The sequence below is a fragment of the Methylophilus sp. UBA6697 genome, from assembly GCF_002454655.1.
Classification (GTDB): Bacteria; Pseudomonadota; Gammaproteobacteria; order Burkholderiales; family Methylophilaceae; genus Methylophilus.
Genome location: NZ_DKJH01000023.1, coordinates 57,216 through 114,886 on the forward strand (window position 1 = coordinate 57,216; position 57,671 = coordinate 114,886).

Here is a 57,671-nt window from a genome sequence, read left to right on the forward strand (position 1 = left end):
CCTCATTGGTCAATGGCCAGAGGCCGCAATGGTCATGGCGCTATATGCCATTGCAGAAGCTATTGAAGCCAAGGCCGTGGATAGAGCCAGGAATGCGATTAAGAGTTTGATGGAATTAACGCCAGAAGATGCCGAAGTTTTGCAACCGGATGGGGCTTGGAAGCGTGAATTAGTCAAAGACATCCCTATCGATTCAAAGGTACGCATTCGACCGGGGGAGCGTATTCCACTGGATGGCATCGTTATCTCTGGTCAAAGTGCAATAGATCAGTCGCCTGTTACCGGTGAAAGCTTACCGGTTGATAAATCTCCCAATGACGAGGTATTTGCAGGGACAATCAACCAGGCCGCAGAACTAGAGATTCGAATCACTGCACTTTCTTCGAATAGCACAATCTCCAGAATCATCAATGCAGTCGAGGAGGCCCAAGGAGCCCGTGCACCTACACAAAGATTTGTAGATGCATTCGCGGCATTCTATACCCCGGCGGTCTTTGTGCTTGCACTCATCGTAGCCCTCTGGATGCCATTCTTGCTGGAATGGACATGGATGAAGTCAATCTACAAAGCCTTGGTCTTACTGGTGATCGCTTGCCCATGTGCATTAGTGATATCCACCCCAGTGACTGTAGTGAGTGGCCTTGCTGCGGCAGCGAGGAGAGGAATACTCATCAAAGGTGGCGTGTATCTTGAAGAGGCACGCAAGATCAAAGCAGTCGCACTGGACAAGACCGGCACGATTACCGAAGGTAAGCCTAAGTTATCTAATTTCGAAGTATTCGAATTGCAGGCTGACTCAGCCGAATTGAAGGGCATTGCAAAAAGCTTGGCAAGCAGGTCTGACCATCCCGTCTCCAAAGCCATTGTAGAGGGCTTATCTGCGCAGGCGAAGGAGGTTAAAAACTTCAAAGCTATTGCAGGACGAGGCGTCCAAGGCCGAATAGCAGATATTACTTATTTCCTGGGTAATCATCGATGGATTGAAGAGCTTGAACTTTGCACTCCAGAAATTGAAGCTCAATTATCGATATTGGAAAACACTGGTCGCACAGTCAGTTTGTTAGCTACTACCGAAAAGGTGCTGGCAGTTTGCGCGGTTGCCGATACGATCAAAGTCTCCTCCAAAACAGCTGTTTCAGAACTAATATCACTTGGTGTCACACCAATTATGTTGACCGGGGATAATGCGGCCACAGCAAGAACGGTCGGTGTCCAAGCGGGTATTTCAGAGGTAAAAGGCAATCTTTTACCAGAAGACAAATTGAAGGAAATTGAATCTCTTCAGAAACAATTCGGTGTGACCGCCATGACCGGTGATGGAATCAATGACGCCCCATCTTTAGCAAGGGCAGACATCGGTTTTGCAATGGGCGCCGCTGGCACGCACACCGCGATGGAAGCAGCGGATATTTTAGTTATGAATGATGATTTACGTAGGCTACCTGAAACTATTCGACTCTCAAAACAAACGCACGCCATTCTTTGGCAGAACATCGTACTCGCCTTAGGCATCAAGTTTGTATTTTTGTTTTTAGCATTATTCGACAACGCATCTATGTGGATGGCTGTGTTTGCGGATATGGGGGCTAGTTTGATAGTGGTGTTTAATGGCTTGCGACTGATTACTTTCAAACCTAAGTCAAAAAGCTGATTTCGGAAATAATTGCTAAAGATATTCACGGCTAATCATTTGTTGAAGCATTTTAGGGAGAGAAAAGATGTTGCTCAAAAAGTTGGATGAAGAATTGAATTTGCAGCAGGCCGCTTTACGGATACGTAGTCAGCGCCAAGAGTTGCTTGCTTCTAACATTGCAAATGCCGATACCCCACAATATAAAGCGAAAGACATAGATTTTAAAGCGGCAATGCAATCTGCGATGCAGCAAATGTCAGGTAAAAATCCAACAGACCAACATGCAGGCCTGTTGCAGCAGACTAATGAATCACATTTAAACGCGGTGAAAACCAATTCGGGAGATACCCTATACCGTTCTTTAGTACAAGGCTCTGTAGATGGTAATACGGTAGACATGGATGGTGAACGAAATGCCTATGTGGACAATGGAATTCGCTATGAAGCCGGGTTAACTTTTGTGACGGATAAACTTAAAGAAGTGATGGCTGCAATTAATGGCTCATAAGTAAGTACTGTAAATTAAGATTTTCGGGATGCTTCAACCTTTCATCTATTTTTAAATAGAAGGTTACGATTTCCCATCTTTTGCGTGTAACTAGGCCTACTCTCTTCTGCCTAGAATAATTAATCACTAGCCTACCAATGACTGGCTAACTGATTCATACCAATATGCCAATACGATATAAATTGTGTGCCACCTTAGAGATTGCTATTTATAGTTGCTCATTTGTGCTGGAATGGCTGCTCAACATGGTGGAATAACTGCTCAGTATTACTGGAATACACAAACACTCATGCCAACTGCCCACTGAGGTGGTTTTTCATGTTATAACAAATGGCATTTCTATCCCAGAAAAGACAGTTACTTTTACTAAAGTGGGGTAACTTTAGGGGTGGCAAATATTTATAATTTACCGATGTTGGCTTGAATATTAGTGTTAAACGCAACATTCGATTCCGGCTCCCGCACCATGTAATAGTACAGAGCAGTCCAATTAAGCCATAAAATCAATGACTTACGGGCTTTTTTGTGTCCAAAGCCGTCGTTTGACATCCAGCAGGGTAATAAACTTATCTCCTTTGGAGTTACCCCTGAAATGGCACTCTCAGATACAGCATTACGCAAGGGTTAATAGTCCTTAGCCAAGTAATTGGCTGGTATTGATGCTGCTAATTCGGACAACAAGCTTAGCTCAGAGGCTTTATATTTCCCGACACGGTCAATTGAAGTTTCAGGGGGAGTCATGTCAGTAAACAGTATTAATGCTTACAGTGCCTATCAAACTCAAAGTGTCACGAATTGGCAGCAGGTTAAACAAGGTGTGAAATCTCTTAATAGTGCGTTAAAGTCCGGAGACTTGCAGGCAGCTAAAGATGCTTTTTCAAGCCTTAGCCAGGCTAAGAATATTGGTAGCAATAGCCCCCTCGGCAAGATTGGTGAAGCATTACAAAAAGATGATATTAAATCTGCCTTGCAAGTTATTAACCCAGCTCAAACAAGTTCAACTAACGAGACAACACCTTTAGCGTGGCAGCAGTTGGCCAAGCTAGTCTCCAGCACCGACGCTACAGAAAACGCCGTGTCAGTGAGCAACAAGGTGTCTAGCCTTCTTAATTATTTGTCCTCCGGCGATGCCGGGACAGCCTCAATTTCAACAAAATACACACCGGGTATTATTAACCAGGTGTTATCAGAAATTAGTAGCTCCAATAGTGCCAGTACTAAAGTGTCATTGGGCGCTTCTGCGTCTACTGAAACCACTGAGCTTTATTCTCAATTAGCCCAGCAAATCAAAAATAATCCGCACTTGGGAGCGCTGCTTGTAGAGCGTTTGAAAGCACAGTCTTCAAACGGAGTATTCAGCTATTTGTAGAAAATCCCTACTCGAAGACTGCGCGAAGCTAACTCCCGGGCATTAATCTAGGTAAGCATTTTTCCTTGGCAGGTCAATGTACCTGACTCGAAATCAGGCATATGTGAATATTCTAAAGCCGTAAGCCTTTGAATATATCAATAAGCGCTGCAAATAATGGGGTAACAGCCAAAACAATAAATCAGCGCTGAGTGCTTACCTTCCTCAAAGATATAGGCGTTGCAAAGACCTAGATGAATATCTAGGCTTTTTCCATATGGTGCTTCGGTTGACTGTTCGGCCGCCGATTGCCAAGCCGAGCTAATTTTTAATGGTTATGAGATCTCGATAGACGTGCCAGCTGGCATGCCCAACCACCGGCATGGTCAAAATCAGACCTAGAAAGTTGGTCGCCAGGCCAAAGCCGACGAGCACCACGATACAAAAAGCCCACAGTGCCATGGTTATCGGATTGCGAGCGCAGGTGCGCAGGCTGGTGATGGCTGCGGTCCAGGCGCTGGCGTTACGGTCTAGCATGAGGGGCATGGCGATGACGCTGATGCTAAAAATAAAAGCGGCAAACACGGCCCCGGCAGAAAAGTAAACGAACAGGAACGTGGGTTGCTTGAAGGTGAATACGTTGATGACTACATCTGCGAAAGTGGGCAGTGCATCGTGAAAGTAATGGGCGAATATGCTCATTGAAAGGCGCACCCAGCTGAGAAAAACAAAAATCAGTAGCCCTGTGAACAGGGTGATATTGAGCAGGTTGGGTAGCCAGGCGGTGAGGGTGGGGCGAAGTGAAGGTCGTTCGCCGGATTCTATGCGCCTGCTTAAGTCATATAGCCCGACGGCCAGGAATGGGCCTAGCAAAAAGAAGCCGGTTGATACCCCAGCCAGTAGCCAGTAGTTGTCAGCAAAAACAGTGTGTATGATCACGCCGATGGCAGCGAAAATGATACCGTAAAAAAGACTGGCGCGGCCGCCGAGGTGGATGTCGGTTACGCCTGCATGCAGCCAGTCTAGAATGATGTTGGTGCCAACTTGGCGGATGGAAATGCCATCGTCAGCACGGACTTTTGTGGCGGGTATATGGTTAATGTTCATGTGTTTAGCCCCTTTAAAAATGATGGCTGCCATCAATCGGTGCTTGCAGATTGCATGACCGATCTTTAAAGCTGAAAAGCGATTGATGATGGCTTGCCACAACTACTTGCATTGCTAATTCATTCACACAAAAAACGGTCCCAATGGCTTGCTGCGCCTCATCTGTCGCTAATCTGGTGTCGGCAAGATTGTGCGATGACATCGGGATACGATTAAGAATCTACCACAAAAAACTTTTGCATGCAGTCGTCATATTTTTTTGATTCAAACATGCTTGATTGGTGGTAGCACGCAAAATATCCCCCAAAAAAGTAGCTGCTTGGGTGATACGCAACAACATCTTTTCGCTACTCATCCTCATCGATTCTTTGTTGCTCCGGCACCATTCAGAATGCCCGCTGGACTAGTCTGGCCCAGTATTTTGTGCGCTTTTTTGACCGCGTCGCTTTAACCCCAACTCACCATAAATTTACATTGATGACAGGGGTAATCCCGATTTTTTGTCTTGTCACTAGGTTGGTCTTGTGCTAATTTACAACATGTAACAAATTTGTAACTAAACGTAATTTAGTTGCTACAGGCTAAATTTGGGTTGGCAAGCATGTTATCTATTTACGAAACACAATGCATCACAAGGCCGAATGCATCCGCTTCTACAGAAAGTGTATGCAAGTTGTTGTTGAGTCTGGTGGTGTTTTCGGGGCTGATTGCTTTAGCTTTTTTGCATGTAGGTGCCTGGATGGTGTTGCCGTTTGCTGGCTTGGAATTAGTGTTGGTGGTTCTGGCGTTTGTGGTGGTATTGCGTCACAGCAGTGATTACGAAAAAATTACTTTCGTTCAGGATCAGGTTGAAATCGAGCAAAGTGTGTTGGGAGAAATAAAACACGTTCGCTTTCAATCCTATTGGACCCGGATAACGCTCAGGGAAGGTGAGAACGGTAAAACGTCACTGTGGATTGGGTCCCATCATCAAGAGGTTGAGTTTGGTCGAGATACCATGGACAACGCGCAACGCGAACAAGTGGCGTCTCATCTCAAGCGGGTACTTCTGAAAACTAAATAACTGGATTTTGGAGCGATTAGATGCAAGGGATGAAGAAACTCGGGGTTGGTGCGTTTGCATTGTTCTTGTCTTTAAGTGCACGTGCTGACTTCACCTGGAATTTTCCAGAGCCGGTCACGCCGATGGCTTTGGATACCTTACACGTACACAACAAATTTATGCTGATTACTGCCGTCATCTTTGTGGCAGTGCTGGCTATCATGATTTATTCCATTGTGACTCACCGTCACAGCAAGGGCTACAAGCCCGTGGCCGATAAGGCGCCTTCAACTGCGGTTGAAATTTTCTGGACGCTGATTCCATTTGCGATTTTGCTGCTGATTGACTTTGTCATCATGGGGATTCCGGCTTACCACAGCGTGGTGATGATGGAAGATACACGTGACCAGTCGACCATGGTGATTAAGATCACCGGTTCACAGTGGCGCTGGCAATATGAATACCTGGATGGCGATGCCAAAGGCATCAAGTTCGTCAGCAACCTGGCCACCAGCAATGACCAAATGCATAACGAAGCCGATAAGGGTGAGCATTACCTGTTAGAGGTTGATAACCCGCTGGTGCTGCCAGTTGGCGAGAAAGTACGCATTCTGATGACGGCTTCTGACGTGTTACACAACTGGTGGGTGCCGCAGTTTGGCTCTTCACGTGTGGCTGTGCCTGGCTTTATTCGTGAAACCTGGGTGCAGGTTGAAAAGGCGGGCGTGTATCGTGGTCAATGTAAAGAGCTGTGCGGTAAAGGCCATGGCTATATGCCGGTGGTGGTGAATGCAGTGTCCAAAGAGGAGTTCGCGCAATGGGCGAACAAAAAACAGGATGAGCAAAAAGCCGCGAATGATGTCAAAGAGATGACCAAAGACGAACTGGTCGCTCAGGGTAAAGTGGTCTACGAGAAAAACTGTGCAGTGTGCCATCAGGTGACGGGTGCAGGTTTGCCTCCGGCTTTCCCGGCACTCACTGGCAGCAAAATCGCCACCGGCCCGATTTTTGGCGCAGATGGCAAATATCAAAAAGACAGTCATCTGGACCGTGTGCTGAATGGTAAAGGCGTGATGCCTGCCTGGAAAGCCACATTGAACGATACGGAAATTGCCGCGGTGATTACCTACGAGCGCAATGCGCTGGGTAATACGGCGGCTGTGGATGCACTGGTGCAGCCAGCGCAAGTTAAAGCTGCACGCGAATAATATTTGAGCGATTTTAGGAGAGCACTATGAGTACTACAACCGTAGCACATCATGATGAGCATCACGACGACCATCCGACCGGGATTATGCGCTGGTTAACGACGACCAACCATAAAGATATCGGCACCATGTATTTAACCTTTTCACTGGTGATGTTTCTGGTCGGCGGTTCGATGATTTTGGGCATTCGTGCCGAACTGTTCAAGCCGGGTTTGCAATTAATGAACCCGGAGTTTTTTAACCAGCTGATTGGCGTGCATGCGCTGATCATGATTTTTGCGGCATTGATGCCTGCCGCGACGGGTTTCGCCAACTGGATGCTGCCTTTGCAAATCGGCGCGCCTGATATGGCTTTGCCGCGCTTGAATAACTGGGGCTTCTGGATTCTGCCACCTTCAGCCATTTTGCTCACGCTGCCATTTACACTGGCGTTGTTTGGCGTAGGGGATGGTGCATTGGCAACTGGCTGGACCTTTTATCCGCCGCTGTCTGTGCAAGGCGGGATTGGCGTCGACTTTGCTATTTTTGCCGTGCACTTGCTGGGTATTTCGTCAGTATTAGGTTCTATTAATATTATTGTGACGATTTACAATATGCGCGCACCTGGCATGACTTTAATGAAAATGCCGATGTTCGCCTGGGGCTGGTTGATTACAGCCTTCTTGCTGATTGCGACGATTCCAGTGTTGGCTGGTGCAGTAACCATGTTGCTGACCGACCGTCACTTTGGTACCCATTTCTTTGACGCTGCTGGTGGCGGTGACCCAATCATGTTCCAGCATTTGTTCTGGTTCTTTGGTCACCCAGAGGTCTATATTCTGTTGTTGCCGGTGTGGGGTTTCATTCCTCAGATTCTGCAAACCTTCAGCCGCAAACCAATGTATGGCTATAAAGCGCAAGTCTATTCATTGTGGTCTATTGGTGCTTTGGCTGTCGTTGTATGGGCGCACCACTTCTTTACTGCAGGTATGCCAGTGCCAGCTTTGCTGTACTTTATGTATAGCACCATGGCGATTTCTCTGCCGCTGGCCGTGTTGTTCTACTGCTGGATCCGCACCATGTGGAAAGGCTCCATGAGCTTTGAAACCCCCATGTTGTTTACTGTCGGCTGGATTATCCTGTTTGGTATCGGTGGCTTGACTGGCCTGGTACTGGCTGACGTGGCTGCGGATGCGCAATACCACAACAGCTACTTCGTCGTGGCGCACTTCCACTACACCCTGTTCGCTGGTGGCATCATGGGCATTATGGCCGGTGTGTACTACTGGCTGCCAAAAATGACCGGCCATATGTATAACGAGAAGTTAGGTAAAACACACTTCTGGTTAACCGCCATTTCATTCAACGTGACCTTTATTCCGCAATTCTTTGTTGGCCTGGCCGGGATGCCGCGTCGTATTCCTGACTACGCATTGCAGTTTGCCGAGTTCAACATGATTTCTACGGTAGGCGCGTTTGTGTTGGGCCTGTCACAACTGCTGTTTGTGTACATTATTCTCAGCTGTGTCAAAGGCGGCAAGAAAGCCACGGACCAGGTTTGGGAGGGTGCACAAGGGCTGGAGTGGACATTGCCTTCACCACCGCCATACCACAGTTTTACTGAGCAGCCTGTTGTTAAGTAAGGACAGAGCTGAAGTAAATTTGAAGCAAAAGCCAATCAGTCTGTGATTGATTGGCTTGTTTAAAGGTTGATGTATTTTGAGTGATCCCAAGCAGTCAAATAATCGGAAAATTGCGTGGCTGTTAGCCGCAGTGGCCATTATCTGGTACCTCATTTCGATGTTTACGATTTGGAAGTAAGCGGCGCTTGCAACGGTTATGGCATTAGAGCAAGCGCAGGTAGCAGCCAATAAAAAATTGGCGTTGAAATTAGTCTGGATTATTGCCGGTGCATTGTTGTTTGCTTTTGCACTGGTACCGTTGTATGACGTGATTTGTTCGGTCACGGGCTTGAATGGCAAAACAAACAGTACGGCTGAGAGTGCAAGCAAAGCGGTTGTTGATTTGAAGCGTGAAGTCACGGTGCAATTTGTGTCATCGGTGATGCCAGGCCTGGGGTGGAATTTCTACCCCAAGCAAAGCAGTGTGGTTGTGCATCCGGGCCAAGTGACCACGGTGATGTTTGAAGCAAAGAATATTACCAGTGAGGAAGTGGCCGGACAGGCGATTCCAAGCGTGACGCCAGGCAAAGCATCGGCACATTTGAAGAAGATTGAGTGTTTTTGTTTTGTCAGGCAGACACTCAAACCTGGGGAAGTAAAGGCGTTGCCACTGCGGTTTTTTGTCAGTGCCGATTTGCCAAAAGATGTACAAGAAATGACCTTGTCGTATTCGTTTTTTCCGGCAAGTCAGTAAACACAATAATTATGAGCAATAAGTTAAAGGATAGGGAGTTAATGCATGGCTAGTCATTCAGAAAATCACTATTTTGTCCCGCATGGCAGCATATATCCGGCACTGATTTCTGTCGGGTTGCTGTCTATGGCCAGTGGTTTTGTTTTTAATGTTACCGGTTCTGATACGCGCCTGGATGGCTCCATCAAGAATCCGGCGCTGTCTTACCTGGCAACCCCGGGCAAATACATGATGTATCTGGGTCTGGCGATTATCCTGACCATGATGTTCAAGTGGCTGAGCACGGTGGTTACTGAGAGCATCACCGGGCAATATAAAAAATGGGAAGATAAATCTTTCCGCATAGGCATGATCGTCTTTATCTGTTCAGAGGTTGCCTTTTTTGCGGCTTTCTTTGGCGCGTTGTTTTATATGCGGGTGCTGTCGGTGCCTGATCTGGCCTCCTATGCGCCGGATATTACACCGTATAAAGACTTTTTGAGTGCCTGGCCGTCACAAGGGCCTGGCGGTACGGTGCTTGGCGAGGCTTATAAACCCAACCCTGCATTCCATCCGATGTCATGGAGTGGCTTGCCGCTGATTAACACCTTGCTGCTGCTGAGTTCTGGCGCAACCATTACCTGGGCGCATTGGGGCTTGATCAAGAATAACCGCAAACAATTGATTATTGGTCTGTTTTTGACTATTGCGCTCGGTGTGACTTTCCTGTGCTGTCAGGCGGCTGAATACCATCATGCTTATACCGAAATGGGTTTAACGCTTAAATCAGGCGCCTACGGTGCGACATTTTTCATGTTGACAGGGTTTCACGGCTTTCATGTGACGATTGGTACCCTGATGCTGATCGTGATTTGGCTGCGTAGTATTAAAGGTCACTTTACGCCTGAGCATCACTTTGGCTTTGAAGGTGTGGCCTGGTACTGGCACTTTGTGGATGTGGTGTGGTTGGGCCTGTATATCTTTGTTTATATGCTCTGATGAATGAAGAAAGGGCGCACTGAGCGCCCTTTTTAGCAAGCGTAATATTGTTAAAGTGTATGGCCTATGTAGCCGAAATGTGCTGCGAGAATCAAAGCCAGAAACAGGAAAATGGATAAGCCGATACGCATGGTCAGGGCTTTCACGGTGCGATCGGAACCACTCTTGTCTTTGAGCAAAAACAGCAAGGCTGAAAACAGGCTGCCCACAATGACAATCAGTATCAAAATGGTGACAATTTTAATGAACATGATGTGATCTCGCGTTAAGTTGATCACATTATGGGCTGTAAGCTGGAAAATGCAAATACCCTTGGGAAATTATGTCGTTCGTGTGCGCTGGCTGGTGGTGTGTGTCATGGTAGTCGCAATCTGGGGTTGTGTCCGGCTTGGCTTGTGGCAATGGCACAAGGCAGAACAAAAGCAGGAAATTACCCGCGCATTGACGCATCATGGCGATGCGGTTTGGCCGCAAGCGCAAGACTTGGACTCCCCGGCTAAAGTCGAAACTTTGCATTTGCAGACCGTTGAATTCAAAGGGCATTACCTGCCCCAATATGCTTTTTTTCTTGATAATCAGGTGGAGCAAGGCCAAGCCGGATTTCATGTCATTACGCCTTTCTTACTCAATGACCAACAACATGTGATCTGGATAAACCGTGGCTGGATCGCCGGGTTTGCTGATCATCAACAAACGCCAAAAATTTCCACTACGCAGGCTGAGCAAGTGATTAAGGGCTTGTTCTGGCAGCAAACCAAAGTCGGTTTCAGGCTGGATAAACCTGGCCAGGCCTGGCAACCCGTGCAGCCTGTGCTCGACTTTGCTTATTTACGTCAGCATGTGCCTTATATTTTCCCGAATGTGATCCTCAAACTCGCCCCAGCGGTTGGTGAGGGTTATGTGCGGCATTGGGATGTGCCTGCCGGGCAAGTGGAAAAGCACCTGAGTTATGCTTACCAGTGGTTTGGTTTTGCTGTGGCTAGCCTGGTGATTGGATTGACTCAAATGTTGGAGAAACGGGCTTGAATATGACCCATGAAGAAACGAATCCTTTAGTGGTGCTGGATCCTGTGCAGCAGCGCAAAGGACGCATGATTTTTTTGTTGCTGGCGATCTTTTTTACCGTGCCGCTATTGGTGGTGGTGGCGATGATCAAGTTTGACTGGCGTCCTACTGGCAAGAGCTATGGTCAATTAATTCAACCGCCCGTTTCTATGGCCCATACAACCCATTGGGTGAGCGACCAGCAGCAGGCATTGCCTGCATTCTGGCAGGATAAATGGAATATCGCCCTGATCGCACGCGAGTGTGATGCGCCTTGCATGCAGCGTTTGTACGACATGCGGCAGATTTATGTCTCGTTATACAAAGACATGATACGCGTGCAGCGCGTGCTGATTACACAGCAGGCTGACACCCGCGCCATTCGTGCCCGCTATCCTGATTTATTGATTATTAATGGCGCGCCTGAGCAAGTGACTGCGTTGGGCAGCATGCTGAGTGGTGGCGGCCAGAATACACTGGATGCACAACGCGTTTATTTTATCGATCCGCTGGGTAATATCATGATGCAATATGGCCCTGAGATGGAGGCCAAGTGGATACGCAAGGATCTGGTGAAATTGTTAAAGGCTTCCTGGGCAGGCTAAGTACATGTTTAAAGCGTTAAGTGTATTGGCTGCTATTGTGGCTTTTTGTGTGGTGGTGCTGGGGTCGTATGTGCGGCTTTCAGATGCTGGTTTGGGCTGTCCGGATTGGCCAGGCTGTTATGGTGCGTTGACGGTGCCGCAGAGTGAGTCTGCAATCCAGTCGGCACAGCAGGCGTATCCCGACAAGCCCGTTGTGCATGCCAAAGCCTGGAAGGAAATGGCACATCGCTACCTGGCAGGGAGTTTGGGCTTGCTGGTGGTGGCTTTGGCCGTGTTGGCGTATCGTCAACGGCATGCCATTAACACATCCTGGCAGTTATCTGCCGGTTTGGTGGTGCTGATTGTGCTGCAGGCTTTGCTGGGGATGTGGACGGTGACCTTGTTATTGAAGCCGGTGATCGTGACCCTGCATTTGCTTGGCGGCATGACGACGCTGGCTCTGCTGAGCTGGATTGCCTTTCGTCATGGTAGCAAGCAGGACATTGCATTGCCAGGCAGCCAGCAATGGTGGTTGCGTATTGCGCTGCTGATCTGGATCGCGCAAGTGCTGTTGGGGGGGTGGACCAGCAGTAATTATGCTGCCTTGGCCTGCACTGATTTTCCTACCTGTCATGGCTTGTGGTGGCCGGACATGGATATCGGCGAGGCATTTCACCTCACGCGTGCTTTGGGTGAAAGTCGCGATGGCGGACAGTTGCACCTTAATGCGCTGACAGCCATTCAATGGATACATCGTTTGGGTGCATTCGTGGTGCTGGGCTGGATGCTGGTGAGCGTGAGATTGTTGCTGCAACGACCTGTTTCACGTGGCCTGGCCTGGGGGCTGCTGGCGATTGTACTGTGCCAGGTGGCGATTGGGGTTGGTAACCTGTTGTTGCAACTGCCGTTGGTGCTGGCGGTGCTGCATAACGCAGGGGCAGCGTTATTGGGCGTATGGCTGGTAGCTATCAATGCCAGATTGTTGAATACATCATCAAATGTCATATAAAAAATAGGGGAACAGTATGCAAGCAGCATGGATGACACAGTTGGCCTCAGCCAGCATGGGGATGCGTAGTTTTTATGCGCTATGCAAGCCGCGCGTGACGGCATTGATCGTGTTTACTGCCATTATCGGTATGCTGATGGCGACACCAGGCATGGTGCCGCTCTCGGTATTGCTGGCCGCCACGGTGGGGATTGCCTTTGCATCAGGGGCGGCGGCGGCGTTTAACTGCCTCATCGAGCATAAAATTGATGCCATGATGGCGCGTACCCGTGCACGGCCTTTGCCAACCGGTCAACTGTCACAGATGGAAACACTGCTGTTTGCCAGTGTGCTCGGCGGCATAGGCTTGAGCATTTTGTATTACTGGGTCAACCCGTTGACTATGTGGCTCACTTTGGGCACTTTTGTCGGCTATGCGGTGATTTATACCGTGTTCCTCAAGCCTGCGACGCCGATGAATATTGTGATTGGTGGGGCTTCTGGCGCCATGCCACCCATTCTGGGATGGGCTGCGGTGAACAATACCGTGTCGCCAGAATCCCTGGTGATGTTTCTGATTATTTTCGCCTGGACGCCGCCGCATTTCTGGGCGCTGGCCTTATACCGTCGTGAAGAGTATGCCAAAGTCGGTATGCCCATGCTGCCAGTCACACACGGCGAGCAGTTCACCTTGCTGCATATCGTGCTGTATACCGTCATTCTGGTCGTCGTTTCTATGATGCCTTATGGCCTGGGCATGAGTGGCTGGTTGTATCTGGCATCTGCTGCCGTGTTGAATCTTATTTTTATGTATTATGTGGTGAGCTTGTATCGTCATTATTCAGATGCACTGGCTAAAACAACCTTTAAATATTCGATTCTTTATCTCAGCCTGATGTTTGCGGCATTATTGCTGGATCACTATCTGGTCTAGTCTGGTCGTGAATGTAGCCAGGGTGCGCATATGCGCACCCTTTTTTCTGCCCTAATGTTTGGTGTCATTATTCATCAGGCTATGCACACGCTGGTGCGCAGTCTGCTGGTAGACCTGCTCCAGCAGCGAGCTGAACATGGTGGGTCTGCCATGTAAAAAGCCCTGGATAAAGTCGCAGTTAATCACTTTGAGAATGCTCTCCTGGCGGGCATTCTCCACGCCTTCCGCAATCAGTTTGATATTCAGTTCATGTGCCATCTGAATGATGGATCGGCACAGAATGAAATCATAATTATCGACCTCCAGATTCTTAATAAATGACTTATCAATTTTGACGTAGTCGATCTGGTATTTTTTGAGGTAACCGAGCGCAGAGTAGCCGGTGCCAAAGTCGTCTATCGAGAGTTTGATGCCTGCGTGCTTGACGTTCTTTAAAGTGTCTTGCGTTACTTTGGATGGTTCCAGTAACAAGCCTTCAGTAATCTCGAAACAAAAGCGTTCGCATGGGATGTTGGAACGTTGCAGGCGCTTGATAAAGGCCATCAGGTGTTGTGGATGCGCAAATTGTACGGGCGAAATATTGAGGCTGATTTGCGTGCCTTGCAGGCGTAACAGGTCAATGGCTGATAAGTCATGGAGCACCTCATCAAAAATCCATTTGCCAATTTCGATAATCACGCCGGATTCTTCTGCCAGTGGAATAAATACATCAGGCGGGATGGCGCCACGTGTCGGGTGTTGCCAGCGGATTAACGCTTCCGCTTTAATCAGGCATAAGTCGCTCAGGCGATAAATGGGTTGGTAAACCAAATGTAGCTCACCATTGGCGACAGCTGAGCGCAAGTCATGCGTGAGCGAAATACGGTCGCGTATTTCCCGCTGCATGGTTTGCGTAAAGAACTGATATTGATTTTTGCCGGCACGTTTGGCGGCGTAAAGTGCCTGATCGGCGAACATCATTAATTCTTCGCCTGATTTGCTGTGATCAGGAAACACGGCAATGCCGATGCTGGCGGTGACAAAGTATTGGTTATCTTCAATGTAAAACGGTGAGCGTATGGTGTCTACAATCTTGGCGGCAATCTCGTGTAGCACCTGAATATCCCGCAGCTTGGGGATGACCACCACGAACTCGTCCCCGCCCAGCTTGGCGGTGGTGTTGCCACTGCGCGCGCAAGACTGTATGCGCAACGCTGCATTTTGCAGCAAGCGATCCCCCACCGCATGACCGGCAATATCATTCACATCCTTAAAGCCATCCAGATCAATTAGTAATAAGCCCAATTGTTGTTGCGATTGCTGGCAATCAATAATCGCTTCTTCCAGGCATTTTTGCAGCAGGTAGCGGTTAGGCAGTTGCGTCAGGTAATCGTAATTGGCCTGTCGCCAGAGTTGCTGGCGAATGTCGGCTTCCCGGCGCTGCGCACGTTGATAGAAACGCCAAAATTGATACAGCAATAATACGCAGACGACCGCGATGGCTGTGATACTGGTGGTCACCATCATGTGGTTAAACGAGGTGCTGGTATGTGTGGTTGCCTGAGGGGCTGGCACGGCCGCAGCTGTTTGGTGCGTCAGCGCAGCAACGGCGGGGATCAGTTTGCCAGCCAGTCTTTTAATAGTGGTATTCATACCATTCTGTCCCAGTATTGGAGCACAATTGAGGCCTTGTATTTGCACACTAGTTTTAGCGGCTACAACAAGGGCTAACTCAATTAACGGCTGAATATAAAGAAACTTTAGAACGGATTTGAAAAAATAATAAAAAATCGCCTGTTGCAGGACAACAGGCGATGGTTGGGTGTGTTGCTGAAATTATTTGGCTGACAAGCAGGATTTCATAAACGCTTTACGTTCATCACCAGCGAGCGCTTTGGTTTTTGCATCGGCATTACAGGTTTTCATTTTGTTTTGCTGTGCAGTCAGGCCAGCACTGGCACCATCTGCAGATAAACATTCTTTCATAAAGGCTTTGCGCTCATCGCCTGCAAGTGCTTTGGTTTTGGCGTCGGCATTACAGGTTTTCATTTTTTCCTGCTGCGGGCCCGCATTGGCAGAGATACAGACGCAAGACAACAACAAGGCAATCACCAGTTTATTCATGAAAGTCTCCAAACAAAAAAGATAAGTATTTTTCGAATTCAGGCCGCTGGATAGCAGGCCTGTGCCTGGCATTGTGACATAGAGATTAACGGTTGGGGGAATAAAAAAGCCCGGTGAAACACCGGGCTTTGACTAGCAATTAATGAATCGGCACGGTGTGTAAAGTGCCCGCTTTCATGTCAGGAATCACCAGTGATTTTCCATCTGCCGACAGGCTGATATCTGCTGCGGACTGATACCCCTGAATAATGCGTTGTGGCGTTGCTTTGGGTTCAGTCAGTTGCCAGACATTACCACCTGCCCAGTCGCTCACATACAGCAGGCCGTTGGCATCTCTGACCAGGCCATCTGCACCGCCAAAGCCTTGATTCAACAAGGTGACGCTGGTTTTTTTGCTACCGATTTGCACGCTGAATAGTTTGCCAGTGCCAAAATCAGCCACCAGTAAACGATCCGGGCCATCCATCAGTAAACCATTCGGGCGCTTGATGCCTGCTTTGGCTTTAAGCACCTGCGTCAGTTTGCCATCTGGCGCAATCTTAAAGATGCCTGCACCGTTGCCGTGGTCATCGCCACTGTCTGACACATATACATTGCCCAGGCCGTCGATTTCAATGTCATTTAAAAACACTGGCTTTTGCGGGAAAGCACTGGCCGCAGCAATCACGGTTTGGGTGCCGCTAGCTGCGTCAATGCGTACCACACGATCCATGTCGGCCACATACAACTGGCCATTAAACAGATCCAGGCCTTTCGGGTCGTTTAAGCCATCCGCCAGGATAGTACGTGTACCGTCAGCGGCAATGCGTGTGATTTTGCCATCGCCCAATTTGCCAAATTCACCAATTTCAGAGATGTAAGTCACGCCTTCCGGGGTGGCAAATACAGACTCCGGCATGACAAAACCGCTCAAGGTGTTGGCTTCGCTGGCGGGGGATGCTGCTACGCTGTGTGTTTTGCCATCATAGCTGACACGGTAAATCACGCCATTGTAGTCATCCGATACCAGTAAAGAGCCATCCGGTAATTGCAGCACATCATTCGGGCGGCCCCAGACTTCGCCTTCAGCACTCAGCCAGCCGTCGATAAATGGCTTGGTTTCCTTGACCTGGTGCTGCGCGTCAAATGTCACGCGTACCAACTGGTAGCCGACCGGTACTTTACGGTTCCAGGACCCATGTTGCGCAATCACGGCATTGCCCTGATATTCGGCTGGAAACTGTTTGCCGGTATAAAACTTAAAGCCCAGGTTGGCGGTGTGTGCCTGGAATTCGGCGACTGGTTTGGTCACGTCAGCTGGTGGCGTTTTGTTTTTCCAGTTCGGGTCGCGTGCATCGCCACCGGCGTAGTAAGGAAAGCCAAAATGCAAACCGGCTTTAGGCGCTGCGTTCAGTTCGTCATGTGGCACATCGGCGCCCAACAGGTCGACACCGTTGTCGGTGAAAAACAGGGTGTTGGTGCCTGGCTGAAAGTCCATGCCTACCGAGTTACGCACGCCTTTGGCAAAGGTTTCTACCTGGCTGCCATCCGGATTCATGCGAATAATCGAGGCTTCAATGCCGACCGGGTCACAAATGTTGCATGGTGCACCCAGGGTGACATATAACTTGTTGTCCGGGCCTGCCGCCAGGTAGCGCCAGCCGTGGTGTGCCTTGTCTGGCAACTTGTCGTAAATGACTTCGCGCATGGCCTTGAATGGCAGCGTTAAATCGAAATCGGGTGCGGCATAACGCGTGATGCGATGTTGCTCGGCGACATATAAATGACCATCAACCATGGCCACGCCATTGCCTACACTCAGGTCATCCAGAATAGTGACGACCTGGTCGGCTTTATGGTCCTTGTTTTTATCGACCACGGCGTATACTTTGCTGCCGCGTGTGCCGACGTAGACATTGCCGTTGGTGCCCAGCGCCATTTGGCGCGCACCGGGTACTTCTGCGTAGACTTCAACATGAAAGCCTTCCGGCACATGCAGTTTGCTCAAATTTGCGCGTACATCGTTAATATCTGCCCAGGTAGAGGTGGCCAGTGTGGCGAACATGGCGCTGACCAGGCCTGTGATCAGTGGATTCTTTTTCATTTGTATCCCTTTCTCCAAAAGTATTGCAATCAATCCAACTGCAATAGGGCCAGTGTAAGCAGTTGTATCTGCCGTGAAAAGTTAAAAGATATGAAATGATTGCCTAATTCTATGTCGGTAGTGATGGTTATTGCTAATTAGGAGTAATATGAATGCCTATTTATTTTAATCGCACTTATATTATGAATGGTAACGAATGCTGGCATGCGCACGACAAAGACCGCACGATTACGCTGCTTTCGGCACTGACACCGACAGAGGGATTTACCCTCACCGCGCTGGATGGCGTCAAGCTCATGCGCTGGAACCGGGCCATTCCGCGTAGCCCGGTATTTTATGAGCCGAGTATTGTGTTTGTCTGCCAGGGTCGCAAAGTGGGCTATCTAGGCGGTGAGGTCTATCAATATAATCCGCAACAGTTCCTGATCCTGTCGGTGCCATTGCCGTTTGAAAGTGAAACCATCGCCTCCGCCGAGGAGCCATTACTCGCTATTTCCATCCGCATCAATCTGTCTATGGTTTCCGAGCTGTTGTTGAGTGTGGAGCATGCGACGCCGATGAATATTAACGGCAGAAGTGGCATCAGTTCGACAGCGCTGGATAAGCAATTGTCGAATGCCGTGGTGCGATTGCTGGAGTGCCTGCAATCTAAAAATGAAGCCGCCGTACTCGGACAGGCGATTATCCGCGAAATTCATTACCGCATCCTGCAGTCTTCGCAAGCGTCGGCCATTTTGGCTGCACATAGCACACACAACAATATGGGCAAAATCAGCAAGGCGCTTAGGTTGATTCATGCCGAATATGCCAATGAGCTCAATGTCGATACGCTGGCGGCGGTGTCTGCCATGAGCGTGCCGTCTTTTCATGCCGCATTCAGGGATGTGACGGCTACCTCGCCGATTCAATATTTGAAAAAAACACGCTTGCATAAGGCCCGCTTGCTGATGGTGCAGGACGGTATTAATGCAACCTTGGCTGCGACTAAAGTCGGCTACGAGAGTGCCTCACAGTTCAGCCGCGAGTTCAAGCGCATGTTTGGCAAAAGCCCGATGGAGGAGGTGAGTGCCGTACGCAGCGCATTGATCACATCGCCAGGCGAATTTGTGGCCAATCAGATGGTCGACCAATATGTGACTGTTCAACAGTAAAACTGTCATTGTGACAATGAAGCCACGGTTTTTTGTGTCAAATATGCCAACATCGCAGAGGATTAGGCAAGTATTTGATAAGAGCAGGCAAGCACTTTTGGGCTGCCTTGTTTAGACTGTTTAGCGATACAGTGGTGATGCTTTGCCATTGGTTAACACGTAACAATAGATGATGGAGATGCTATGAAAACTGCCGCCTATGGTGTACAAAATGCGACCTCACCGGTCGCGCCCATGAGTATTGATCGCCGCGAAGCGGGGCCACACGACGTCCTGATTGATATCGAGTACTGTGGTATTTGCCACTCGGATATTCACCAGGCGCGTAATGAATGGGGTGGTGGTTCTTTGTATCCCATGGTGCCCGGCCACGAAATTGTCGGCCGTGTGAAAAGTATCGGCAGTCATGTCACCAAATTCAAGCTGGGGCAACTGGTTGGGGTCGGCTGTATGGTCGACTCCTGCCGCCACTGCGAAGACTGTGACGCTGGTGAAGAACAATATTGCAATGGCTCTGTGTTTACCTACAATGCCAAAGACACCAAGCATGGTGGCCTGACCTTTGGTGGCTATGCCGAGCGTATTACCGTTGATGAAAATTTCGTTGTCAGCGTGCCGGAGAATCTGGACACCAAGGCTGTTGCACCGCTGTTGTGTGCCGGTATTACCTTGTATTCACCACTCAAACACTGGGATGTACAGCCCGGCCAGAAAGTGGGCATTATCGGCCTTGGTGGCCTGGGTCATATGGGCGTGAAATTGGCCGCCGCCATGGGCGCGCACGTGGTCATGATTACCACCTCAGCCAGTAAAGCAGCGGATGCTACCAAGTTGGGCGCACATGAAGTGCTGATCTCTAAAAATGCGGATGACATGGCCAAGCATGCGGCCAGTTTTGATCTGATTATTGATACCGTGCCAGTCGCACATGACCTCAATCCTTATATCGGCCTGCTCAAGCGCGATAAAACCATCGTGCTGGTCGGCCCACTGGATCCGGTCGAAGTGCATGGCGCCAACCTGATTACCAAGCGTCGCCATGTCGCCGGTTCACTGATTGGTGGCATCGCCGAGACCCAGGAAATGCTCGATTTCTGTGGCAAGCATAATATCGTCAGCGATGTAGAGATGATCGATGCCAACTACATTAATGACGCTTACGAGCGCATGCTCAAGAGTGATGTGAAATACCGCTTTGTGATTGATATCAACTCAATGAAAGCTTAAGCAAACGCTTACCAAAAGCCCTGTTCGGTTGAGCAGGGCTTTTTTATGGATGCTGCAGCTTACTTTGAGCTAGGATCCGTGGTTGCCAATTTATCGGTTGCCTGCGGGTCAAGACTGTTAGCCTGTAGTTGCCATGCCTCAGCAAATGGGCCGCCATTCGCGCGCAACACGTCTGGCGGGCCATCTTCAATAATTACCCCATTTTTCAACACGATGATTCTATCGAATGAGGCGAGTGTAGAAAGCCGGTGCGCGATGGCTAACACGGTCCGCCCTTGCATCAGTGAGGCTAAGGCTGACTGGATTTCTTTTTCAGACTGGGAGTCCAGCGCAGACGTGGCTTCATCCAATATCAAAATTGGGGCGTCTTTCACAAAAGCCCTGGCGATGCCCAGACGTTGTCTTTGTCCACCCGACAGGCGGATGCCTTTTTCACCCACAATCGTGCGATAGCCTTTGGGCAAGCCGCGAATGAAGGCGTCACAATAGGCATTGCGTGCCGCGCTATATACTTCTTCGTTCGAGGCTTCTGGGTTGCCGTAGCGGATATTCTCGAACACCGAGCGGTGGAACAGGGCAATGTCTTGCGGGACGACGGAGATGTTTGCCCGTAAACTGTCTTGTGAGACCTGGTCGATGCGCTGGCCGTCAATCAGGATCTGACCGCCCTGAATATCATCCAGGCGCTGAATCAGGCTGATCAAGGTCGATTTCCCGGCACCGGAAGCCCCGACCAGGCCGACTCTCTCACCGGCGTTGATCTCAAATGACAGGTTATCAAACACTTTGTGACCATCCGGATAGGTATAAGACACGTTGTCAAACAGGATATTACCGCTTTCGACTTTAAGTGGTGAGGGTTCAGCCGGGTCTTTGACCGAGTGTGGCAGCGCAATCACTTTGAGTGTTTCATTGATGATGCCGAATTGTTGGGCAGTGCCCACCAAGGCAAGGGCAAGGTCTCGCGAACCATGCAATATCCTGAAGGTGAGGGTGCTGACGATGACCACGTCGCCGGTACTAATGCTGCCGGCGCGCCAGAGTAATATGGACCAGACCAGCATGCCCGCGCCGGTCACGACCAGGCACATGTCATGAATCACGCGTGCCAGTTCTACATACATCCAGCTGCGCCGGTGCGCTTTGGCTTCCCTGTTCAATTCGCGCGACAGCCTGTGTTTTTCGCGATAGCGGGCGGAAAACGCTTTCACTGTCCACACATTACTCACTACATCGATCATTTTGCCGCTGGCATCGGAGGATCGCCTGGCGTAATTGTCATGTATCCTGCGACCGCGGATGCCGAAGAGGATGAGCAGGCCGGCGACAAATAATACTGAGAACAGCAAGCCCAAACTCATTTGCCAGCGAATGGTCGTTAGTACGAGAATGGCACCAAGAAAATCGGTGATCGGCGGCAGGATACGCCAGAACATCGTGGCAAATATCTCACCGGTAGCCGCAGCGGTAGACGTGATGCGGTTGCCCAGTGCGCCTGAAAAGTGCTGGTTGAAGTAGCGCATCGAATGGCCTGTCAGATGTTCGAACAGGTCTAGCCGGATATCGACCCCGCTGGCTACGATGGCGCGGGAACCTTGCCAGCCACCCAACCGCCACAACAGGTTCTCGACGGTGATCAATACCAGGAAAAGGAATAAAGGCGCCCAGACATGGGCGGTGGATCGTACCGAACTGTCCATGGCATCCACCAGCAGCTTCATGGCATATTGCACACCAACCGCTGAACTGGCGGCGCCGATGATGATGAGGAACACGGAGCCAAACAACCAGGGGCGGCGCGTGATATACAAAAACAGAAAACGGACGGCTTTCTGCGGGATGGGGGAATTTGTCAGGTTCACAGATGAATAGGATGCCAGGCATTGAAGAAGCTGAAGATATGTTTAATTAAACCAGAAAAATCATATCAATGACCTGATCATTCTCTTGGCAAAATATATTTTTTACTTGCATTTAGTTTGATTCCATACTATATTGATCCGTATTATGTTGCTGCTTAAAGAATTACCTACCTCCAAAAGCCTGGAAAAGTTTGTGACACGTTATCCCGGCACAGACATTTCGGCCATTTCTGATTTCGTCAGCATCTTGCGTGCAGCGTCGGATATTTCGTCTGCACTGGATGCGTTGTTGGCTCAACATGGGCTGTTGCAAGGTCGCTGGTGGGTGCTGGTTTTACTCATGCGCCAGGACGACCTGACCTCTTCACCTTCAGAGTTGGCTGACAAGGCCGGTGTGACCAAGGCGACGATGACGGGCTTTATTGACGGCCTGGAGCGCGAAGGGCTGGTGTCCCGTTTTATGGATACCAATGACAGACGCAAATTTCTTATCCGCTTATCGGTGGCCGGACAGCAAAAATTGGACGAAGTGATGCCGGTGTATGTGCAATGCGTCACGCAGTTTATGAATGTGCTGGGCAAGCCGGAAAGAAATGCCTTGATTGCCGATCTCGCCACGTTGGCCAGTCGGGTCGATTTAATCAAGTAAATTGAACCAGTAAAATTTTTTAGTTATTTGGTTTGATTCCATACTATCAATAACCATACTTTATGTTTATGCCATTGACTATCGTTGCCATATTGCCGCACCAACCCGTGAGAGTGTTTCGCTGGGGTGTCTGGTTATTGGCCCTGTTATTAAATGGCTGCATCAGCTCCAAAGGCATCATCCCCGCGTCGCAACCGCTGGCGCAAGATAAACTGGCACTGGGCAAAACGATAGAAGATGCTTCCGCCATTGCCTGGCCGACTGAGCATTGGTGGCAGGCGTATCAGGATACGCAGTTGGATCGTCTGGTCGAAAAAAGCCTGCGCGATCATCCTGACCTGAAAAAAGCCACAGCGCGCATCGCCTTGACGACCGCCATGGCTGAGCAGGCACATGCGACGACCTTGCCGAATGTTGGCGGTAAAGTCAGCTCGTCACGTGAGCGTTTTACTGAGTTGAGTTTTATCCCCAAACCCTGGGCAGGCCGCTTTAACTGGAACAACCAGGCGACGGTAGACATGTCTTACAACCTGGACTTATGGAAACAGCAGAAGTCAGCGTGGCTGGCGGCGCTGGATGAGACCCATGTCAGTGAAGCTGAAATGCAGCAGGTGAAGATTGAGTTGACGGCGGCCATGGTGAAAAGCTATATCCGCCTGGCGGCAGAGTATCAATGGCGCGACCTGGCAGAAGAGGAACTGGATGACCTACGCCATGAGATTGCCATTGCTAAAAAAGCGCTGGCTGCCGGGCTGAATACGCAATTAAACCTGAGCCGCCTGGAGGCGCAATTGCCTGCAGCACAAAACAAGCTGGTGCAAATTGAGTTGCACCTGACATTATTAAAAAATCAGATTGCAGCACTCAGTGGTGAAGGGCCGGGTGCGGGTGACAGTCTAGAGCGCCCAACATTGCGTTTGTCCGCCAGTATCGGTTTGCCTGATCATTTGCCTGCAAACCTGGTCGGGCGTCGGCCAGATATTGTCGCTGCCAGATGGCGGGTTGAAGCGTCGCAAAAACATATTCAAAGTGCCAAGGCAGCGTTTTACCCAAATATCAATTTGTTGGGCTATATCGGCTTTCAGGCACTGGCGTTTTCCGGCCTATTTTCCAGTGCCGGTTTGGTCGGTAACCTCGGCCCGGCCATGTCTTTGCCTATTTTTGATGGCGGTAAGCGCCGGGCTAACCTGTCGGCAGAAACGGCGCTGTATGACATGGCGGTAGAGGATTACAACGCGACTATTCTCAAGGCACTGGAAGGTATTTCAAATCAGCTTTCCATCTTGCATACGGTAGCGACCGAAACTGACAATACGCAGCAGGCGCTGGCAAAAACCGAACAGGCGCACAGCTTAGCGGTGAAGAATTACCGCGCCGGGTTAAGCAACCTGGTGGAGAGTCTGCAAACCAACGCACTGGTATTGCAACAAAAAGGCATTCTGGTGGAACAGGAGGCGGTGCGGCTGGAAGCCTATGCGGCATTGATGCTGGCGCTGGGTGGAGGAGTGATCGATGCTGAGCACACAACACATTAATCGCGCGATACAGTGGTTTTTTGCAGGTCTTGCTACACTTGGGCAAGGCATGCGGCTGGCGGCCGTATGCCTGCACCAGGCAGCTGCCGACTGGTACCGTCAGGACTTTCCGCTGATTGGCTATTTGTTCAAATACCTGTTGGCCGCTTTCCTGGCGTTGTGGGTGGCCTTGAAAATGGAGATGGATCAACCGGCAACCGCCTTACTGACGGTGGTGATAGTCATGCATTTCCGCTCCGGCATGGTGATCACCAAAAGCTATTACCGCCTGATCGGTACCGTGATCGGGATTTTGTTTTCCATGTTGCTGGTGGCCTGGTTTGCACAAGACCGCTTCCCGTTTTTTATTGCGGCAGCACTGTGGATAGGCATGTGTACGGCAGGCTCGCTGGTATATCGTAACTTCCAGTCTTATGGATTTGTCTTGGCTGGCTATACTTTGTGTATTGTCGGCTTGCCTGCGACGCTGACGCCTTGGCATACCTTCCAAATCGCCTCAACCCGCATGTCTGAAATTGGCGTCGGTTTATTAAGTGCGACCTTGGTCAGTGAGCTGGTGCTGCCGCAACGCCTGTGGGAGAACATTCAGGCAGTCGTACGCAGCAAGTTTCGCGATTTCAGCGTATTACTGGGCACCGGCGCACCTGCTGGGCTCAATCAGCCGTTTTTAAAGTTCATGCAAGATATTTATCAGTTGGAGGCATTTCGTTCGTCTGCGCAGTTTGAAACGGATGATGCGCGGGTACATAGTGCAACCATCAACCGGCTCAATGTGCAGTTTATGGCAGTTTCTACGACCTATGTCGTCTTGCAGAGGCTGATCCAGCGTTTACAAACCCGTGTGGCGTCAAAGGAAGCAGACGCTTTGCAGGTCTTGATGCAGCCCTTATCTGCCGCGGTGCTCATAGACGGGCAGCCTGCTAGTCATGCTGAAGCCATCACCCGGGTGCAGCAAGCTGTCGCAGCGTTTCAACATGATTTTGATGCGCGCCTGGCGGTGCAGTTACAACACTTGATGATGCATCCGGAGGTCAATCAGCTGGAGGTGGAAACCGGTGGAGAATTGCTGTCGCGCCTGGCAAAAGAGTTGACTGCCTACCTGGACACCTATGCATTGTTAGTGGCGCAGCCACGTGCGCGCAAAGTGGCGAGCCGTGAATTCACCGCTGACCAGTTGCATATGCACATTGACTGGTTGCCGGTGTCGATTGCGGCGACCCGTGGCGCACTCACCTTGCTGATCCTGGCGGCCATCTGGATGACCATAGACTGGCCCTCCGGTATCCTGGCCATGACGCTGGGGGTGATTACAAGCACCTTGTTTGCGGCTAGTCCGGCGCCAATGGCTACTATCCGTCAATTTTCAGTAGGGGTGTTGCTGGGCATCGTGCTGGTGTACATCAGCAATGTATTCTGGCTCACCGCGGCACATGATTATGTCATGCTCTGTATCGTGATTACGCCTGCGGTTTTGCTCACCGCCTGGCTAAGTGCACGGCCAGTCACCACCTTGGTGGGCGCGGGATTGGGCATTGCTTACTTTTTGATGGTGGGATTCAACCAGGCGCTGGGCGATAACCCAGTCAAATATTTTAACGACTCTATTGCACTCATGGTGGCACTGGTGGTGTCCGGCATCATGTTCAGCCTGACGGATTATGCAGCGAGCCCCTGGGCCAAGGCCCGTGTGTTTACGCAATTACGCAAGCTAGTGGTCGATGCTTGCCTACATGCGAGCATGACTGCGCCCGTTTTTGAAATGCGGACGCGCGATTTGATCCAGCGTTCCGGCAGTGTGCACCGCCCACAAGAGGCTGAAAGTGTGCGTGTGGTAGAAGCCTTGTGTGCTGCGCTAGAGGTGGGGCATGCCGTGTTGGCGTTACGTGCGGTTGCCAGGGGGGTATTGGCACAGCCTTATCAATTAGTGCAACGCACGTTGACTTTGGTCGCCAGTTATTACAAGCAGCCAGGGTTGGCGCAGCAGCAAGCAGTGTTGCAATGGTTGGATCATTTTCTGGCCTGGTTGCAAGGCGGGGAGTATGCCGATGCACTCCTGCCTTCACAAGCGCGAAAGCTCACCACGCAATTGCATTTTATCAGGCTGGTCATCGCGGCAGAGGTGCTGCAGGACCAGGCTTTAACGCCAACCGGAGCTGACTCATGATGCATGCATGGATTCCGCGTGAGTTTGCTTTTCTGGATGCCCATGTGCCCACCTTGTTTGTGGCATTTTTGCTCGCCGCTGCGGCGATCTGGCTGATTGATAAAGTATTGGCTGCCTGGGGGATTTACGAATTGGTGTGGTATCCGGCCTTGTTAAGGGTTTCCTTGTTTTTTGGCTTGTTTTCCGTGTTTGGTTTGATGGTGTATTGAAAGGCTCGTCTATGCAGTCACAGCGTATTTGGTTTAAGGCAACAAAAGGTATCCTGCGCGTCTGTATTACGCTGGCAATCGCGCTGGCGGCCGGGTTATTGGCATACAAGTTGTGGGTGCGCTATACCGATTACCCGTGGACGCGCGATGGCCGTGTGCGCGCCGATGTGGTGAATATTGCGCCGGATGTGGCCGGGCTGGTGACCGCAGTGCCGGTGCGTGATAACCAGTATGTACACAAAGGCGACGTGCTGTTCCGTATAGACACTATGCATTACCAGCATGCGCTGGCAGAAGCCATCGCTGTGACCCAACAGAAGAAGTCCATCTGGGAGATGAAAAAACAGCAATCTGCCCGCCGTGCGCATCTGGATGATGAAGTCATTTCACGCGAAAACCGTGAGGATACCGATCTGGGCGCACTCGCTGCCAAAGCCGAATATGAGGCCGCCGTGGCCCAGGTGGAAAAAATTAAACTCGATCTCGAGCGTAGCGTGGTGCGGTCGCCGGTTGATGGCTGGGTGTCTAACCTGCTGGTACGCCCGGGTGATTTTGCCCAGGTAGGCGCGGCCAAGCTGGCGGTGATTGACCAGCACTCATTCTGGGTCTATGGCTATTTTGAAGAGCATAAATTAAATATGATCCAGGTGGGGGACGCGGCCGAAGTGCAGCTGCTGGGCAGTCATGCCACGCTCAAAGGCCATGTCGAAAGCATTGCCCATGGCATTACCGACCGCGATAACCCGACCGATATCCGTTTGCTGGCCAATGTGAACCCGACCTTTAACTGGGTGCGCCTGGCACAGCGCATCCCGGTGCGTATCCACCTCGACCAGATTCCAGCCGCGATGCCACTGGTCGCCGGGATGACATGTTCGGTGGTGATCAGGCATGGATAAGCAGGGCCACATGCAACAGAACCCGACAGTCTCTGTTAAGATGGTTATTCATTGATCACAATCTAAGCGCATGCTTACCGACAAACCGCCAACGGGACTGTTGTCCCTGATTATTTCCATTATCGCCTACCTGGCATTGGCGCAAGCCGACAAAGTCATGCATATCGGCCAGCCCGAGTCGCTGACCATTTCTATCCTGTTTGTGCTGCTGATTATCAACCTGGCCTTTCAGCTGTCTTTTCAGGTGGAATATGTGGCCGAACGGCTCAAAGAGCCTTATGGCACCATGATACTGACCATCAGCGCGGTCATCATCGAAGTGGTGATTATTGTCATGATGCTCAGCCATACCTCGTCGACCACGCTTGCCAGGGATGCGATTTACTCTGCGGTGATGCTCGATATCAACGGTATTTTGGGCTTGTGTGCGATTGTCGGCGGTATTAAATACGGCGAGGTGGAGTACAACGTCAACTCCGGCAACACCTACATCGTCATGATCATGACGGCGCTGGGCATCTCCATGGCCTTACCTGCCTTTTTGCCACCCGAGCACTGGCGTTTGTATTCCATGTTTACCATCGTCACCATGAGTGTGTTTTATGCATTGTTTTTGAAAATGCAAACCGGGCGCCATCGTAACTATTTCAGTTACCGCGACCAACATCAGGTACAAACCGGGCAGTCGGCTGGCGCGATGAGCGCGGATGTCAGATTTTCCATTCTTTACATGTTGGCCGGCATCATTACTATCGGTTTCCTGTCTGAGGAAATGAGCATGCATATGGATGCCGGTTTAACCGGCAGTGGCGTGCCACCTATTGTGGCTGCGATTGTGGTCGCCATCATCGCGGCCAGCCCGGAAGTACTGACAGCGTTGAAGGCTGCAGTGAATGACCGCATGCAAACCGTGGTGAATATTTCACTGGGTGCCACCTTGTCGACGGTGATTCTGACTGTGCCGGTGATTGAAGCCATTGCCCTGATCGAAGACCGGCCGCTGATTGTCGGTTTGTCGCCGACGCAGATGGTGATGACGTTCCTGACCCTGATTGTCGCGACCATCAATTTGCATGATGGTGAAACCAATGCGATTGAAGGCATGACGCATTTTGTATTATTTATGGCCTTTGCCATGCTGGCCGCTTTGGGTATGTAGTGTTGTTTTTATAATGTTTGTCGCGAATTAATCATCCTTTATGAATACCGTTCTTGAGTTGATACAGCAATATGGCTTGCTGATCGTGTTTGCCAGCGTCTTTCTTGAGCAAATGGGCTTGCCTTTACCAGCCTACCCGACCTTGTTGCTGGCAGGCGTGCTGATTGGCAATGGTCAATATTCGTTTGCGGCAATGTTGCTGGTGGCAGTGGTTGCCGCGCTGATGGCCGACTCCATCTGGTATCGCGCGGGCCGCAAATATGGCAAACGCGTCATGGGCAAGTTGTGCAAAATCTCTTTATCGCCGGATACCTGTGTCCGGCAAACTGAAGCGCTCTACCTGAAATTCGGCCCGCCTGCCTTGCTGGTCTGCAAGTTCGTGCCCGGCTTTGCGTCTATCTCCAGTGCACTGGCAGGCTCCTCCGGCACACGCTACTGGTTATTCGTATTGATGGATGGCCTGGGTGCCGTGCTGTGGGCGGGCTCCGCATTGTGGTTGGGGCATTTGTTCAGTTCTGCCATTGATGAGCTGATGCTCACGCTGGTCGAGATGGGTAAGTGGGGCACCTTGCTGGTGCTGGTGTTGATCACGGCCTTTATCGCCGCCAAATGGTGGGACAGGCAACGGTTTATCAAGAGTTTACGCATGGCGCGTATCAGCGTCGACGAATTAAATACGCTGTTGAATAGCGGCGCGGCGCCGGTGATTCTCGATACGCGGGCCAAACACCTGGTAGAGGATGGCTGGATTTCAGGCGCGCAGTTTGTGACGCTGGAGGACGTAGACCAACTGGTGCTGGAGATTGATGAAGATGCACCAGTCGTGCTGTATTGTTCTTGCCCCAATGAGGTGACGGCAGCCAAGGTGGCCAAAAAACTCATCGGCAGAGGTTACCGCAATATTCGCCCACTGACGGGTGGCATAGATGCCTGGCGCGATGCTGGTTTTGAGATCACCACGCCAGAAAAAGAAGCCATGATGAAGGACATGCATGTTTAACGTAGTGGGGATTGCGCTCAAGCGCCCGTATACTTTTGTGGTCATGGCGCTGCTGATTTTGATTTTTGGCACGCTGTCTGCCATGCGTAGCCCGGTCGATATTTTCCCTGAAATCCGCATCCCGGTGGTGGCAGTTGCCTGGCAATATACCGGCTTACCGCCGGATGATATGGCAGGCCGCATCACCACGCTTTACCAGCGCACGCTGACGACGACCGTCAATGATATTGAGCATATCGAGGCCAACTCCTATAACGGTTTTGCCATCGTTAAAATCTTTTTCCATGCCGGGGTGAATATCGCCACGGCCAATGCGCAGGTTTCTGCCATCTCGCAAACGGTGACGCGGCAAATGCCTACCGGCACCACGCCACCGCTGATCCTGAATTACAACGCATCTACCGTGCCGATTTTGCAGATTGCCTTGTCCGGCAAAGGCCTGACCGAGCAAAACCTGGCTGACCTCGGCCTGAACGCCGTGCGTATCCGCCTGGTGACCGTGCCTGGGGCGGGCGTGCCTTTCCCTTATGGCGGCAAGAGCCGACAAATCCAGATCGACCTTAATCCGGCTGCATTGCAGGCACGTGGCTTGTCAGCGCAGGATATTTCGAATGCGCTGGCTGCCCATAATATGGTGGTGCCTATCGGTACGCAAAAAATCGGCAGCATTGAATACACCTTAAACCTGAATAATGCCGCCGCGGCGATTGAAGACCTGGCCAATATCCCGGTGAAAGTAGTCAATGGTGCCACCGTGTATATGCGCGATATCGGCCAGGTACGTGACGGTAACCCGCCACAAACCAACATCGTGCATGTGGACGGTAACCGTTCGGTGCTGATGACCATCCTCAAAAATGGCGCGATTTCGACGCTGGCCATTGTTGACGGTATCAAAGCCAAGCTGGAAGAAATCAAACCCGGCTTGCCAGAAACGCTGGTCGCCACACCGATCAATGACCAGTCTATTTTTGTGCGTGCCGCGATTGATGGCGTGGTGTTTGAAGGCGTGCTGGCGGCGATTTTAACCAGCCTCATGATCCTGCTGTTTTTGGGCAGCTGGCGTTCGTCGCTGATTATCGCCACCTCCATTCCGCTGTCTATCCTGGGGGCGATTATTGGCTTGTCCGCCATCGGCGAAACGCTGAATATCATGACCCTGGGTGGCCTGGCACTGGCGGTAGGTTTACTGGTGGATGAAGCGACAGTCACCATTGAAAACATCAACTGGCACCTAGAGCAGGGCAAGCCAGTCGAACAGTCTATTCTCGATGGCGCAGCACAAATTGTTACGCCCGCGTTTGTGTCGCTGTTGTGTATCTGTATCGTGTTTGTGCCTATGTTTTTCCTCGAAGGCGTGTCGCGCTACCTGTTTGTGCCCATGGCTGAAGCGGTGATGTTTGCCATGGTCAGCTCATTTATTTTGTCGCGGACGCTGGTGCCGACCATGGCGAATTACCTGCTTAAGCCACATCTGCATGAAGAGCACAGACCAGTCAGCCGTAACCCGCTGGTGCGTTTTCAGCAATGGTTTGAAGCCCGGTTTGAGCGCATCCGTCATGGCTATAAAGCTATCCTGATATTGGCTGTCGACCATGGTCGTTTGTTTATGGCCGGTTTTATGGCGGTGGTCATGCTGTCGTTTTTATTGCTCCCCATGCTGGGCAGCAATTTCTTCCCCAGTGTCGATAGCGGGCAAATTCTCATGCATGCGCGCGTGCCGGTGGGGACGCGGATTGAAGACACGGCTAACCGTTTTGCCAATATTCAGGCGGCGATTAAAAAGGTCATTCCAGCAGATGAAATACTGACCATTGTCGACAATATCGGCATGCCGATCAGCAGCATCAACATGACTTATAACAATACCGGCCTGACCGGCGCGCATGATGGCGATATCCAGATTGCGCTCAAGGAACATCATGCACCGACGGCCGACTATATCCGCACCTTGCGCGAAGTGTTGCCCAAGCAGTTTCCGGATACCACCTTTTCGTTTCCGCCTGCCGATATTGTCAGCCAGATCCTGAACTTCGGTTCGCCTGCGCCGATTGATATCCAGATTCGCGGAGGCAAACTGGCAGATGACTTTGCTTACGCCAACCAGTTGCTGGCTAAGGTGCGCACCGTGCCAGGCGTGGTCGATGCGCGTATCCAGCAGTCACGCAGCCGTCCGTCATTTGATATCGCCATTGATAAGACCCGCGCGCAGGAAATCGGCATCAGTACGCGCGATGTGACCAATAGCATGGTGATCAATATGGCGGGCAGCTCGCAAGTCTCGCCTACTTACTGGCTTAACCCGGCCAATGGTGTCACTTATCCTATTGTGTTGCAAACACCGCAATATCAACTGGATAGCCTGAATGCACTGGCCAATTTGCCGATTAGCGGTAGCGATGGCCCGTTGCAGACCCTGGGCGGGATTGCCACCTTTAAACGCAGTGTCGGCAATGCGGTGGTCAGCCAGTATGATATCCAGCCTATGGTGCAAGTACATGCCAGTACGCAGGACCGAGACCTTGGCGCCGTGGCAGCCGATATCCGCAAGATTCTAGATGAGACCAAAGACCAGGTGCCCAAGGCCGCCAGTGTGGTCATGCTGGGGCAGGCGTATACCATGGACCATGCCTTCACCGGCCTGTTTTTTGGCCTGCTAGGTGCGATTGTGCTGATTTACCTGCTGATTGTGGTCAACCTGCAATCCTGGAGTGACCCGTTTGTGATTATTTCTGCCCTGCCGGCGGCATTGGCGGGTATTGTCTGGATGCTGTTTGTGACCTATACGCCATTATCGGTGCCTGCGCTCACCGGTGCCATTATGTGTATGGGGGTGGCGACGGCCAACAGTGTGCTGGTGATCAGTTTTGCCCGTGAGCGCCTGGCCGAGTTGCAAGATGCGACAGCTGCGGCGATTGATGCCGGTTTTGTACGTTTCCGCCCGGTGCTGATGACGGCGCTGGCAATGGTGATTGGCATGACACCCATGGCCTTAGGCCTGGGTGAGGGCGGGGAGCAAAATGCGCCGCTGGGCCGTGCCGTGATTGGTGGCTTGTTATTTGCGACGGTGGCTACGCTGCTATTTGTGCCGGTGGTGTTTAACGCCATCCACAAAAAGCACTACCCGCGCCCTGTCAGTGTTTCTACCGGAGATGTACATGCGTAATGCGACGACGGGGACTTCCCGTGGACTTAAACTGGGTGGCCTGCTGCTGGCCCTGGCTGCGATTGGGATTGTGGTGATTGGTGTGACCAGCCGCGCGGGCAACCACGAAAAACTCAAAGCATGGACAGACAAACAGGCCGTGGCGACGGTGAGTGTCAGCCAGCCTGATCATGGCGCAGAAGCGGGCAGCCTGAATCTGCCTGGCCGCTTTGAGGCTTATGCCCGTGCACCCATTTATGCGCGTGTGAGCGGGTATTTGAAAAACTGGAAGGTCGATATCGGCGGCAGTGTTAAAAACGGACAATTGCTGGCAGAAATCGAAACGCCGGACCTGGACCAGGAGCTATTGCAGGCCAAGGCTGACCTGGCTAGTGCCCAGGCCAATGTTGCGCTGGCGGAAACCACGGCCAAACGCTGGCAGGATATGCTGAAAACGCAGTCGATCGCGCGGCAGGAAGTCGATGAAAAGCTGGGTGACTATCAAAGCAAGCAGGCGATTGTGAAAGCAGCTGAAGCCAATGTGAACCGCCTGCTTGCGCTCAAGAGCTTCGCTAAAATTCTGGCGCCTTTTGATGGCTCGGTTACGGCGCGTAATACCGATACCGGCGCCCTGATTAATGCGGGCAATAGCGGTACGACGGCACAGCCATTGTTTGAAGTGTCCAATACCCGCAAATTGCGTTTATACATCAATGTGCCGCAAAACTATGTCAGCCAGATCAAGCCAGGCGGCAAAGCGCAGTTTACGGTGCCAGATTCGCCGGACGCCGTGTTTGAGGCGACCATACAGTCGACTTCGGGTGCTATTAATGCGTCGTCTGGAACGACATTGGTGCAGTTGCTGGTGGATAATGCGGCGGGCCGTTTCCTGCCAGGTGGTTTTGCCAACGTGAATTTGGCGCTGAATGATGCCGCTGGCCGCTTAAGTATTCCGGCCAGTGCCCTGATTTTTGACCAGAACGGGCTTAAAGTGGCGACAGTCGGCCAGGATCACAAAGTGGTATTAAAGACGATTACCATTGCCCGAGACCTTGGCAAAACCCTGGAAGTGCAGTCTGGCCTGACCAGCCAGGATCAGGTGATTGAAAACCCGCCAGACGGAGTGACGGATGGTATTCTGGTGAATGTCGCTACAGGCGCAGACACACCCAAGTAACGAAAATGGGCTGGTAAACGGGCTTAATATCGGGCCCGTGGTTGTTAGCGCGTGAGTATTAGCCAGCCGCTTAAGGCGATTGCCGTCGCCGCCAAAAACAGATTCACTGCAGGCGGTAACCATAGCACATGGCCGCGCGGTTTTTCCTGGATATTCAGCGACTGGCAAAATATCAGAAACTGTACGGCAGACAATAAGGCCGTACAGGCACCGATGAGAATAAACCCCACCCCGATATACAGTGACAACGCGCTTTGTGCATGTGGCAGCGGGTGATCGTGAGCCACCAGTTGCATAAACAGGCCAAAACGCTCAATCACAAAGCCCAGCCCCATCAGAGCAATCGCTGAGCGTTGCCAGGCCAGCAAGGTGCGTTCGGCGGCAAAATATACACGTGGGTCGTCAAGGTAAGACATAGGGCCTCTTTCAGGTTTTTCGTTGTGCCGAGATCACACCTGGCACCTGTTGTAAGCGCAGCAGCAAGTGCTGCAACTGGTCAATATCACTTAACTCTACGGTGAATTGCATCAATGCCACATGATTGCGACTCAGCGTATTGGCCTTGGTGGTGTTGATCTTTTCACGTGCAAACAGTTCACTGATGTCGCGCAGCAAGCCCTGTCTGTCATTGGCTTCCAGCACAATATCCACCTCTGATAATCCTGGTTGACGGTCGCCCCATTGCGCCGCCAGCAGGCGGTTCTGGCGCGCATCAGCCAGGCGCGTGATAAAGGTGCAGGCCTGGCGGTGTATGGTGACGCTATGGTTGCGCGTCAGGTAGCCGACAATAGGCTCGGGCGATACAGGTTTGCAACATCTGGCCATGGTGGTTTGCACATTGCCTATGCCTTCAATGGTGACGCCGGCATGGTTGACCTGCGAGGCGGTCGGGCGTTTGACCAGCGGTGGCGCTGGTGCTGTGTCGGCAGGCGCTATTTCGCCCTGGATGGTAATCGCAATCTGGTGCTCGCTAATGTCACCGCGACCAATCGCGGCCAGGCAGTCTTCCAGTTTCTGGAATTGCAGTTTTTGTGCGATACGTTCCAGCGGCAGGCTGCCTGCCCCGGCCCTATGCAGTTCTTTATCCAGCTTGGCGCGGCCCTGGGCGACATTCTCTTCAAAGTGCTGGTACTTGAACCAGTGCCTGACCTTGGCACGTGCGCTCGGGCTTTGTAAAAAGCCCAGCGACGCATTCAGCCAGTCGCGGCTGGGCGCACCTTGTTTGGCGGTGAGGATTTCTACGCGGTGCCCATTCTCCAGCCGCGTGTGCAGTGGCACAATCTGGCCATTAATTTTTGCGCCTTTGGTTCTATGCCCGAGGTCGGTGTGCAAGGCATAAGCAAAATCAATCGGCGTGGCGCCGTGCGGCAAATCAATGACCTTGCCTTGTGGTGTCAGCACATATACCTTGTCCTGAAACAGTTCACTATTAAATTGTTCCAGCAAATCGCCATGGTCGGCCACCTCATCTTTCCATGAAAGAATCTGGCGTAACCAGGCAATTTTTTCATCAAACTTGGCATCAGACTTGGCACCTTCTTTATAACGCCAGTGCGCTGCCACGCCTAGCTCTGAATGCTGGTGCATTTCAAAAGTACGAATTTGTACCTCCAGCGCCAGGCCGCGCGGGCCACTCACCGCCGTGTGTAGCGAGCGATAATTGTTGCTTTTCGGGCGCGCGATATAGTCGTCAAACTCGCCAGGAATCGGTTGCCAGAGATGATGCACCAGGCCCAGCGCGGTATAGCAGTCCTTGATGTCATCGACCATGATGCGCACGGCACGCACGTCATACAGCTGGTTAAACTGCAGATGCTTGCTCTTCATTTTTTTGACAATGCTGGAGATATGTTTGGGTCTCCCGCTGACATCGGCCTTCACGCCGGCTTGAGTCAGTTCGTGCTGTAACTGTGCGACAACATCCGTGATGTATTGCTCACGATCAACGCGCCGCTCGTCGAGCATCTTCGCGACTTCTTTGTAAAGCTGCGGCTCCAGGTAACGCAACGATAAATCTTCCAGCTCCCATTTTAACTGCCACACGCCCAGCCGATTGGCCAGCGGGGCAAAGATGCTCTGGTTTTCGCGCGCAACCTGCGCCTGGCACGCCGGGCTGGCGCCCGAGAGGTGGCGCAGCAATTGCGTGCGCTCCGCCAGTTTGATTAGTACCACGCGGATATCCTGCACCATGGCCAGCAGCATTTTGCGTAATGCTTCCAGCTGCTGCGCCCTGTCATTGTGTTTGTTGTCAGCAGGTTGTGCCCCGTCGACTTCGCTCAGCGCCTGAATATGGGACATACGTGCAATGCCGTCTATCAAGCCCACCACCGTTTGCCCGAACTGGCTGGATAGGTCATCAGGCCAGTCGCTTAACAAGTCAGGTGCGGCCTGCAAGATGGCGGCTATCAGGCTATCTGCATCCATATTCATTTCAGCCACAATCGCGGCAGTCCCCAGGGCGTGTTGCAGTAAGGGGCTGTCGTTGATGGCGTATTTTCCGCTATACAGGGAGGCTGCCAGTTCGCCAGCCTGGCGAATCTGCGCTAATTCATGCGCGGTGAAACGTTGTGGTAAAGACGTAATCCATCCAGCGAGCGCTTGAGGATCGTTAGACGTTGGTGTGTGTGCAGGGCGACGGGCTGAAACCATAAAGTATTATCGCCGCGATTGCGCATGAGCGTAAAGCTAAAACGCGCCCGGACAATTTGTCAGGGCGCGCGATGAGGGGGATTCTTGCTGCTTTTATGCGAACAGGCTGATCCCCAGCACCGCCGCCAGGGCAATCCCAATCGCCAACAGTAGGAAAATGAAGAAGAACACTTTGGAGATCGTTGCGGCACCAGACTCAATGCCTCTGAAGCCCAGTAAACCGGCAATAAAAGAGATCACAAGAAACAGCAATGCATAATAAAGCATAGGTCTGGCCTTTCATTTTAGACAGGGAAGATGATGGCATCTTAAAAGACCGGGCCAGCTTGCTCTATCAGTACTTTGCTAAATGATTGGTCAGAATCAGCCTACGTGGCGATGGTTTACAAGCGTTAATCAGCTTCGCTGACTCATCAAATGCGCTATATTATGTGGGACTTGATGTTGTGGCCTGCAACAGCTTTGTGCGCATAAGTGAGTGTTGACTCACTATGACAATAAGCAATGAATACGCGCCATCGTGAGTCTGCCCATTTAAATAAAAAAATCCTTATGAAGGGAGCGCGCCATGCGTTCGATTCACACCATACCAGCGACCGCTCGCCTCGCATGTTTGCTCATGATCGTGCAATGCCTGCTGCCCGCTTTCGCCTTTGCCGCCAGTGATAGTGCCAAAGTGATTCTTGGGCCGCCGCATAAAACCAGCAGCAAAGCCGAGGCAAGGCCAGCAGTGATTGCGCTCGTCAGCATGGATGAAGTGTTGCCTGATTGCCAGCAGCAAGTCACGGTGACAAAAGTCAAAACAGTCGCTTATAGCGAGAGTGGTATCACGCCAGAAAAAATTGGCGTTGACTGGCTGGGAAGCAAACTTGATATTGCGACCAACGTCGGTGAAAACCCGGTGCTATCGCTGGAAGAAATCCAGGCGGCCAATCAGTTTATCAAGGTCGGTAAACGCTACCTGATTCATTTTCAGCTCTGCGGTGATGGCGGCGTTCAGCGTAGCCTGATTAATATGTACGCCGAACAAATGACGCCTGCCCGTCCTGTACGCAAAATTAAAACCTAGTGGCATAGCCAGAGGTGTTGCCTGACCAACATTTTGGCGACGTTTGTTGTTGAATTGGCAGCATCTGTTTTTCAAGTGATTGATTATGAAGGGTTTAAATCTGGCATTTTATTTGCTGTTAAACCAAGACATTGTTTAATCAGGAAAATCGAAATGCCACGAATTATTGGAGTCTCCGGAAATATTACTGCACCCTCAAGAACCTTGTCGCTGGTGGAGTCCGTGGTGACCAAGGCCAGCCAGAAGTTTCATAGTCCGGGTGAGGTGATCGATATTTCCAAACTGACGGCAGATTTGGGACCTACTGTGTCTTTCAACCAGTTTCCCCCCGCGTTGGCGCAAGCCTACGAAAAGCTGCACCAGGCCGATATTATCGTCATTGGCACGCCAGTGTATAAAGCTTCTTATACTGGCTTGCTCAAGCACTTTTTTGACCTGGTCGACCCGAAAAAACTCACTGGTAAAGTCGCTATTTTGGTGGCAACAGGAGGCAGCGATCACCATGCGCTGGTGCTGGAGTCGCACTTAAGAAGCCTGGCCAGCTTTTTTGGTATTTACACCATCCCGACCACTATTTATGCCCGGGATGCAGAGTTCACGAATTACCAATTGGACAGTGCCGTGATTGAACAGCGTATTGACCAGGCGCTAGAACAGGCCGCTGTGTTGATTAAGCAACATTTGCCGGAAACGCTGGTTGCCTAGCAGGTCATTTGCAAGATTCGGCATAAAAAAGAGGGGAATATATCCCCTCTTTATTTATGCGATCAGGTTGAGTTCTTTTAACCTGGCGCGCAGGATATTGCGGCTGATGCCCAGCAGTTTGGCGGTATGCACCTGATTGTTTTTACTGTGCTCATAAGCCTTGCTGACCGTGGTGCCATTGATCAGCTCATATAAATTTTCCGGGGCTTGTTCAAACAGCTCTTCGAGAATATTTTCCAATTTATAGAGCGCACTTTGGCGCTCATAGCTGACCCGGCTTGGCAGTGGTGCCGTGATGCCGCTGTCTTCATCAGACGTAAACTCTGGCCGGTTAAAGCTGATTTTGGGTAAATTCAGATCTTTTGGATAAAGCGTATCGGAGGTACTCACCAGTACCGCACGGTGAATGACGTTTTCCAGCTCACGAATATTGCCCGGCCACGGATATTCCATCAGCAGCGAGGTGGTTTCGGGGGCCAGTTTGTGGTCCGAAGTGTTCAGCTTATTGCGATATACGGCCAGGAAATGCTCAACCAGCGGCAGGATATCGCCACGGCGCTCGCGCAAAGGCAGTAATTCAACCGGTACCACTTTAATCCGGTAATACAAGTCTTCGCGGAAACGTCCCGCTTTGACGGCTTCTTCCAGGTTCACGTTGGTCGCCGCAATCAGGCGCACATCAATCGGGATGGGCTTTCTTGAGCCTACGCGCACGACTTCACGCTCTTGCAGCACGCGCAATAATTTGACCTGTGTCGATTGTGGCAAGTCGCCGATTTCATCCAGGAACAGTGTGCCGCCATTGGCGGTTTCAAACCAGCCAACTTTGGAGGTGTTGGCGCCGGTAAACGCGCCTTTTTCATAGCCAAACAACTCGCTTTCAACCAGGGTTTCTGAGAAAGCGCCGCAATTAATAGCCTGGAACGGGCCGTTTCTGCGGTTGCTCAATGAGTGGATATGGCGGGCAATGAGTTCTTTACCCGTCCCTGTTTCGCCAATGATCAGCGCGGTCGCATTGCTGGACGCAATTCTTTCGATCAAAGACAGCAGATTTTGCGATTTGGGATCGCTGAATACCAGTGCACTTGCCCGTACGGACAAGCTGACGGCAGACGGATTGGGGTGTGTGATCACATGGTCAGTACGCTCGGTGTACGAATCACGGATATCCCATCGTTGTGCGCTCATCATTGACTCCTTATTTAACAGGCGAGTCACTATATTACATTGATCATTAATAAGTCAAAGTTCTATAAATTATAACAATATTCACATTGGTTATATTGAAGGTAAGCCAGATCATGGGCGGGAATTCAACATTTTGCTGTGTTAATCGCAACACTTGTTGCCGGGGCAACAGGTGCTTGGCATCGGTATTTTTTGTAAGTATATGATTTTTATAGGTAAATTTTACCTGTTGTAAGTGGCACAGTCTTTGCCAAGTAGTCCGTGTTGTTTTCGCATGAATTTTGAAAGGACTGACAATGACTGTCGTGACTGTTAATACTGAACTGGATCTGGATCATTACGTAAACGAAACTGTGGCGGAAGCCAAACTGGCTTTTGAGGTCTTTCGCGAGACGGATAGCATTACTGCCAATGGTACCGTGGGCTTTGTGCATCGCGTGCCAGGCCAGGACAAATTGATCATCGTGAATGACCCGGGCCCGTTTAACAAGGGCAAGCCAATTGAAGCAACCGTGGTGGGCTTTGATGGTACGGTCTATGCCGGCAAGGGCAGTGGCGCAGGCGCTGGCCGTTATACCAAATTGTTCCAGGTGCGCCCGGAAGTCACCACGATTTCGCATATACATTCCACCTACCTGGGTGCCTGGGCACAAACACACCGCACATTGCCTATCCGTTATGTGCCGGTACAGCGCTTTAACCTGATTAAAGAGTTACCGATTTATATTGACCGCCGCCAGCAGGAAGTCGATTTTATTCTCGACCAGATTGCGATTAATCCACATCACACGGCGATTCTTGAGGCCAATGGTGGTGCCACGGTATGGGGTAAACAAGGTCTGCGCAAACTGGCAGAGTTTATTCTGTTGCTGGAGGAAGGCGCCAAGTTGCAAACCCTGGCAGAGGCCCTGGGTGGCTCCCGTGAGTATGGCCCAGGCGTGTTGAAGCAACAATGGAAAATGTCCAAGCTTTACGACCAGGCCAAAGAAGAAGGCTTGTTGCGTCCTTCCGACTTGTAATCACAGGAGCTACCAAGTGACCACAGCACAACATATCGATCAAATCTGGTTTACCCGTTGCCCGGTGCCGACTGCCACGGGCCTGGCTTATAAATTAGGCTGGCTTAATGAAGAGTTTGCGCGTGACAACATTAACATTGCCACGTTGCAAGAAGCGCCCAAAGAGTTATCCAAGCATCATTACGATCATGAGTTACCTTCGTTGATTCGTGAGGGTGGCAACTTGCTGGCGCTGGCTGCCAAGGCACAAGGTGCACCGACCAAGCTGATTGGCTTGACCTGGATTGATGAATGGCAAGCGATCCTGGTGAGGCCGGATAGTGGCATTACCACGCCTGAACAATTGAAGGGATTGCGCCTGGCCTTGCCGGCGTTTATCGAGCATCCGATTGCCAGCCATGTACGCGGCAGCAGTATCGCTCGTGGCATGAGTCTGCATGGTTATAAAGGCGCCTTGAATATCGCTGGCTTGACGCTGGATGATGTGACTTTGGTAGAGGTGCCTTCTGGTCGTGGTAATCGTAATGGTCGTGATAACCCCAATGGTCTAGGTGAGTTGTGGTCTGGCCTTGATGCACTTATCGAAGGCAAGGTCGATGCGGTGTATGTAAAAGGCGCATCTGCGGTGGATGCCGCGAAACGTGTGGGGGCTGTGGTGGGTATCGATCTTGATAGCTATCCTGAGTTGTCCAGCCGCGTCAATAACGGCACACCGCGTCCGATCACCGTACATCAGTCATTGTTGGACAATCATTATGACCTGGTGGTGCGTTTCCTCTACCAGACCTTGCGTGCGGCAGATTGGGCCAAAAGCAACCTCAAAGGTGTGCGCGAAATTCTGGAATCCGAAACCCGCTCGGGCGAAGACGGCGTGGCGACGGCTTATGGTGAGAACTTCCATTTGCAACTGGCGCCTGATTTGTCCCCGGAGCGCGTAGAGCTGTTCCGCCAGCAAAAGAACTTTATGCTGGTGCATGGCCTGTTGGACAAGGATTTTGACCTGGATGCGTGGATTGATTTCAGGCCGTTGCGTGATGCAGAACAGCAGTTGCATCAATATGCGGCGGTTGCCTGAAGCAAGTAAGTAAGCCTCGCGGCTTAAGCGTAAATAAGGAGTAAGTGTGAGCAGATTTTTAAACTATGTATTTTCGGCATTGGCGGTGACTGCATTCATTATGTCAGGTGCCCACAGTGCTGAAACCGACCCGAAAGTGGTGAGAATTGCCACCGTGGCTTATAACCTCAATGGCAAGACGCACTATCTGGGTAGCACCGAGCTGGCCAGTGAAACCGGCTTGGATGAAACCTTGGCCAAGCGCGGCGTCAAGCTGGAGTGGGTACCTGCTGCCACGGCGATGGTCGGCCCCATCGTCAACGAAGCCTTTGCCAACAAGAGCATAGACTTCGCGGCCTATGGCGATTTACCACCGATTATTTTGAACGGCTCCAAGCCACGCGTGCAATTAGTCGCGCCGTGGGGACGTAGCGGTAACTCTTATCTGGTGGTGCCCGCCAATTCAACAGCAAAAAATATTGCTGACCTCAAAGGCAAGCGCATTGCCTTACATCGGGGCCGTCCGTGGGAGATTCCATTTGCTAACCTGGTGCAGAAAAATGGCTTCAAGCTGACCGACTTCAAGATTGTGAACGTGAATCCGCAAGTCGGTGCTGCGGCATTGGCCAGTGGCTCGGTAGATGCGTTCTTCTCTTTAAGTGATGCCTATAACCTGGTGGATAAAGGCGTGGGTAAAATCATCTGGTCGACCAAAAATGCCCCACCGGACTGGAAGCTGATGGGCGGCTTGTGGGCGCGCAATGACTTTGTCAAAGAGCATCCGGAGCTCACTCAAGCCATCGTCACCTCATTTATTAAAGCCAACCATTGGGCAGCGCAAGAGGCGCACAAGGAAACCTACCTCAAGGATTATGCCAGCCTGGTGCAGCCTGAGAGTGTGGTCAGGCGCGACTATGAAGATGATAGCGTGAGCTGGCGTGACCGTTGGTCACCGCTTTATGACCAGGCGCTGGTGGATCATTACAAACGTGCAGCCTCTTATGCGCGTGAGTCTGGCCTGATTCGAAACGATATTGATATTCAGCAACTGCTTAACTCAAGCTTTGTCGACAAAGCTTTAAAGGAGTTGAACCTGGAGACTTTCTGGGCGCCATCCCGGATTGCATCACAACAATAACCTTTATTGCTTCCCGGCAATCCCTTCCAACAGATGGTCTCCCGCCATCTGTTTTTTTATGTCTGTTGCTATACCAGCACATGCCCGCCGTCAGATGATGGATATACAACATTGCCAAACGCGGGGTATTCGTTGTGGTATCTGTAACCTTATGATTATTAAGTGATAAATATTAATTTTTAACTTGGCACAGGGATTGCGTATAGCACTCTAGTTATTTTGCACAGGAAGAAACATGAGTCGCCCTAAAACCGCTTTAAGTGTGATCAATGAAGCGCACGTAGATAGCCTCGGCGAAGACAATGCGTCGGTGAGACCGTCAGGCCTGCGTGGTTCGCAACATCTGTCACTGGCGAGCTCGGCGGCCGTGCTGGCGGTAGAGGGCGTTTCCAAGACTTTCCAGCTCAACGGTAAAGCGTTGACCGTGCTGTCAGATTTTTCACTGGCAGTGACCAAAGGTGAATTTATTTCCATTGTCGGTAGTAGTGGCTGCGGCAAGTCCACCTTACTCAGGCTGATTGCAGGACTGGACAGCGCTTACGACGGCAGCATTGTCTGGCTGGGTGACAAAGTCTCAGGGACCTCACTGGACCGGGGCCTGGTGTTTCAGGAGCATCGTTTGTTCCCGTGGCTGACCGTTGAGCAGAATGTGGCGTTGGCGCTGGAATCTTCTGGCCTGACACAGCAGGAGGTGGATGCGCGCGTGAAACACCAGATTGAGCTGGTTGGCCTGTCTGGATTTGCCCAGGCGTTCCCTCACCAGATTTCAGGCGGCATGTCACAGCGTGTCGCGATTGCCAGGGCCTTGGTGCTAAAACCAAGATTGTTATTACTGGATGAACCGTTTGGCGCACTGGATGCATTGACTCGCCTCAAGATGCAGCAAGAATTGCAACGTCTTTGGGAAACCGAAGGCACGACTTCCATCCTGGTCACGCATGACGTCGAAGAAGCGGTGTTCCTGGGAGATCGCGTGGTGGTCATGGAAGCCAATCCAGGGCGTATCAAACGCGTGGTGGCTGTGGATTTACCCAGACCGCGCCATCGTACTTCACCGGAGTTTCAGCGCATTAAAGATGATGTGTTAAGCGACTTCATCGAGATTAGTTAGATTTATTAGGAGTTTGTATGTCAACAACGGCACTGAAAACGCCCGCTGAGCATTCTACGATTTGGGATTCACTCACAGATAAAAGCAAATCCAGAAAGAACCTGGTCGCCACTGGCGAAGATTTTGGCAAGTTATCCGAGCGTCTGGTCAGCAAGTTTAATCGCGTAGAGCAGATTATTCCGCGTAATAAATTGCTGGCGCTGATCGGTGTGGTCATTCTGGCCCATATTCTGGGCGTGACTGGGTTTATTAATGCCTTGCATCAACCCAGCATCGTCAAGCCGAAGAAAAATGAAGTGATTGTGGAGTTTGTGAAGCCGGAGGTGATTTCACCACCAGTCATTGAGCCGCCAAAACCACCTCCGCCACCACCACCGCAGGTCAAGCGCGCTGACCCACCGCCACAGGCCGCCAAGCCGACGGCATTAAGGACCGCCCCCGCTGACCAGCATATTGCGCCGAACGACATTGTGGTACAGGAAAACACCACCGCGGCAAAAACCAGCGGCCCGGTGGTCGCTGACCCGGCGCCAGAACCAGCGCCACCTCCGCCGGTGGTGGTGAAAGAAGAGCCACTGGTAGAAGCCAAAGGTGGTGTCGGTCATTTGAATAACCCTGATCCTGAATATCCCGATTTTGCTGCGGATCAGGGCTGGGAAGGCACGGTGGTATTGCGGGTGAAAGTGTTGCCTAACGGCAAGCCTGCAGATGTGAAGGTCAAGAAGTCCAGTGGACACGGTGTACTGGATGATGCTGCGGTTGCTGCAGCGAAGCGCTGGGCATTTACCCCGGCAAAACGAGGGAATACCCCGGTCGAAGGTTGGGCGACATTCCCGGTTGAGTTCAAGCTGCAGTAATTTTTTAATTTGAAAAGGAAATATTATGTTTAGTTTAGAAACCTATCAAAGCGCATCCCCAGTGGTGCTTGGTGTATTGATTACCTTGCTGGTGGCCTCTGGCGTCACCTGGACCATTATCCTGGCCAAGTCTTTCCAGGTGTGGTTGATCCGCAAGCAAAACGTTAAATTCAGGGCCGCCTTCTGGGGTGCAAAAAGCCTGCAGGAAGCCGCTACGCTGGAAGGCCATAACGGCCCGGCCTACCGTGTCGCCCAAGTGGGTTTTGAAACCCTGAAAGATCTGGATGTGGAATCTGCCGATGATCTGCGTCATAGCGGTGACCGCCAGGAAGTACTTGAGCGCGCACTGCGCCAGCAGATTCAAAAAGAGCGCGTATTGCGTGAAGCAGGCTTGGTTGTATTGGCCAGTATCGGTAGTACTGCACCGTTTGTTGGTTTGCTGGGTACGGTCTGGGGCATCATGCACGCGCTGACCGACATCAGCAAGCTGGGCACCGCCAGCCTGGAAGTGGTCGCAGGCCCGATTGGTGAAGCCCTGGTGGCGACAGCCATTGGTATTGCCGTGGCTGTGCCTGCGGTGCTGGCTTATAACTTTTTCCTGCGTCGCTTAAAAACCAGCAGCACCAACCTGGATGACTTCGCTGAAGATTTAATCAAAGTATCTCGCCGCGTCACTTTTAAAAAAGCGGATGCCTCCAAGGCCGGTGAGTTTGTTGCATCCTCTTCAGCAGCTTCTGCGGTGGTGCGTAACCTTAAAGGAGCAACTGCATAATGGCTATTTCCACAAATGCTGATGATGACGTATTGAGTGAAATCAACGTCACACCATTGGTCGATGTCATGCTGGTACTGCTGGTGGCTTTTATTGTGACCGCGCCTTTGATGAACAACGCCATTCAGGTCAATTTACCGAAAACGGCTGCCACCAAAGCACCTGAGCAGAAAAAGCCGGTGACGGTATCGGTGGATGCCGCTGGCAAGCTGTTTATCGATCGCCAGGAGTATCCGCTGGAGACGATAGAGCCTGAGCTGAAAAAATTGCATGATAACAACCCGGATGTGACCTTGCATTTGAGTTCTGATGAGGCCGTGAATTACGGCAAAGTCGCCAAAGTGATGGCGGCGATTGAGCGTGCCGGTATCACGCGCGTGGCCGTATTGACGCAAGGCGAATAGTGAAACAAGGTGACTAGAGTGAAACTGGATGAGGTAGCAAGTTGATGACACGTGATTGGAAACAATTCTTCCCTTTCCTGATTTCGCCCATCCTGCTGCTGCTTGTATGGTGGTGGGTGGCTGCGGCGGGCTGGTACGCTGACGATGTGCTGGTTTCGCCCGGTGCGGTGGTGGCCACGCTGGAAGAACTCACTGCTAACGGCGAACTGGCCTTGCACCTCAAAGCCAGCTTCTTTCGCCTGCTTACCGGCTTTGGCCTCGGTGCACTCACTGGTGTGCTGTTCGGTATCTGGATGGCGATTTCACCGCGGGTAGAGGCGTTTGCGCTGCCCTTGTTTCAAGGCTTGCGTCAGGTGCCTACGATCGCCTTGATTCCCATTCTGATCCTGTTACTGGGGGTGGATGAGATTTTCAAGGTCATTATTGTGACCAAGGCCGCTTTTTTGACCGTTGCATTGGCAGCCTATGATGCGACCAAAGGGGTATCCAAAAACTATTTTGAAGTGGCGCGCATTTATCAGTTGCCCAAAACCACGCTGTATCGCAAACTGATTATTCCGGCCATTACGCCGCCTGTATTCACCGGGCTCAGGATCGCTTTTTCACGCTCCTGGACCATCCTAGTCGCGGCGGAACTTCTCGCAGCGGATAGCGGTATCGGCCAAATGATGCAATTAGGGCGCGAAATGTTTCGCCTTGATGTTGTCATGGTCGGCGTCGTCATCACCGGCCTGGTCGGCTTTAGCATAGATAAACTCTTTAAGTGGGCCGAGATTCGCCTGATTCCCTGGCAACCCGCGGTCAAAGCATAAGTCATTCATCAACAGCAAATAAGTAGATAGACATCCGCATGCAAAATTCTTTTTATAAATGGATCCCTGACTGGCGTGGCTGGGTATTGCCGATAGTGGTCATTCTGGCCTGGGATGCGATGTCGCGCCTGGATGCCAATCATGCTTATGCCTTTGCTTCATTGGGCCAGATTTGGGCGGGTGTGGTCGAGCTCAGCCGCAGTGGCGAGTTGCTGGTGAATGTGCAGGCCAGTGTACAGCGTGCACTTACCGGCCTGTTGCTGGGCGCCAGTGCCGGTTTCCTGGTCGGCTCACTGGTGGCCGTGTCGCGTACAGCCAACATCCTGATTACGCCGATTTACCATGCGATCCGCCAAGTGCCTTTGCTGGGCCTGGTGCCATTATTCGCATTGTGGTTTGGCAATGGCGATACCTCAAAATTGATTGTGGTTAGCCTGTCGGCGTTTTACCCGGTGGTACTCTCAACCTTTGAAGGCATGTTGCAAGTTGACCGCCGCTTTAATGAGGTCGGGCAGGTATATCGCTTGAGCCGCTGGCAGATTTATCGCCGCATCACCCTGCCAGCTGCCTTACCGCAGGTATTTACCGGCTTTTCATTAGCACTGGCGTTTGCGTGGTTGTCCACCATCGGTAGCGAGTTATTGTTTACCGCTGGTGCCGGACTGGGCAATTTAATGATGAACGCACAGGAAGCCTCGCGGATGGATGTCCTGATTATTGTGACTTTTGTGATTGGCGTACTCGGTTATGTGATGTCTCTGCTGATTAAGCTGGCGAGTAATCACCTGTTCAAATGGCGCCAGGTCGGCTAGCGCCGTCCGCAACCGCCAACCATCACCAAAACTATCGCCGCACTCAATATATAGATCTTGGCGCAGACATCGCAACGCGATGCTGTGCGCCAAGATCAAGATTTAGATAGAAGTTGAATCCTTTGACTGAACACTCTCTTGAAAAAAAACCTGTATTACCGCAGTCAGGCCAGCAACCATGGCCTGCATTTTTTGCCTTTAACCTCCATCATTACCCGCTGATCCGCTGTCTGCTGCTGTATAGCCGAACCCCGGTCCGGTTCTGGCTCTGTACCGGGTTGTTTGCGGCGGCCAATGTGCTGCTGGCATTGCAGCAAGGCCTGATTGCGCGTGCCATTGATGAGGTGCAGCATGGCAAAGCCATTGTGCCCACGGTTACTGGTGAGTTGAATAGCGAGGTGGCCTGGCACTGGTTACTGATCATTGTCGGCATTGCGCTGGCACGTGCCGCGATCTTGTATTTTGTCGGCTGGTTATCATTGATTATTCAGCAGAACCTGATTGGACATTTGCGTGAGCGCATTTTGATTCAGGTACAGCGACTGGATCAAAGCTATCACTGGCAACATGGCGCAGGCGAACTGGTGACGCGCACCACGCGCGACTCTGACAAGTTGCGAGATGCGTTGATCAGCTTCTGGCGCCAGGTGGTAGATACGGCATTGGTGGTCAGCGCCGCCATGGGCTTTTTATTCTGGTATGACTTCTGGCTGGGCCTGGTGCCGCTGCTGTTGTGCCTGATTGGGTTTGGTATTTTGCTGTTGCAAACCGAACACCTGGTTAAACTCGATCGGGCAGTGGGCGAAGCTTACGATGCCGTGAACCAGGACCTGACCGAAGGCGTCAATGGCGTACGCGTGATCAAGGCCTTTGCGCTGGAAGCCAGCCGTATCAAACGTTTTGAGCAACAGGTGCAGGGCTTTATGACACAGGCGTTTGCCGCCCTGTCGTTTTATACCTCACGTATTCCCTTGCCGCAATTTGTGGTCGCGCTAGGGCAAGTCTGGGTGCTGGGGTTTGGCTGTCACCTGGTTTATACGCACGCGCTCAATCTTGGTCAGTTGATCGCTGCTTTACTCATGGTGAATACCCTGGTGTTTAGGGTAGAGGGCGTGGGGCGGGTCATGCAGGTGTTCGCCGATGCACGCTCTTCGGCGGCCCGCATCTGGGACCTGCTGGATGCCGAGCCAGATATCACATCTGGCACTCAGGCCTTACCGGCTGGGCCATTATCACTACGCTTTGAACAGGTATCGGTGTTACCGCCAGAAGGCGGTAATCCGGTACTCAGTGATTGCACATTTGATATCGAAGCCGGTGAAATTGTGGCGCTGGTGGGCACCACCGGATCGGGAAAAAGTACGCTGGCAGGCCTGGTGCCCAGGCTGGCAGAAGTCAGCCATGGCCGGGTCGAAATTGCGGGAAGTGATGGCCAATGGCTGGACGTCAAAGAGCTGCAACTGGCCGAATTGCGCAAACAGGTACATACCGTACCGCAGGAGGCTTTTTTGTTCTCGGATACGCTGGCGGCCAATATGCGGCTGGCGGCGCCTGAAGCCACTGACGACGACCTGGAATGGGCACTGCAAATGGCGAGTGCATCAGAGCTGCTGGTGAGTCTGAGTGACGGCCTGGAAACCCGCATTGGTGACCGTGGCGTGACTTTGTCTGGTGGCCAGCGGCAACGTGTCTGTCTGGCGCGCGCCTTGCTCGGGCAGCCGCGTATCCTGGTGCTGGATGACGCCACCAGTGCGCTGGATGCGGTGACTGAGCGCAATGTATTAAACAATATCCGCGCCCTGAAAACACAAGGGCGTGCGACGACCGTACTGGTGATTGCCAGCAAGTTATCTACTATTTTGCTGGCAGATAAGGTGCTATTCCTGGCAGGTGGCAGCATTATCGCTGCTGATACACATCAGGCGCTGGTGAAGAATAATGCACGTTATCGTGCACTGATGGGGTTGGATGATGGCCGCTGAACGTAATCCGAATATCAAGGCCCTGTCTGATATCGAACTCGAAGAAACCCTGGCCAAGCAGCAACTGAACCGCAATATGTTCTGGCGCCTGCTGCCACTGTTGAAACCCGTGCGCAAGTATATTGTGAGTGCCATGCTGCTCGAACTGGCCCTGGTTTGCTTTGTGTTCTTGCGTCCTTATTTTATTCAGCAGGCCATTGATTTTGGTTTGCTGTATGAGTCACAGGTTGCAGCTGACCGTGGTGCCGTGGTTGGCTTGAACTGGCACGTGATTAATGTCGCCATGCTTGGCCTTGCCGCTATGTGGGCCGCACGTTTTGTGCTGGCTGGCTTGTCACAATATTTTTCCGGCACGGCGGCTATCCGCATTTTGAACCAGTTGCGCATAGATCTGTTTAGCCACGTACAGCAACTAAGCGTGGCGTACTTTGACCGTACCAAGTCTGGCCGCATCATTTCCAGGGTCGATCGGGATATTGATGCCCTGGAACCACTGCTGATTCAAGGGCCACCGGAGATATTTTCTGCCTTGCTCAGGTTCGTCATGGCCGCTGGCATATTGTTGTGGGTGTCGCCGACGCTGTTTTATCACCTGGCGCTGGTGATTCCCTTGCTTATCCTTTCCAGCACGCTATTCCGGAAATTATCCAGCCAGCATTTTGCGCGTGTGGCTGAAAACCGTACCCGTTTTACCGCGCATCTGGTCGAGACCGTGGCAGGCGTGCGCATTATCAAACAAACCGTGCAGGAAGACAGCAACTTGCAGCGCTACCGTGCGCTGGTCAATGCCTTTATTCATTCACTGGTCCGTAGCAATATTGCCTCCGGCTGGTTCACGCACTTCACGGGCGTGCTGACGATACTGGGCCTGATGTTGCTTTTAGTGGCAGGCGGTGAGGAAGTCACTCTGGGCCATTTAACCCTGGGGCAATTTGCGGCCAGCCTGTTTTATGTCTATATGTTTCTGGGGCCGCTACAGGAGCTTGGTGACCTTGTAGAGCGTTATACCAATGGTGTGGCTTCGGCCCAGCGTGTGTTTTTATTACTGGATACCAGGCCGGAAATTGTGGATGCTCCTAACGCGCAGACACTTGCCTCGATTAAAGGCGAAGTTAGCTTTAAAAATGTCGGTTTTTCCTATGTGCCAGATCAGTCCAAGCCTGTTATTCGAAACCTGGATTTAACGGTTCCGGCCGGGCAGGTATTGGCGATTGTCGGCCCAACCGGCCACGGTAAAAGTACCTTAATTCAATTGCTGACGCGTTTTTATGATGTACAGCAAGGGCAAGTGCTTATTGACCAGGTCGATATCCGCCAGCTGAGCCAGCGTAATTTGCGTCAGCATGTAGGGGTCGTGTTGCAAGACAACGTGCTGTTTAGCGGCAGCATTATTGATAACCTGCACCTGGCAAAACCTGAAGCTACCTTGGCTGTCTTTGAACAAGCCGCGGCCGAGTTAGGCATTGATGACCTGATTAGCCGTCTGCCACATGGATACTATACGGAAGTGGGTGCCATGGGCTCACACCTCAGCCACGGCCAGCGCCAACTGGTGTGTTTGCTGCGCGCTTATCTGGCCAACCCCACTATCCTCATTCTGGATGAAGCCACGTCGGCCGTCGATATACAAACCGAGCGTCGCATCCAGCATGCGCTGCGGCGTTTATGTGAAGGCCGCACGGCCATTATTATTGCACACCGCCTGGCCACCATCCGCGATGCTGACCTGATTGCCGTGATACATCACGGTGAATTGGCTGAACTCGGTCCGCATGCGCAACTGATCCAGCAGCAGGGTAAATATGCCGAGTTGTATCACGCCTATGAGGCAGGTGAGCAGCTTTAATAACGTTGACGATGACTATCAAATTCGGGAGAGATATGAAAAAACTATGCGTTGCCATGTTATGCCTGTTTGGGTCAGCAATTGGTCATAGCGCAGATGAAGTGAAAGCCGCCTGGATTAGTGATGATAATGGTTGCAAGGCCTATAGCTGGCTACCGCAGCCGTTAGAAACCATAGAGTGGGCAGGTAATTGTAAAGATGGCTATTTGGATGGTAACGGTACCCTGAACTGGTTTCACGATGGTATTCATAAATATGCATACACTGGCCGTTTTGAGCAGGGAAAGCTACAGGGTAAGGGGGTCATGGAACAGTTTAACAATATTAATCATGGCTCTCGAACAGAGGTTGATTTTGTGGATAGTGTTCCACATGGTCAAGGTGTCCAGACCTGGCCAGATGGCAGGCGCTATGAGGGAGAGTTTCAGGAAGGCTATAAAACTGGTAAAGGGGCCAAAGTGTGGCCTAACAATGCTCGCTATGAAGGAATCTTCAAGTTGGGGAATCCCATAGGAGAGGGCTTCCAACCAGTAAAAATCAATATTCCAGAGCGGATTTCCTATCCAGATGAGCTCGTAAGATATGGCAATAGCGGTACCTTTCTTGCCCATATGCAAGTGTCCGAAAAGGCGAGTGTGCGCGCTATCGAAGTGCTCAGAAGTAATCATCCTGCTTTCGAAAAGGCTGCAATACGCGCATTGAGAAGTGCGAAAGTGACGCCTGCGTTGGTTTATGGTGCACCGGTTTCTGAGCGGGCTTTTGAACAGGTTAGTTTTATATTGTCAGACAGAAGCCTGCGCAGAGTGTTACCGTTTACTTATCCAGCCAAAGCCAGTAGTCAATTGCCCCCAGAGTTTCAATACGATAAACCACCGGTCGATAAAGTGGTGGCACCATTAGTCTATCCCTTGGACTTATTGCGGCAACGGGTAAAAGGTTCCGCTAAAGTGGCTGTTGTCATTGATCCGCAAGGCTTGCCTAGCCAAGTGCAATTACTTGAAAGCAGCGCTCCTGCATTTGGTGAAGCGCTTAAAGCAAGCGTTGCTTCTTCGAGTTTTTTCCCCGCGCGTAAAAATAAACAACCTTCCTGGTCGGCTTTTACCATCTCGCGCGAGTTTTCTGAATATGAAAGCCGGGAGACTGTCATTGACGAGAGTGGTCGGCGAGTTCTCAATAAGTTGAAAGACTCTCAGCCAAAAATATTCACGGTTGCGCAACTGGATGCTGCGCCAAAGCGGTTCTATACGCCATCGCCAGTATATCCGCCAGAGCTGGCTGATCAAGGCGTCACGGGGACTGTATTAGTCGAGTTTTATATCGATCGCGAAGGCACGGTGCAATTTCCGCACACGCTCAAAGCCGACAATGAAGAGCTTGCCTGGCTGGCATTGACGGCGGTCTCCCGCTGGCAGTTTTATCCACCGACCATCAAGGGTGAACCCGTGGACGCAGTGGTTACTGTGCCTGTGGCGTTCAATCTCAAAAATTAATGTTGCCTTAGCGGTGTTTGATCACGGTATTGATGAAATACACAAGCAACTGTTGAAATTACATCACCCGGCTGTTTAATAGCGTACACACGCATTTTGCATGCTGTTGTTGATTGCTCGCAACTCATTGAATTATATTGGATATTTAAGTTTCTTTGCATTTGGCATATTTTGTGCAGATGACTGCATGAACTGTTAAACAAACGCAACGTTTGATGGTGAATCCCTCGGGAGCCGTGCTTCTGGAGGTGGCTTGCGTACGTTAGCAGTGGCAATCACATGGACCGACAGATATGGCGAATACAACGGTTGTCACTTTGTGTGAATGCAACGCGTTTGAGCCGCTATGAAAACAATTTAATTCACTAAAGGAATGTATTTATGAGTAACCAACAACAACTTCCTGACAATACGCTTTGGTTTACGCGTTGCGCGGGTAATGGTCAAGGTGGCGTACCGACGGCTTCCGGCATTGCGTTTAAGCTGGGCTGGCTGCAAGAAGAATTTTCTGCGGACAATATTCGCCTGCGTGCCTTGCAGGATGATGACAGTGCTGATTTCAGACATCACCATTACGACCACGGTCTGCAAACATTGATTCGCGAAGGCGGTAACCTGTTTGCCATCCCGGCCAAAGCGCAGGGCGCAGAAACCCGTTTGATCGGCCTGACCTGGATCGAAGAATCACAATCCATTATTGTGCGCCCGGATTCCAATATCCGCCGCCCGGAAGACCTCAAGGGCAAGCGCCTGGGGTTGCCTGCGTATAACCCCAAAGATGTGATTGAGAACAAGCGTGGCCGGACCATCACGCGTCATAGCAGCCTGCATGGTTATAAAGGCGCACTGGATTCCGTTGGCCTGACACTGGATGACATCCAGCTGGTCGAGGTCGGTCAAAACGAAGTGACCGCGTCTGGTCGTCGTTATGGTGGCTGGCAATCCAGTTTCAACGCCCTGCTCGAAGGTAAAGTTGATGCTGTGTATGTTAAAGGTGCGGCAGCACAAGACGGTGCCCGTGACCAAGGGTTGGTCGTGGGGATTGACCTCGATGCACTGCCGGAAAAGCGTTTCCGTGTGAATAACGGTACGCCACGCCCGATCACCGTCCATCGTTACCTGTTAGAAAATCACTACGATTACGTGGTTCGCTTTTTAACCCAAACCTTGCGCGCCGCAGAATGGGCCAAAACCAATCTGGCCGGCGTGCATGAAATCCTGCAAAGTGAAACTGGTGGCACGGCAGAAGGGGTGGCTGCGGCTTATCGCAATGGCTTCCACCTGTCACTGGCACCTGATTTGTCTGCAGAGCGCATTGAACTGTTCCGTCAGCAGAAAAACTTCCTGCTCACCTACGGCATTCTGGACCGCGATTTTGACTTTGATGCCTGGATTGATACCAGACCATTGGCCGATGCACAGCAGGCGTTACAACAACTGTTGGCTAACGAACAGGGCGGAAAACTGGCTGCTTAACACCATGATGGCGCGTGTCTTGCACGTGCCATCTTTCTTTTTCAGGAGCAAGCATGGCTTTTACAATTGATTCGGTCGCGCAGCAGGTGCGCACCTTTTTGCTGGAGGACAAAGGTCCGGCTGGCCGTGAGCGTGTACGCGTGTATCTGCAAGATGTGGTATCCGATCAGGCATTCGCACAGCAATACCTGGATGACGCCCAACCACAACGTCGCGTACTGTACGAAGATAACGATTTAGGCTTTGCCATTCTGGGCCACGTGTTTAAAGAAGCCAGAAAAACACAACCGCATGACCACGGTGTTTCCTGGGCCATTTATGGCCAGGTCGCCGGCGTGACGACCATGGATGGCTGGGATGTGATTGACCCGGCCGAACCAGGCGGCAAGCCCGGTACGGTCAAATTACGTGATTCTATTGAACTGAGACCTGGCAATGTCCGCGTCTATAACGAAAACGAGATTCACTCGCCACGACGCGATGGCCCAGCCAAGCTGATCCGCATTGAGGGAAATCCTAACCAGAATGCGCCCGGACGTGTCTGGCAGCCAGTATAATCAACTGGCAGTCAAACACATCCTTCAACCATATCAAGGATATAACCATGTCAGAGCATATTTATAAAGTTGTTGAGCTGGTCGGGTCTTCCCCCATTAGCAGTGATGATGCGATTAAGAATGCCATTGAACGCGCGGCAAAAACCTTACATCACCTTAACTGGTTTGAGGTTATCGAAACGCGTGGACACATTGCGGATGGCAAAGTCGCACATTTTCAGGTCACGATTAAAGTCGGCTTCAGAATCGAAGAATAATAATACCCAGTGTAGTGTCTTGATCACGGCCCGGGTTTGATCCTCGGGCCGTTTTTTGTGGGGTATTTGAAAGTGTATGGCCTTGTTTAAGACGTTGGGTCTGATAAGTTGTTTTTAATATCGCCTAAAAGCTTGAGCAGTACTTTGCGTTCTTCTTGCGTGAGACCTTGCACTGCCAGATCAGATAGTTCTCTTTCGGCTTTTTTCAGGCTTTCAAATATATCCTTGCCTGCTTGAGTCAGGTTCAGCCTCGTCACCCTTTTGTCTGTGCTGTCGGGTTTTGCATCCAATAACCCCTTCGCGCGCACCTCGGTAATCAGCCGTGCAATCTGCGCTTTATCTTTACCAGAATCCGCTACCAAATCACTCAGCGTCGCGTCTGGGTGCCGGGCAAAGTAACCTAATACTTTATGCTGCATATGGGTCAGGTCGACACCACTGTCTTGTATCAGGCGGTACTGGCGCGCGCGGAATATGTGCATCAGCCGGTGGATGGTTTCAAAAACCTGATGCGTATCATCCGGATTATTGTTGACAATGTCTACTTTGTTGATCATCATGGTTGATATTATCAACTAAATAAGGTGTGGTGGAAATGTTTATCAAAGAGCATCAGTTTGAGAGAGTCCGCTTTGAATTGCAACAAAGACCTGTTGAAGTGTTGAAAGTAGATCACACAAGCGAAGGATTTGTCACGGTGACTTTTACCGGGCCATTGCTGGCGCAATTCAACAGCCTGTCGTTTGATGACCATATCAAGTTTATTTTTACCAATAGCCAAGGCGAAACGGTCAGGCGCGATTACACGCCACGTAGTTTTGACACCGCCTCGCGAGAGTTAGCCATTGAGTTTGCGCTGCATGCACATGGTGATGCTTCGGACTGGGCCAGGAATGCTAAGCCGGGAGACCAGGCCATCATTGCCGGGCCTAAAGGCTCCAGAATTATTCCCAAGGACTTTGATTGGCATTTATTGATTGCAGATTCTTCAAGTTTGCCTGCAGTGGCTCGCCGCTTGGAAGAGTTGCCCGCAGATACCCGGGTGATTGCGTTGATTCAGGTGGAACACGACAGTGACCGCCGTGACTTCGGCCATGTGTCCACAAGAGACATACGCTGGGCTAATTCTCACCAAGCGTTGATCGATATGGTCAGTGCCATACCATTACCCGATGGGGATGGCTTCAGTTGGGTCGCCGGAGAGCATAGTTTTGCTTTGCAGGTGAGGGAGTTGCTGATTGAACGCGGCCAAGCAACAGAACTGATGAAAGCAGCTGCTTATTGGAAAAAAGGAACGACTAATTTCCACGAGAAAATCTAGTGCATTTGCAATTAGACAGTTTCATTATTTGGCGATGGCCGCTACAAAGTCAGCTGACAACTCTGCCGACAAGTGGCTGGTTGGCTCTGTTGCCAGACCATGATCGCCAATCACAATCGCTGCCCTGGCAGGGCCTCCGGCGCGCGAGAGAAAGCTATAAAGTGTTTTCGGGTTGCATGCGGAATCTGCATCGCCAGCGATCCAAAGCGAGGGCCTGCGCTCGTTGGCAATGTCTGGGTATAGTTGGTCGGCGGTAAAGCCTTCTTTGCTGCAAACTGGTGTCAGTTGCAAGATGCCTTTAAGCGTTGAGTCGTTGCGCAAAACCTGCCAGGCGATGACCGTCCCGCGGGATTTTCCGCCGACAATGATGGCGTTGGGATCCACGCGTTTGTCGGCTTTGGCGAGCGCGACGACGGTCGTAAAGTCTTCAATCTCTGGTGAGCGGTCAGTATCTGACGGTTTGCCGTTTTTGTCTTTCACATAGAATGCCCACTCGAAACGGAACACGGCAATGTTGTGCTTTAGCAGTTCGCGTTCCACCACTTCATTGATTTTTTGCTTCATGGTGCCGGTGCCTGGCCCCAGAATCACTGCGTGAAAAGGCCCTTTACCTTCAGGGAAATTCGCAACCACACTGATTGGTGCGCCACGTGGGGTATCGACGTTCACTGCATCGACTGCTTGCACCGGTAGGCTGAGTAAGCATAAAACGGCCATCAATAATTGTGTTAATCGTGTCATGAATAGATTCTCGGCAATACGTGTGGGTGGGGCGGACCGGAGGTAACACCGGCCCGTTGTATCCACCGCTTATTTATTCGGTTGTGGTGTCAGGCGCAGGTAGGGCTTGACGGTTTTGTAGCCTTTGGGGAATTTGGTTTCAAGCACCACCGGGTCGGTGATTGACGGCAAAATCACGACATCCTGGCCGTCTTCCCAGTTGGCCGGGGTGGCGACGCTGTGGTATTCAGTCAGTTGTAATGAGTCGATGACGCGTAATAGCTCGTTAAAATTACGCCCGGTACTGGCCGGGTAAGTCAGCGTCAGGCGGATTTTTTTA

At 51.3% G+C, this 57,671-nt stretch carries 54 protein-coding genes (2 of these 54 cut by a window edge); 41 read left to right on the plus strand and 13 right to left on the minus strand.

The annotated features are described in order from the left end of the window. From B3355_RS07035 to B3355_RS07045, 3 genes are all read left to right on the plus strand, one after another. Window positions 1-1,651: the 3' portion of a heavy metal translocating P-type ATPase gene (locus B3355_RS07035; RefSeq protein WP_414683414.1), read on the plus strand. The gene continues 548 nt to the left of window position 1, outside the view; the window shows 1,651 of its 2,199 coding nt (coding positions 549-2,199); its start codon lies off the left edge, out of view; its stop codon occupies window positions 1,649-1,651. 67 nt (window positions 1,652-1,718) lie between these two features. Beyond that, window positions 1,719-2,141, plus strand: a complete 423-nt coding sequence (gene flgB, locus B3355_RS07040) for a flagellar basal body rod protein FlgB (protein ID WP_047516730.1) — start codon at window positions 1,719-1,721, stop codon at window positions 2,139-2,141. A 646-nt stretch (window positions 2,142-2,787) separates the two neighbouring features. Beyond that, window positions 2,788-3,510 (plus strand): hypothetical protein, encoded by a 723-nt coding sequence (locus B3355_RS07045; RefSeq protein WP_292781942.1) that lies wholly within the window; start codon window positions 2,788-2,790, stop codon window positions 3,508-3,510. Between the two features lie 300 nt (window positions 3,511-3,810). Here the strand turns inward: B3355_RS07045 and B3355_RS07050 are convergent, their stop codons facing one another. Beyond that, window positions 3,811-4,698 (minus strand): DUF2189 domain-containing protein, encoded by an 888-nt coding sequence (locus B3355_RS07050; RefSeq protein ID WP_292781946.1) that lies wholly within the window; start codon window positions 4,696-4,698, stop codon window positions 3,811-3,813. Between the two features lie 499 nt (window positions 4,699-5,197). On the opposite strand from B3355_RS07050, the gene B3355_RS07055 reads away from it, so the two are divergent. From B3355_RS07055 to B3355_RS07075, 5 genes are all read left to right on the plus strand, one after another. Beyond that, window positions 5,198-5,659 (plus strand): DUF2244 domain-containing protein, encoded by a 462-nt coding sequence (locus B3355_RS07055; RefSeq protein WP_292781950.1) that lies wholly within the window; start codon window positions 5,198-5,200, stop codon window positions 5,657-5,659. A gap of 20 nt (window positions 5,660-5,679) precedes the next feature. Further along, window positions 5,680-6,846, plus strand: coding sequence for a cytochrome c oxidase subunit II (gene coxB, locus B3355_RS07060; RefSeq protein ID WP_019883304.1), 1,167 nt, complete (start codon window positions 5,680-5,682; stop codon window positions 6,844-6,846). Window positions 6,847-6,872: 26 nt separating this feature from the next. Further along, window positions 6,873-8,468: a cytochrome c oxidase subunit I gene (ctaD, locus tag B3355_RS07065; RefSeq protein ID WP_047516428.1), complete on the plus strand. Its 1,596-nt coding sequence runs from the start codon at window positions 6,873-6,875 to the stop codon at window positions 8,466-8,468. A 196-nt stretch (window positions 8,469-8,664) separates the two neighbouring features. Beyond that, entirely contained in the window at window positions 8,665-9,201 is a 537-nt protein-coding gene (locus B3355_RS07070) for a cytochrome c oxidase assembly protein (RefSeq protein ID WP_292781955.1), read from the plus strand. Window positions 9,202-9,246: 45 nt separating this feature from the next. Then, a complete protein-coding gene (locus tag B3355_RS07075) occupies window positions 9,247-10,179 on the plus strand; it encodes a cytochrome c oxidase subunit 3 (protein WP_047516431.1) in 933 nt (310 codons plus the stop codon). A 50-nt stretch (window positions 10,180-10,229) separates the two neighbouring features. Here B3355_RS07075 and B3355_RS07080 read toward each other — a convergent pair whose 3' ends face one another. Beyond that, window positions 10,230-10,430: a twin transmembrane helix small protein gene (locus tag B3355_RS07080; RefSeq protein WP_024930704.1), complete on the minus strand. Its 201-nt coding sequence runs from the start codon at window positions 10,428-10,430 to the stop codon at window positions 10,230-10,232. 49 nt (window positions 10,431-10,479) lie between these two features. On the opposite strand from B3355_RS07080, the gene B3355_RS07085 reads away from it, so the two are divergent. The 4 genes from B3355_RS07085 to cyoE are packed head-to-tail and all read left to right on the plus strand — an operon-like array spanning window position 10,480 to window position 13,729. Next, window positions 10,480-11,205, plus strand: coding sequence for an SURF1 family protein (locus B3355_RS07085; protein WP_292781960.1), 726 nt, complete (start codon window positions 10,480-10,482; stop codon window positions 11,203-11,205). A gap of 2 nt (window positions 11,206-11,207) precedes the next feature. Then, window positions 11,208-11,828, plus strand: a complete 621-nt coding sequence (locus tag B3355_RS07090) for an SCO family protein (RefSeq protein ID WP_292782089.1) — start codon at window positions 11,208-11,210, stop codon at window positions 11,826-11,828. Window positions 11,829-11,832: 4 nt separating this feature from the next. Continuing rightward, a complete protein-coding gene (locus B3355_RS07095) occupies window positions 11,833-12,816 on the plus strand; it encodes a COX15/CtaA family protein (RefSeq protein ID WP_292781962.1) in 984 nt (327 codons plus the stop codon). Window positions 12,817-12,832: 16 nt separating this feature from the next. Then, a complete protein-coding gene (gene cyoE, locus B3355_RS07100) occupies window positions 12,833-13,729 on the plus strand; it encodes a heme o synthase (protein ID WP_024930708.1) in 897 nt (298 codons plus the stop codon). Window positions 13,730-13,780: 51 nt separating this feature from the next. On the opposite strand, the gene B3355_RS07105 is transcribed toward cyoE, so the two are convergent. The 3 genes from B3355_RS07105 to B3355_RS07115 form a co-directional block, all read right to left on the minus strand. Beyond that, window positions 13,781-15,361 carry a putative bifunctional diguanylate cyclase/phosphodiesterase gene (locus tag B3355_RS07105; RefSeq protein WP_292781966.1) on the minus strand — a complete coding sequence of 527 codons (1,581 nt, stop codon included), beginning with the start codon at window positions 15,359-15,361 and terminating at the stop codon, window positions 13,781-13,783. 183 nt (window positions 15,362-15,544) lie between these two features. Beyond that, the gene (locus B3355_RS07110; protein ID WP_019883291.1) at window positions 15,545-15,832 is read right to left on the minus strand and encodes a PsiF family protein; all 288 of its coding nucleotides are present in this window, start codon (window positions 15,830-15,832) and stop codon (window positions 15,545-15,547) included. 139 nt (window positions 15,833-15,971) lie between these two features. Continuing rightward, entirely contained in the window at window positions 15,972-17,915 is a 1,944-nt protein-coding gene (locus B3355_RS07115; RefSeq protein WP_292781971.1) for an SMP-30/gluconolactonase/LRE family protein, read from the minus strand. Between the two features lie 152 nt (window positions 17,916-18,067). Here B3355_RS07115 and B3355_RS07120 point away from each other — a divergent pair, with 152 nt between their 5' ends. Together B3355_RS07120 and B3355_RS07125 are read left to right on the plus strand one after the other, a co-directional pair. Then, window positions 18,068-19,066: an AraC family transcriptional regulator gene (locus B3355_RS07120; protein ID WP_024930711.1), complete on the plus strand. Its 999-nt coding sequence runs from the start codon at window positions 18,068-18,070 to the stop codon at window positions 19,064-19,066. Between the two features lie 183 nt (window positions 19,067-19,249). After that, window positions 19,250-20,293, plus strand: coding sequence for an NAD(P)-dependent alcohol dehydrogenase (locus B3355_RS07125; RefSeq protein ID WP_047516451.1), 1,044 nt, complete (start codon window positions 19,250-19,252; stop codon window positions 20,291-20,293). A 59-nt stretch (window positions 20,294-20,352) separates the two neighbouring features. Here the strand turns inward: B3355_RS07125 and B3355_RS07130 are convergent, their stop codons facing one another. Further along, entirely contained in the window at window positions 20,353-22,155 is a 1,803-nt protein-coding gene (locus B3355_RS07130; RefSeq protein ID WP_292781976.1) for an ABC transporter ATP-binding protein, read from the minus strand. Window positions 22,156-22,300: 145 nt separating this feature from the next. On the opposite strand from B3355_RS07130, the gene B3355_RS07135 reads away from it, so the two are divergent. The 9 genes from B3355_RS07135 to B3355_RS07175 all read left to right on the plus strand — a co-directional run bounded on the left by B3355_RS07135 (window position 22,301) and on the right by B3355_RS07175 (window position 34,092). Beyond that, window positions 22,301-22,804: a MarR family winged helix-turn-helix transcriptional regulator gene (locus tag B3355_RS07135; protein WP_024930714.1), complete on the plus strand. Its 504-nt coding sequence runs from the start codon at window positions 22,301-22,303 to the stop codon at window positions 22,802-22,804. 62 nt (window positions 22,805-22,866) lie between these two features. Then, on the plus strand, window positions 22,867-24,339 hold the full coding sequence (locus B3355_RS07140; protein WP_292781980.1) for an efflux transporter outer membrane subunit: 1,473 nt from the start codon (window positions 22,867-22,869) through the stop codon (window positions 24,337-24,339). Further along, window positions 24,317-26,503, plus strand: a complete 2,187-nt coding sequence (locus B3355_RS07145) for an FUSC family protein (protein WP_292781983.1) — start codon at window positions 24,317-24,319, stop codon at window positions 26,501-26,503. Before B3355_RS07140 ends, B3355_RS07145 begins: the two co-directional genes overlap by 23 nt. Further along, a complete protein-coding gene (locus B3355_RS07150; RefSeq protein ID WP_292781986.1) occupies window positions 26,500-26,712 on the plus strand; it encodes a DUF1656 domain-containing protein in 213 nt (70 codons plus the stop codon). Before B3355_RS07145 ends, B3355_RS07150 begins: the two co-directional genes overlap by 4 nt. An 11-nt stretch (window positions 26,713-26,723) precedes the next feature. Further along, a complete protein-coding gene (locus B3355_RS07155) occupies window positions 26,724-27,611 on the plus strand; it encodes a biotin/lipoyl-binding protein (RefSeq protein ID WP_292781989.1) in 888 nt (295 codons plus the stop codon). A 70-nt stretch (window positions 27,612-27,681) separates the two neighbouring features. Then, window positions 27,682-28,770, plus strand: a complete 1,089-nt coding sequence (locus B3355_RS07160; protein ID WP_292781992.1) for a calcium:proton antiporter — start codon at window positions 27,682-27,684, stop codon at window positions 28,768-28,770. Between the two features lie 40 nt (window positions 28,771-28,810). Next, window positions 28,811-29,770 carry a DedA family protein/thiosulfate sulfurtransferase GlpE gene (locus tag B3355_RS07165; RefSeq protein WP_019883280.1) on the plus strand — a complete coding sequence of 320 codons (960 nt, stop codon included), beginning with the start codon at window positions 28,811-28,813 and terminating at the stop codon, window positions 29,768-29,770. Then, complete coding sequence (locus B3355_RS07170; protein WP_292781998.1) at window positions 29,763-32,936, plus strand: efflux RND transporter permease subunit; 3,174 nt, start codon at window positions 29,763-29,765, stop codon at window positions 32,934-32,936. Before B3355_RS07165 ends, B3355_RS07170 begins: the two co-directional genes overlap by 8 nt. After that, the gene (locus B3355_RS07175; RefSeq protein WP_292782001.1) at window positions 32,929-34,092 is read left to right on the plus strand and encodes an efflux RND transporter periplasmic adaptor subunit; all 1,164 of its coding nucleotides are present in this window, start codon (window positions 32,929-32,931) and stop codon (window positions 34,090-34,092) included. Before B3355_RS07170 ends, B3355_RS07175 begins: the two co-directional genes overlap by 8 nt. A gap of 44 nt (window positions 34,093-34,136) precedes the next feature. Here the strand turns inward: B3355_RS07175 and B3355_RS07180 are convergent, their stop codons facing one another. The 3 genes from B3355_RS07180 to B3355_RS07190 all read right to left on the minus strand — a co-directional run bounded on the left by B3355_RS07180 (window position 34,137) and on the right by B3355_RS07190 (window position 37,008). After that, complete coding sequence (locus B3355_RS07180; protein WP_292782005.1) at window positions 34,137-34,508, minus strand: YidH family protein; 372 nt, start codon at window positions 34,506-34,508, stop codon at window positions 34,137-34,139. 10 nt (window positions 34,509-34,518) lie between these two features. Continuing rightward, window positions 34,519-36,741 carry a RelA/SpoT family protein gene (locus B3355_RS07185; RefSeq protein ID WP_292782008.1) on the minus strand — a complete coding sequence of 741 codons (2,223 nt, stop codon included), beginning with the start codon at window positions 36,739-36,741 and terminating at the stop codon, window positions 34,519-34,521. A 93-nt stretch (window positions 36,742-36,834) separates the two neighbouring features. Further along, window positions 36,835-37,008, minus strand: a complete 174-nt coding sequence (locus B3355_RS07190) for a DUF1328 domain-containing protein (RefSeq protein ID WP_019883275.1) — start codon at window positions 37,006-37,008, stop codon at window positions 36,835-36,837. Window positions 37,009-37,309: 301 nt separating this feature from the next. Between B3355_RS07190 and B3355_RS07195 the strand changes: the two genes are divergently transcribed. After that, window positions 37,310-37,810 carry a hypothetical protein gene (locus tag B3355_RS07195; protein ID WP_292782014.1) on the plus strand — a complete coding sequence of 167 codons (501 nt, stop codon included), beginning with the start codon at window positions 37,310-37,312 and terminating at the stop codon, window positions 37,808-37,810. Window positions 37,811-37,963: 153 nt separating this feature from the next. After that, window positions 37,964-38,515: an NAD(P)H-dependent oxidoreductase gene (locus B3355_RS07200; RefSeq protein ID WP_292782017.1), complete on the plus strand. Its 552-nt coding sequence runs from the start codon at window positions 37,964-37,966 to the stop codon at window positions 38,513-38,515. Window positions 38,516-38,569: 54 nt separating this feature from the next. Here the strand turns inward: B3355_RS07200 and B3355_RS07205 are convergent, their stop codons facing one another. Continuing rightward, window positions 38,570-39,703: a sigma-54 interaction domain-containing protein gene (locus tag B3355_RS07205; RefSeq protein ID WP_019883272.1), complete on the minus strand. Its 1,134-nt coding sequence runs from the start codon at window positions 39,701-39,703 to the stop codon at window positions 38,570-38,572. 296 nt (window positions 39,704-39,999) lie between these two features. On the opposite strand from B3355_RS07205, the gene B3355_RS07210 reads away from it, so the two are divergent. From B3355_RS07210 to B3355_RS07280, 15 genes are all read left to right on the plus strand, one after another. Further along, window positions 40,000-40,722 carry a class II aldolase/adducin family protein gene (locus tag B3355_RS07210; protein ID WP_019883270.1) on the plus strand — a complete coding sequence of 241 codons (723 nt, stop codon included), beginning with the start codon at window positions 40,000-40,002 and terminating at the stop codon, window positions 40,720-40,722. Between the two features lie 16 nt (window positions 40,723-40,738). Continuing rightward, window positions 40,739-41,797 carry an ABC transporter substrate-binding protein gene (locus B3355_RS07215; RefSeq protein WP_019883268.1) on the plus strand — a complete coding sequence of 353 codons (1,059 nt, stop codon included), beginning with the start codon at window positions 40,739-40,741 and terminating at the stop codon, window positions 41,795-41,797. Between the two features lie 46 nt (window positions 41,798-41,843). After that, complete coding sequence (locus B3355_RS07220; RefSeq protein WP_292782024.1) at window positions 41,844-42,914, plus strand: ABC transporter substrate-binding protein; 1,071 nt, start codon at window positions 41,844-41,846, stop codon at window positions 42,912-42,914. Between the two features lie 235 nt (window positions 42,915-43,149). Next, window positions 43,150-44,025 carry an ABC transporter ATP-binding protein gene (locus B3355_RS07225; protein ID WP_292782027.1) on the plus strand — a complete coding sequence of 292 codons (876 nt, stop codon included), beginning with the start codon at window positions 43,150-43,152 and terminating at the stop codon, window positions 44,023-44,025. A gap of 17 nt (window positions 44,026-44,042) precedes the next feature. After that, on the plus strand, window positions 44,043-44,882 hold the full coding sequence (locus tag B3355_RS07230) for an energy transducer TonB (protein ID WP_292782030.1): 840 nt from the start codon (window positions 44,043-44,045) through the stop codon (window positions 44,880-44,882). A gap of 25 nt (window positions 44,883-44,907) precedes the next feature. Then, on the plus strand, window positions 44,908-45,654 hold the full coding sequence (locus B3355_RS07235; RefSeq protein WP_292782033.1) for a MotA/TolQ/ExbB proton channel family protein: 747 nt from the start codon (window positions 44,908-44,910) through the stop codon (window positions 45,652-45,654). Next, the gene (locus tag B3355_RS07240) at window positions 45,654-46,058 is read left to right on the plus strand and encodes an ExbD/TolR family protein (RefSeq protein ID WP_019883263.1); all 405 of its coding nucleotides are present in this window, start codon (window positions 45,654-45,656) and stop codon (window positions 46,056-46,058) included. Before B3355_RS07235 ends, B3355_RS07240 begins: the two co-directional genes overlap by 1 nt. Before the next feature lie 44 nt (window positions 46,059-46,102). After that, complete coding sequence (locus B3355_RS07245) at window positions 46,103-46,870, plus strand: ABC transporter permease (RefSeq protein ID WP_019883261.1); 768 nt, start codon at window positions 46,103-46,105, stop codon at window positions 46,868-46,870. A 38-nt stretch (window positions 46,871-46,908) separates the two neighbouring features. After that, complete coding sequence (locus B3355_RS07250) at window positions 46,909-47,682, plus strand: ABC transporter permease (RefSeq protein WP_292782037.1); 774 nt, start codon at window positions 46,909-46,911, stop codon at window positions 47,680-47,682. A gap of 113 nt (window positions 47,683-47,795) precedes the next feature. Further along, on the plus strand, window positions 47,796-49,664 hold the full coding sequence (locus tag B3355_RS07255; RefSeq protein WP_292782040.1) for an ABC transporter ATP-binding protein: 1,869 nt from the start codon (window positions 47,796-47,798) through the stop codon (window positions 49,662-49,664). Further along, a complete protein-coding gene (locus B3355_RS07260; RefSeq protein ID WP_292782042.1) occupies window positions 49,651-51,510 on the plus strand; it encodes an ABC transporter ATP-binding protein in 1,860 nt (619 codons plus the stop codon). Before B3355_RS07255 ends, B3355_RS07260 begins: the two co-directional genes overlap by 14 nt. A 35-nt stretch (window positions 51,511-51,545) precedes the next feature. Beyond that, entirely contained in the window at window positions 51,546-53,000 is a 1,455-nt protein-coding gene (locus B3355_RS07265) for a TonB family protein (RefSeq protein ID WP_292782044.1), read from the plus strand. A 381-nt stretch (window positions 53,001-53,381) separates the two neighbouring features. After that, window positions 53,382-54,476 (plus strand): ABC transporter substrate-binding protein, encoded by a 1,095-nt coding sequence (locus tag B3355_RS07270; protein ID WP_292782047.1) that lies wholly within the window; start codon window positions 53,382-53,384, stop codon window positions 54,474-54,476. 53 nt (window positions 54,477-54,529) lie between these two features. Beyond that, entirely contained in the window at window positions 54,530-55,033 is a 504-nt protein-coding gene (locus B3355_RS07275) for a hypothetical protein (RefSeq protein ID WP_292782049.1), read from the plus strand. A 47-nt stretch (window positions 55,034-55,080) separates the two neighbouring features. Then, window positions 55,081-55,290 carry a dodecin gene (locus B3355_RS07280; protein ID WP_047516498.1) on the plus strand — a complete coding sequence of 70 codons (210 nt, stop codon included), beginning with the start codon at window positions 55,081-55,083 and terminating at the stop codon, window positions 55,288-55,290. Window positions 55,291-55,376: 86 nt separating this feature from the next. Here B3355_RS07280 and B3355_RS07285 read toward each other — a convergent pair whose 3' ends face one another. Next, window positions 55,377-55,850, minus strand: coding sequence for a MarR family winged helix-turn-helix transcriptional regulator (locus B3355_RS07285; protein ID WP_292782053.1), 474 nt, complete (start codon window positions 55,848-55,850; stop codon window positions 55,377-55,379). Between the two features lie 35 nt (window positions 55,851-55,885). On the opposite strand from B3355_RS07285, the gene B3355_RS07290 reads away from it, so the two are divergent. Continuing rightward, window positions 55,886-56,611 (plus strand): siderophore-interacting protein, encoded by a 726-nt coding sequence (locus B3355_RS07290; protein ID WP_292782057.1) that lies wholly within the window; start codon window positions 55,886-55,888, stop codon window positions 56,609-56,611. A gap of 24 nt (window positions 56,612-56,635) precedes the next feature. Here the strand turns inward: B3355_RS07290 and B3355_RS07295 are convergent, their stop codons facing one another. Beyond that, complete coding sequence (locus tag B3355_RS07295) at window positions 56,636-57,352, minus strand: alpha/beta hydrolase family protein (protein ID WP_292782060.1); 717 nt, start codon at window positions 57,350-57,352, stop codon at window positions 56,636-56,638. A 69-nt stretch (window positions 57,353-57,421) separates the two neighbouring features. Beyond that, window positions 57,422-57,671, minus strand: the end of a protein-coding gene (locus B3355_RS07300; RefSeq protein ID WP_019883248.1) for a peroxiredoxin. The gene runs 389 nt beyond the window's last position; the window shows 250 of its 639 coding nt (coding positions 390-639); its start codon lies off the right edge, out of view — the gene reads right to left on this strand; the stop codon is at window positions 57,422-57,424.

Coding starts and splice junctions, on each gene's coding strand:
- flgB (WP_047516730.1), top strand. CDS start 1,719: ATGTTGCTCAAAAAGTTGGATGAAGAATTGAATTTGCAGCAGGCCGCT.
- B3355_RS07055 (WP_292781950.1), top strand. CDS start 5,198: ATGTTATCTATTTACGAAACACAATGCATCACAAGGCCGAATGCATCC.
- coxB (WP_019883304.1), top strand. CDS start 5,680: ATGCAAGGGATGAAGAAACTCGGGGTTGGTGCGTTTGCATTGTTCTTG.
- ctaD (WP_047516428.1), top strand. CDS start 6,873: ATGAGTACTACAACCGTAGCACATCATGATGAGCATCACGACGACCAT.
- B3355_RS07070 (WP_292781955.1), top strand. CDS start 8,665: ATGGCATTAGAGCAAGCGCAGGTAGCAGCCAATAAAAAATTGGCGTTG.
- B3355_RS07075 (WP_047516431.1), top strand. CDS start 9,247: ATGGCTAGTCATTCAGAAAATCACTATTTTGTCCCGCATGGCAGCATA.
- B3355_RS07080 (WP_024930704.1), bottom strand. CDS start 10,430: ATGTTCATTAAAATTGTCACCATTTTGATACTGATTGTCATTGTGGGC.
- B3355_RS07085 (WP_292781960.1), top strand. CDS start 10,480: ATGCAAATACCCTTGGGAAATTATGTCGTTCGTGTGCGCTGGCTGGTG.
- B3355_RS07090 (WP_292782089.1), top strand. CDS start 11,208: ATGACCCATGAAGAAACGAATCCTTTAGTGGTGCTGGATCCTGTGCAG.
- B3355_RS07095 (WP_292781962.1), top strand. CDS start 11,833: ATGTTTAAAGCGTTAAGTGTATTGGCTGCTATTGTGGCTTTTTGTGTG.
- cyoE (WP_024930708.1), top strand. CDS start 12,833: ATGCAAGCAGCATGGATGACACAGTTGGCCTCAGCCAGCATGGGGATG.
- B3355_RS07105 (WP_292781966.1), bottom strand. CDS start 15,361: ATGAATACCACTATTAAAAGACTGGCTGGCAAACTGATCCCCGCCGTT.
- B3355_RS07110 (WP_019883291.1), bottom strand. CDS start 15,832: ATGAATAAACTGGTGATTGCCTTGTTGTTGTCTTGCGTCTGTATCTCT.
- B3355_RS07115 (WP_292781971.1), bottom strand. CDS start 17,915: ATGAAAAAGAATCCACTGATCACAGGCCTGGTCAGCGCCATGTTCGCC.
- B3355_RS07120 (WP_024930711.1), top strand. CDS start 18,068: ATGCCTATTTATTTTAATCGCACTTATATTATGAATGGTAACGAATGC.
- B3355_RS07125 (WP_047516451.1), top strand. CDS start 19,250: ATGAAAACTGCCGCCTATGGTGTACAAAATGCGACCTCACCGGTCGCG.
- B3355_RS07135 (WP_024930714.1), top strand. CDS start 22,301: ATGTTGCTGCTTAAAGAATTACCTACCTCCAAAAGCCTGGAAAAGTTT.
- B3355_RS07140 (WP_292781980.1), top strand. CDS start 22,867: ATGTTTATGCCATTGACTATCGTTGCCATATTGCCGCACCAACCCGTG.
- B3355_RS07145 (WP_292781983.1), top strand. CDS start 24,317: ATGCTGAGCACACAACACATTAATCGCGCGATACAGTGGTTTTTTGCA.
- B3355_RS07150 (WP_292781986.1), top strand. CDS start 26,500: ATGATGCATGCATGGATTCCGCGTGAGTTTGCTTTTCTGGATGCCCAT.
- B3355_RS07155 (WP_292781989.1), top strand. CDS start 26,724: ATGCAGTCACAGCGTATTTGGTTTAAGGCAACAAAAGGTATCCTGCGC.
- B3355_RS07160 (WP_292781992.1), top strand. CDS start 27,682: ATGCTTACCGACAAACCGCCAACGGGACTGTTGTCCCTGATTATTTCC.
- B3355_RS07165 (WP_019883280.1), top strand. CDS start 28,811: ATGAATACCGTTCTTGAGTTGATACAGCAATATGGCTTGCTGATCGTG.
- B3355_RS07170 (WP_292781998.1), top strand. CDS start 29,763: ATGTTTAACGTAGTGGGGATTGCGCTCAAGCGCCCGTATACTTTTGTG.
- B3355_RS07175 (WP_292782001.1), top strand. CDS start 32,929: ATGCGTAATGCGACGACGGGGACTTCCCGTGGACTTAAACTGGGTGGC.
- B3355_RS07180 (WP_292782005.1), bottom strand. CDS start 34,508: ATGTCTTACCTTGACGACCCACGTGTATATTTTGCCGCCGAACGCACC.
- B3355_RS07185 (WP_292782008.1), bottom strand. CDS start 36,741: ATGGTTTCAGCCCGTCGCCCTGCACACACACCAACGTCTAACGATCCT.
- B3355_RS07190 (WP_019883275.1), bottom strand. CDS start 37,008: ATGCTTTATTATGCATTGCTGTTTCTTGTGATCTCTTTTATTGCCGGT.
- B3355_RS07195 (WP_292782014.1), top strand. CDS start 37,310: ATGCGTTCGATTCACACCATACCAGCGACCGCTCGCCTCGCATGTTTG.
- B3355_RS07200 (WP_292782017.1), top strand. CDS start 37,964: ATGCCACGAATTATTGGAGTCTCCGGAAATATTACTGCACCCTCAAGA.
- B3355_RS07205 (WP_019883272.1), bottom strand. CDS start 39,703: ATGAGCGCACAACGATGGGATATCCGTGATTCGTACACCGAGCGTACT.
- B3355_RS07210 (WP_019883270.1), top strand. CDS start 40,000: ATGACTGTCGTGACTGTTAATACTGAACTGGATCTGGATCATTACGTA.
- B3355_RS07225 (WP_292782027.1), top strand. CDS start 43,150: ATGAGTCGCCCTAAAACCGCTTTAAGTGTGATCAATGAAGCGCACGTA.
- B3355_RS07230 (WP_292782030.1), top strand. CDS start 44,043: ATGTCAACAACGGCACTGAAAACGCCCGCTGAGCATTCTACGATTTGG.
- B3355_RS07235 (WP_292782033.1), top strand. CDS start 44,908: ATGTTTAGTTTAGAAACCTATCAAAGCGCATCCCCAGTGGTGCTTGGT.
- B3355_RS07240 (WP_019883263.1), top strand. CDS start 45,654: ATGGCTATTTCCACAAATGCTGATGATGACGTATTGAGTGAAATCAAC.
- B3355_RS07245 (WP_019883261.1), top strand. CDS start 46,103: ATGACACGTGATTGGAAACAATTCTTCCCTTTCCTGATTTCGCCCATC.
- B3355_RS07250 (WP_292782037.1), top strand. CDS start 46,909: ATGCAAAATTCTTTTTATAAATGGATCCCTGACTGGCGTGGCTGGGTA.
- B3355_RS07260 (WP_292782042.1), top strand. CDS start 49,651: ATGATGGCCGCTGAACGTAATCCGAATATCAAGGCCCTGTCTGATATC.
- B3355_RS07265 (WP_292782044.1), top strand. CDS start 51,546: ATGAAAAAACTATGCGTTGCCATGTTATGCCTGTTTGGGTCAGCAATT.
- B3355_RS07270 (WP_292782047.1), top strand. CDS start 53,382: ATGAGTAACCAACAACAACTTCCTGACAATACGCTTTGGTTTACGCGT.
- B3355_RS07275 (WP_292782049.1), top strand. CDS start 54,530: ATGGCTTTTACAATTGATTCGGTCGCGCAGCAGGTGCGCACCTTTTTG.
- B3355_RS07280 (WP_047516498.1), top strand. CDS start 55,081: ATGTCAGAGCATATTTATAAAGTTGTTGAGCTGGTCGGGTCTTCCCCC.
- B3355_RS07285 (WP_292782053.1), bottom strand. CDS start 55,850: ATGATGATCAACAAAGTAGACATTGTCAACAATAATCCGGATGATACG.
- B3355_RS07290 (WP_292782057.1), top strand. CDS start 55,886: ATGTTTATCAAAGAGCATCAGTTTGAGAGAGTCCGCTTTGAATTGCAA.
- B3355_RS07295 (WP_292782060.1), bottom strand. CDS start 57,352: ATGACACGATTAACACAATTATTGATGGCCGTTTTATGCTTACTCAGC.